The organism is Sphingomonas glaciei (genome assembly GCF_023380025.1).
GTDB lineage: Bacteria > Pseudomonadota > Alphaproteobacteria > Sphingomonadales > Sphingomonadaceae > Sphingomicrobium > Sphingomicrobium glaciei.
Genome location: NZ_CP097253.1, coordinates 675,903 through 732,044 on the forward strand (window position 1 = coordinate 675,903; position 56,142 = coordinate 732,044).

At 65.9% G+C, this 56,142-nt stretch carries 56 protein-coding genes, 2 tRNA genes and 1 pseudogene (2 of these 59 running past the window's edge); 27 read left to right on the top strand and 32 right to left on the bottom strand.

What is annotated here, in order from left to right; all coding sequences use genetic code 11:
* Positions 1 to 6 carry the final stretch of a phosphatase PAP2 family protein gene (locus M1K48_RS03160; protein ID WP_249504428.1) on the top strand. It extends 585 nt beyond the left edge of the window, so the window shows 6 of its 591 coding nt (coding positions 586-591); the start codon falls outside the window, past its left edge; its stop codon occupies positions 4 to 6.
* A gap of 43 nt (positions 7 to 49) precedes the next feature.
* Here the strand turns inward: M1K48_RS03160 and M1K48_RS03165 are convergent, their stop codons facing one another.
* The gene (locus tag M1K48_RS03165; RefSeq protein WP_249505297.1) at positions 50 to 265 is read right to left on the bottom strand and encodes a hypothetical protein; all 216 of its coding nucleotides are present in this window, start codon (positions 263 to 265) and stop codon (positions 50 to 52) included.
* 110 nt (positions 266 to 375) lie between these two features.
* Between M1K48_RS03165 and M1K48_RS03170 the strand changes: the two genes are divergently transcribed.
* From M1K48_RS03170 to M1K48_RS03195, 6 genes are all read left to right on the top strand, one after another.
* A tRNA-Leu gene (locus M1K48_RS03170) sits at positions 376 to 460 on the top strand.
* Positions 461 to 520: 60 nt separating this feature from the next.
* Complete coding sequence (gene tig, locus M1K48_RS03175) at positions 521 to 2,146, top strand: trigger factor (RefSeq protein ID WP_249504429.1); 1,626 nt, start codon at positions 521 to 523, stop codon at positions 2,144 to 2,146.
* Between the two features lie 111 nt (positions 2,147 to 2,257).
* The gene (locus M1K48_RS03180) at positions 2,258 to 3,199 is read left to right on the top strand and encodes a glycosyltransferase family 2 protein (RefSeq protein WP_249504430.1); all 942 of its coding nucleotides are present in this window, start codon (positions 2,258 to 2,260) and stop codon (positions 3,197 to 3,199) included.
* Complete coding sequence (gene proB, locus M1K48_RS03185; RefSeq protein ID WP_249504431.1) at positions 3,199 to 4,317, top strand: glutamate 5-kinase; 1,119 nt, start codon at positions 3,199 to 3,201, stop codon at positions 4,315 to 4,317. Before M1K48_RS03180 ends, proB begins: the two co-directional genes overlap by 1 nt.
* 14 nt (positions 4,318 to 4,331) lie before the next feature.
* On the top strand, positions 4,332 to 5,543 hold the full coding sequence (locus M1K48_RS03190; RefSeq protein ID WP_249504432.1) for a glutamate-5-semialdehyde dehydrogenase: 1,212 nt from the start codon (positions 4,332 to 4,334) through the stop codon (positions 5,541 to 5,543).
* Positions 5,544 to 5,589: 46 nt separating this feature from the next.
* On the top strand, positions 5,590 to 6,258 hold the full coding sequence (locus M1K48_RS03195; RefSeq protein ID WP_249505158.1) for an ATP-dependent Clp protease proteolytic subunit: 669 nt from the start codon (positions 5,590 to 5,592) through the stop codon (positions 6,256 to 6,258).
* 56 nt (positions 6,259 to 6,314) lie between these two features.
* Here M1K48_RS03195 and M1K48_RS03200 read toward each other — a convergent pair whose 3' ends face one another.
* From M1K48_RS03200 to M1K48_RS03220, 5 genes are all read right to left on the bottom strand, one after another.
* Positions 6,315 to 7,532 (bottom strand): acyl-CoA dehydrogenase, encoded by a 1,218-nt coding sequence (locus M1K48_RS03200; protein WP_249504433.1) that lies wholly within the window; start codon positions 7,530 to 7,532, stop codon positions 6,315 to 6,317.
* A 9-nt stretch (positions 7,533 to 7,541) separates the two neighbouring features.
* Complete coding sequence (locus M1K48_RS03205; protein WP_249504434.1) at positions 7,542 to 8,876, bottom strand: lipopolysaccharide biosynthesis protein; 1,335 nt, start codon at positions 8,874 to 8,876, stop codon at positions 7,542 to 7,544.
* Positions 8,873 to 9,988, bottom strand: coding sequence for a hypothetical protein (locus M1K48_RS03210; protein WP_249504435.1), 1,116 nt, complete (start codon positions 9,986 to 9,988; stop codon positions 8,873 to 8,875). The genes M1K48_RS03205 and M1K48_RS03210 overlap by 4 nt, the downstream gene beginning before the upstream one ends.
* Positions 9,985 to 11,040, bottom strand: coding sequence for a glycosyltransferase family 2 protein (locus tag M1K48_RS03215; protein WP_249504436.1), 1,056 nt, complete (start codon positions 11,038 to 11,040; stop codon positions 9,985 to 9,987). The genes M1K48_RS03210 and M1K48_RS03215 overlap by 4 nt, the downstream gene beginning before the upstream one ends.
* Before the next feature lie 55 nt (positions 11,041 to 11,095).
* Positions 11,096 to 11,185 (bottom strand) — tRNA-Ser (locus M1K48_RS03220).
* Positions 11,186 to 11,316: 131 nt separating this feature from the next.
* Here M1K48_RS03220 and M1K48_RS03225 point away from each other — a divergent pair.
* From M1K48_RS03225 to M1K48_RS03275, 11 genes are all read left to right on the top strand, one after another.
* The gene (locus M1K48_RS03225) at positions 11,317 to 12,459 is read left to right on the top strand and encodes a lytic murein transglycosylase (RefSeq protein WP_249504437.1); all 1,143 of its coding nucleotides are present in this window, start codon (positions 11,317 to 11,319) and stop codon (positions 12,457 to 12,459) included.
* A gap of 39 nt (positions 12,460 to 12,498) precedes the next feature.
* Positions 12,499 to 13,671: a D-alanyl-D-alanine carboxypeptidase family protein gene (locus tag M1K48_RS03230; RefSeq protein ID WP_249504438.1), complete on the top strand. Its 1,173-nt coding sequence runs from the start codon at positions 12,499 to 12,501 to the stop codon at positions 13,669 to 13,671.
* 5 nt (positions 13,672 to 13,676) lie between these two features.
* Positions 13,677 to 14,297 carry a dTMP kinase gene (tmk, locus tag M1K48_RS03235; RefSeq protein WP_249504439.1) on the top strand — a complete coding sequence of 207 codons (621 nt, stop codon included), beginning with the start codon at positions 13,677 to 13,679 and terminating at the stop codon, positions 14,295 to 14,297.
* The gene (locus M1K48_RS03240) at positions 14,294 to 15,271 is read left to right on the top strand and encodes a DNA polymerase III subunit delta' (RefSeq protein WP_249504440.1); all 978 of its coding nucleotides are present in this window, start codon (positions 14,294 to 14,296) and stop codon (positions 15,269 to 15,271) included. Before tmk ends, M1K48_RS03240 begins: the two co-directional genes overlap by 4 nt.
* Positions 15,272 to 15,317: 46 nt before the next feature.
* Positions 15,318 to 16,826 carry a methionine--tRNA ligase gene (metG, locus tag M1K48_RS03245; protein ID WP_249504441.1) on the top strand — a complete coding sequence of 503 codons (1,509 nt, stop codon included), beginning with the start codon at positions 15,318 to 15,320 and terminating at the stop codon, positions 16,824 to 16,826.
* On the top strand, positions 16,823 to 17,608 hold the full coding sequence (locus tag M1K48_RS03250; RefSeq protein ID WP_249504442.1) for a TatD family hydrolase: 786 nt from the start codon (positions 16,823 to 16,825) through the stop codon (positions 17,606 to 17,608). The genes metG and M1K48_RS03250 overlap by 4 nt, the downstream gene beginning before the upstream one ends.
* Entirely contained in the window at positions 17,605 to 18,369 is a 765-nt protein-coding gene (locus M1K48_RS03255) for an MBL fold metallo-hydrolase (RefSeq protein WP_249504443.1), read from the top strand. The genes M1K48_RS03250 and M1K48_RS03255 overlap by 4 nt, the downstream gene beginning before the upstream one ends.
* A 10-nt stretch (positions 18,370 to 18,379) precedes the next feature.
* Positions 18,380 to 18,970, top strand: a complete 591-nt coding sequence (locus M1K48_RS03260; protein ID WP_249504444.1) for a retropepsin-like aspartic protease family protein — start codon at positions 18,380 to 18,382, stop codon at positions 18,968 to 18,970.
* Positions 18,970 to 19,563: a retropepsin-like aspartic protease family protein gene (locus M1K48_RS03265; protein WP_249504445.1), complete on the top strand. Its 594-nt coding sequence runs from the start codon at positions 18,970 to 18,972 to the stop codon at positions 19,561 to 19,563. Before M1K48_RS03260 ends, M1K48_RS03265 begins: the two co-directional genes overlap by 1 nt.
* Before the next feature lie 185 nt (positions 19,564 to 19,748).
* Complete coding sequence (gene mazG / locus M1K48_RS03270) at positions 19,749 to 20,468, top strand: nucleoside triphosphate pyrophosphohydrolase (protein ID WP_249504446.1); 720 nt, start codon at positions 19,749 to 19,751, stop codon at positions 20,466 to 20,468.
* 1 nt (position 20,469) lies between these two features.
* Positions 20,470 to 20,925, top strand: coding sequence for a tRNA (cytidine(34)-2'-O)-methyltransferase (locus M1K48_RS03275; protein WP_249504447.1), 456 nt, complete (start codon positions 20,470 to 20,472; stop codon positions 20,923 to 20,925).
* A gap of 13 nt (positions 20,926 to 20,938) precedes the next feature.
* Here the strand turns inward: M1K48_RS03275 and hflX are convergent, their stop codons facing one another.
* The 5 genes from hflX to dusB all read right to left on the bottom strand — a co-directional run bounded on the left by hflX (position 20,939) and on the right by dusB (position 27,514).
* Complete coding sequence (gene hflX / locus M1K48_RS03280; RefSeq protein ID WP_249504448.1) at positions 20,939 to 22,243, bottom strand: GTPase HflX; 1,305 nt, start codon at positions 22,241 to 22,243, stop codon at positions 20,939 to 20,941.
* Entirely contained in the window at positions 22,240 to 22,746 is a 507-nt protein-coding gene (gene hfq / locus M1K48_RS03285) for an RNA chaperone Hfq (RefSeq protein WP_249504449.1), read from the bottom strand. Before hfq ends, hflX begins: the two co-directional genes overlap by 4 nt.
* Before the next feature lie 40 nt (positions 22,747 to 22,786).
* Complete coding sequence (ntrX, locus tag M1K48_RS03290; RefSeq protein ID WP_249504450.1) at positions 22,787 to 24,178, bottom strand: nitrogen assimilation response regulator NtrX; 1,392 nt, start codon at positions 24,176 to 24,178, stop codon at positions 22,787 to 22,789.
* A gap of 1 nt (position 24,179) precedes the next feature.
* Positions 24,180 to 26,426 carry a sensor histidine kinase gene (locus M1K48_RS03295; protein ID WP_249504451.1) on the bottom strand — a complete coding sequence of 749 codons (2,247 nt, stop codon included), beginning with the start codon at positions 26,424 to 26,426 and terminating at the stop codon, positions 24,180 to 24,182.
* A gap of 92 nt (positions 26,427 to 26,518) precedes the next feature.
* Positions 26,519 to 27,514 (bottom strand): tRNA dihydrouridine synthase DusB, encoded by a 996-nt coding sequence (gene dusB, locus M1K48_RS03300; protein ID WP_249504452.1) that lies wholly within the window; start codon positions 27,512 to 27,514, stop codon positions 26,519 to 26,521.
* A 50-nt stretch (positions 27,515 to 27,564) separates the two neighbouring features.
* Between dusB and M1K48_RS03305 the strand changes: the two genes are divergently transcribed.
* Together M1K48_RS03305 and M1K48_RS03310 are read left to right on the top strand one after the other, a co-directional pair.
* The gene (locus M1K48_RS03305; RefSeq protein ID WP_257794164.1) at positions 27,565 to 28,704 is read left to right on the top strand and encodes a bifunctional 2-C-methyl-D-erythritol 4-phosphate cytidylyltransferase/2-C-methyl-D-erythritol 2,4-cyclodiphosphate synthase; all 1,140 of its coding nucleotides are present in this window, start codon (positions 27,565 to 27,567) and stop codon (positions 28,702 to 28,704) included.
* A gap of 10 nt (positions 28,705 to 28,714) precedes the next feature.
* Positions 28,715 to 29,218: a CinA family protein gene (locus tag M1K48_RS03310; protein ID WP_249504453.1), complete on the top strand. Its 504-nt coding sequence runs from the start codon at positions 28,715 to 28,717 to the stop codon at positions 29,216 to 29,218.
* Here the strand turns inward: M1K48_RS03310 and M1K48_RS03315 are convergent.
* From M1K48_RS03315 to M1K48_RS03325, 3 genes are read right to left on the bottom strand one after another with little or no spacing between them, the layout of a single operon-like run.
* Complete coding sequence (locus M1K48_RS03315) at positions 29,179 to 29,637, bottom strand: type II toxin-antitoxin system RatA family toxin (protein ID WP_249504454.1); 459 nt, start codon at positions 29,635 to 29,637, stop codon at positions 29,179 to 29,181. The two genes, M1K48_RS03310 and M1K48_RS03315, sit on opposite strands and share 40 nt — an antisense overlap.
* A 5-nt stretch (positions 29,638 to 29,642) precedes the next feature.
* Complete coding sequence (lipA, locus tag M1K48_RS03320; protein ID WP_406697075.1) at positions 29,643 to 30,566, bottom strand: lipoyl synthase; 924 nt, start codon at positions 30,564 to 30,566, stop codon at positions 29,643 to 29,645.
* Between the two features lie 52 nt (positions 30,567 to 30,618).
* Positions 30,619 to 30,948 carry a hypothetical protein gene (locus tag M1K48_RS03325; protein ID WP_249504455.1) on the bottom strand — a complete coding sequence of 110 codons (330 nt, stop codon included), beginning with the start codon at positions 30,946 to 30,948 and terminating at the stop codon, positions 30,619 to 30,621.
* Between the two features lie 151 nt (positions 30,949 to 31,099).
* On the opposite strand from M1K48_RS03325, the gene M1K48_RS03330 reads away from it, so the two are divergent.
* From M1K48_RS03330 to mtgA, 5 genes and pseudogenes are all read left to right on the top strand, one after another.
* Positions 31,100 to 31,726: a carbonic anhydrase gene (locus M1K48_RS03330; protein WP_249504456.1), complete on the top strand. Its 627-nt coding sequence runs from the start codon at positions 31,100 to 31,102 to the stop codon at positions 31,724 to 31,726.
* A gap of 4 nt (positions 31,727 to 31,730) precedes the next feature.
* The gene (locus M1K48_RS03335; RefSeq protein WP_249504457.1) at positions 31,731 to 32,435 is read left to right on the top strand and encodes an NYN domain-containing protein; all 705 of its coding nucleotides are present in this window, start codon (positions 31,731 to 31,733) and stop codon (positions 32,433 to 32,435) included.
* A 68-nt stretch (positions 32,436 to 32,503) separates the two neighbouring features.
* Positions 32,504 to 33,025 carry a pyridoxamine 5'-phosphate oxidase family protein gene (locus M1K48_RS03340; RefSeq protein WP_249504458.1) on the top strand — a complete coding sequence of 174 codons (522 nt, stop codon included), beginning with the start codon at positions 32,504 to 32,506 and terminating at the stop codon, positions 33,023 to 33,025.
* Positions 33,026 to 33,168: 143 nt separating this feature from the next.
* Positions 33,169 to 33,381: a hypothetical protein gene (locus M1K48_RS03345; protein WP_249504459.1), complete on the top strand. Its 213-nt coding sequence runs from the start codon at positions 33,169 to 33,171 to the stop codon at positions 33,379 to 33,381.
* 46 nt (positions 33,382 to 33,427) lie between these two features.
* Positions 33,428 to 34,147: pseudogene (gene mtgA, locus M1K48_RS03350) on the top strand (monofunctional biosynthetic peptidoglycan transglycosylase); the annotation flags it as partial.
* A gap of 251 nt (positions 34,148 to 34,398) precedes the next feature.
* On the opposite strand, the gene M1K48_RS03355 reads toward mtgA, so the two are convergent.
* The 8 genes from M1K48_RS03355 to M1K48_RS03390 form a co-directional block, all read right to left on the bottom strand.
* The gene (locus tag M1K48_RS03355) at positions 34,399 to 34,839 is read right to left on the bottom strand and encodes a DUF488 domain-containing protein (RefSeq protein ID WP_249505161.1); all 441 of its coding nucleotides are present in this window, start codon (positions 34,837 to 34,839) and stop codon (positions 34,399 to 34,401) included.
* On the bottom strand, positions 34,836 to 35,225 hold the full coding sequence (gene apaG / locus M1K48_RS03360) for a Co2+/Mg2+ efflux protein ApaG (protein ID WP_406697326.1): 390 nt from the start codon (positions 35,223 to 35,225) through the stop codon (positions 34,836 to 34,838). The genes M1K48_RS03355 and apaG overlap by 4 nt, the downstream gene beginning before the upstream one ends.
* A 19-nt stretch (positions 35,226 to 35,244) precedes the next feature.
* Positions 35,245 to 35,856, bottom strand: a complete 612-nt coding sequence (recO, locus tag M1K48_RS03365; protein WP_249504461.1) for a DNA repair protein RecO — start codon at positions 35,854 to 35,856, stop codon at positions 35,245 to 35,247.
* Positions 35,857 to 35,874: 18 nt separating this feature from the next.
* Positions 35,875 to 37,821, bottom strand: a complete 1,947-nt coding sequence (gene uvrC, locus M1K48_RS03370) for an excinuclease ABC subunit UvrC (RefSeq protein WP_249504462.1) — start codon at positions 37,819 to 37,821, stop codon at positions 35,875 to 35,877.
* A complete protein-coding gene (locus M1K48_RS03375) occupies positions 37,802 to 39,613 on the bottom strand; it encodes an asparagine synthase-related protein (protein ID WP_249504463.1) in 1,812 nt (603 codons plus the stop codon). Before M1K48_RS03375 ends, uvrC begins: the two co-directional genes overlap by 20 nt.
* A 270-nt stretch (positions 39,614 to 39,883) precedes the next feature.
* Positions 39,884 to 40,609: an aspartate/glutamate racemase family protein gene (locus M1K48_RS03380; protein ID WP_249504464.1), complete on the bottom strand. Its 726-nt coding sequence runs from the start codon at positions 40,607 to 40,609 to the stop codon at positions 39,884 to 39,886.
* A gap of 178 nt (positions 40,610 to 40,787) precedes the next feature.
* Entirely contained in the window at positions 40,788 to 42,188 is a 1,401-nt protein-coding gene (locus tag M1K48_RS03385; protein ID WP_249505162.1) for an NAD(P)(+) transhydrogenase (Re/Si-specific) subunit beta, read from the bottom strand.
* A 53-nt stretch (positions 42,189 to 42,241) separates the two neighbouring features.
* Positions 42,242 to 42,529 carry an NAD(P) transhydrogenase subunit alpha gene (locus tag M1K48_RS03390; RefSeq protein ID WP_249504465.1) on the bottom strand — a complete coding sequence of 96 codons (288 nt, stop codon included), beginning with the start codon at positions 42,527 to 42,529 and terminating at the stop codon, positions 42,242 to 42,244.
* A gap of 134 nt (positions 42,530 to 42,663) precedes the next feature.
* Between M1K48_RS03390 and M1K48_RS03395 the strand changes: the two genes are divergently transcribed.
* Entirely contained in the window at positions 42,664 to 44,958 is a 2,295-nt protein-coding gene (locus M1K48_RS03395; protein WP_249504466.1) for an EAL domain-containing protein, read from the top strand.
* A gap of 410 nt (positions 44,959 to 45,368) precedes the next feature.
* Here M1K48_RS03395 and M1K48_RS03400 read toward each other — a convergent pair whose 3' ends face one another.
* Entirely contained in the window at positions 45,369 to 45,581 is a 213-nt protein-coding gene (locus M1K48_RS03400; RefSeq protein ID WP_319941195.1) for a hypervirulence associated TUDOR domain-containing protein, read from the bottom strand.
* Between the two features lie 80 nt (positions 45,582 to 45,661).
* On the opposite strand from M1K48_RS03400, the gene M1K48_RS03405 reads away from it, so the two are divergent.
* Positions 45,662 to 47,395: a cation:proton antiporter domain-containing protein gene (locus M1K48_RS03405; protein ID WP_249504467.1), complete on the top strand. Its 1,734-nt coding sequence runs from the start codon at positions 45,662 to 45,664 to the stop codon at positions 47,393 to 47,395.
* On the opposite strand, the gene alaS is transcribed toward M1K48_RS03405, so the two are convergent.
* From alaS to M1K48_RS03450, 9 genes are all read right to left on the bottom strand, one after another.
* Positions 47,392 to 50,046 carry an alanine--tRNA ligase gene (gene alaS / locus M1K48_RS03410; RefSeq protein ID WP_249504468.1) on the bottom strand — a complete coding sequence of 885 codons (2,655 nt, stop codon included), beginning with the start codon at positions 50,044 to 50,046 and terminating at the stop codon, positions 47,392 to 47,394. The two genes, M1K48_RS03405 and alaS, sit on opposite strands and share 4 nt — an antisense overlap.
* 203 nt (positions 50,047 to 50,249) lie before the next feature.
* Entirely contained in the window at positions 50,250 to 50,531 is a 282-nt protein-coding gene (locus tag M1K48_RS03415) for a BLUF domain-containing protein (RefSeq protein WP_249504469.1), read from the bottom strand.
* A 126-nt stretch (positions 50,532 to 50,657) separates the two neighbouring features.
* A complete protein-coding gene (gene ettA, locus M1K48_RS03420) occupies positions 50,658 to 52,337 on the bottom strand; it encodes an energy-dependent translational throttle protein EttA (RefSeq protein ID WP_249504470.1) in 1,680 nt (559 codons plus the stop codon).
* A 77-nt stretch (positions 52,338 to 52,414) separates the two neighbouring features.
* Entirely contained in the window at positions 52,415 to 53,047 is a 633-nt protein-coding gene (locus tag M1K48_RS03425) for an N-acetylmuramoyl-L-alanine amidase (protein WP_406697328.1), read from the bottom strand.
* 114 nt (positions 53,048 to 53,161) lie between these two features.
* Entirely contained in the window at positions 53,162 to 53,926 is a 765-nt protein-coding gene (locus M1K48_RS03430) for a CheR family methyltransferase (protein ID WP_249504471.1), read from the bottom strand.
* A 58-nt stretch (positions 53,927 to 53,984) separates the two neighbouring features.
* On the bottom strand, positions 53,985 to 55,082 hold the full coding sequence (locus M1K48_RS03435) for a chemotaxis protein CheB (protein WP_249504472.1): 1,098 nt from the start codon (positions 55,080 to 55,082) through the stop codon (positions 53,985 to 53,987).
* Positions 55,083 to 55,094: 12 nt separating this feature from the next.
* Positions 55,095 to 55,460, bottom strand: coding sequence for a response regulator (locus M1K48_RS03440; protein ID WP_249504473.1), 366 nt, complete (start codon positions 55,458 to 55,460; stop codon positions 55,095 to 55,097).
* A gap of 79 nt (positions 55,461 to 55,539) precedes the next feature.
* Positions 55,540 to 55,983 carry a chemotaxis protein CheW gene (locus M1K48_RS03445; RefSeq protein WP_249504474.1) on the bottom strand — a complete coding sequence of 148 codons (444 nt, stop codon included), beginning with the start codon at positions 55,981 to 55,983 and terminating at the stop codon, positions 55,540 to 55,542.
* Between the two features lies 1 nt (position 55,984).
* Positions 55,985 to 56,142, bottom strand: the 3' portion of a protein-coding gene (locus M1K48_RS03450) for a chemotaxis protein CheA (protein WP_249504475.1). It continues 2,194 nt past the right edge of the window; 158 of the gene's 2,352 nt are visible here — the last part of the coding sequence; its start codon lies off the right edge, out of view; the stop codon is at positions 55,985 to 55,987.

Below are 56,142 nucleotides of genomic sequence, written 5' to 3' on the forward strand. Positions count from 1 at the left end.
GTCTAGGGGGCGCCGTCGCCCCGGCACTGGCCAGGGCGACGGGGGCAATTCAGGCGATCGGCGAAATCGGCGTGGTCGGGGTCTCGGTTCCAGGTGTGCTCGGCGAGGGAACGTCGATCGGTGCTTGGGCCGGCGGCTCCTCCTGAGGGGCTGGGGTCGGCTGACCCGGCTCGCTCGGCTGGGCCGGCTGTCCGGGCTCGCTGGGTTCGGGGGCGCCCGGTTCGAAACCGGGGGCGTCGTCGGGGAAGGGGGGAAGCTGTTGCATGGGGGGAGAACGTTCGGAACCGGCGCTCGGGTCCCGACCCGGTCCTGCTTGCGCGCCAACGTCTTGCCCCAACCCCCAACGCTGCTATAGGGCCGCCCCTGAACGCTCGCGCGGGCGTGGCGGAATTGGTAGACGCGCTGGTTTTAGGTACCAGTATCGCAAGATGTGGGGGTTCGAGTCCCTTCGCCCGCACCAGTTTCCGCCCGGCCGAGGGCGAATGACCTTTCAACCGATAATCCGGGATTTCTTGTCACCATGCAGCATGTCGAGATCGAGAACGAGGGCCTGAAGCGGGCCTACCAGCTGACCTTCACGGCAGCCGAGATCGACGAGCGCATCGCTGGCGAGGTCAAGCGGATCGCCCCACAGATCAAGATGCCCGGCTTCCGCCCCGGCAAGGTCCCCGCCAACCTCATCCGCAAGATGCACGGCGATGCGCTCCACCAGGACGCGCTGCAGACCACCATCCAGCAAGGCGTCCAGCAGCTGATGAGCGAGCAGGGCATCCGTCCCGCGATGCAGCCATCGATCGAGCTCAAGGACGGCTATGAGGCCGGCAAGGACGCCGAAGTCACCGTCCGCCTTGAAACCCTGCCGCAGATCCCGACGCCGCAGATCGAGGGTCTCAAGCTCGAGCGCCTGAGCGCCGAGGCCGACGAGAGCGCCGTCGATGCGCAGGTTCAGCAGTTCGCTTCGAACGCCAAGCGCTTCGAGGATGCTCCCGAGGGCAAGGCGGCCGAGACCGGCGATCAGGTCGTGCTCGACTTCGTCGGCAAGACCTCGGACGGCGTTGCCTTTGAAGGCGGCACCGGCACTGACATGGCGGTCGAGATCGGCTCCGGTACCCTGATCCCCGGTTTCGAGGATCAGCTGATCGGCGCCAAGGTCGGTGAGGAGCGCACGCTCAACGTCACCTTCCCGGACGATTATCCGGCCGAGAATCTCAAGGGCCAACCCGCGACCTTCGACGTCAAGGTGACCGCGGTAAAGGTCGCCGGTGAAACCGCGATCGACGACGATTTCGCAAAGACCCTCGGCCTTGAGAGCCTTGACCAGCTCAAGGGCCTGCTGCGCGACCAGCAGACTCAGGAATTGAACGGCCTGACCCGCACCCACATGAAGCGCCGCCTGCTCGACCAGCTCGCCGCTTCGCATGACTTCGAAGTGCCGCCGTCGATGGTCGAGGCCGAATTCGCCAACATCATCGCCCAGCTCGAGCATGAGGCCGGCCACGAGTCCGATCCCGAAGCCGCCAAGGCCGAGATCGAGAACGACAAGGAAGAATATCGCAAGATCGCCGAGCGCCGCGTTCGCCTCGGTCTGCTGCTGTCCGAAATCGGCCAGGCCAATGGCGTCGAAGTCACCAACCAGGAAATGAATCGCCTGATCGCGCAGGCCGCGCAGCAGTATCAGCCGGCCGACCGTGAGCGCTTCATCCAGTACGTCCAGCAGGAGCCGATGGCGGCCGCCCAGCTGCGCGCGCCGTTGTACGAGGACAAGGTTGTCGACTTCCTCTTCACCAAGGCCGAGATCACCGATCGCGCCGCGACCCGCGCCGAGATCGAGGCCGATCTCGAGGCCGAGGAAGGCCATGTGCACGGTCCGGGCTGCGGCCACGACCATGCCCACGAAGCTGCTCCGGCCGCTCCTGCGCCCAAGGCCAAGAAGGGTAAGAAGGCTGCCGTGACCGAGGAAGCGCCTGCCGCCGAAGCCGTCGAAACCGCCGCCGAGGTCGCTCCGGCGCCCAAGAAGGCCAAGGCCGCCAAGCCGGCCAAGGGCGCGGTCGAGGCCGAACCTGAGGCTCCGGTCCCCGCCGAGCCTGTCAAGGACGGTGCGGGTGCCAAGGCTCCGGCCAAGAAGGGCAAGAAGGCGTCGGCCTAACAACAACGTCTCCCCGGGGCTTGACCCGGGGACGGCCTTCCTTCTCATTCAGCCGATCGTAGAAGAGGGCAGCTCCCGGCTCCATTGCCGGGATGACGCCGGGGGAGGGGCATGAACACGCACGACCAGCCTCGCATCGCCGTGCTGCTGCCCTGCTATAACGAGGAAGCCGCGATCGGGCCGACCGTGGCCGGCTTCCGCGCCGCGCTGCCGACCGCGACCATCTACGTCTACGACAATAACAGCCGCGACCGAACGGTCGAGGTGGCGCGGGCGGCCGGAGCGGTCGTTCGCACCGAGCGCCAGCAGGGCAAGGGTCATGTCGTCCGGCGGATGTTCGCCGACATCGAGGCCGACGTCTACGTCATGGCCGATGGCGACCTTACCTACGATCCAGCTGCTGCTCCGGCGATGGTGGACATGCTGTTCACCCAGCAACTCGATTTGGTGGTCGGCACCCGCCAGCATGACGCCAAGGACGCCTATCGCGGCGGCCACGTGCTGGGCAACCGCCTGTTCACCGGCCTCCTGAGCTTCCTCTTCGCGCGCAGCTTCACCGACGTCTTCTCGGGCTACCGGGTGTTTTCCCGCCGCTTCGTGAAGAGCTTCCCGGTGCTGTCCTCAGGCTTCGAGATCGAGACCGAGATGAGCATTCACGCGCTGGAGCTGCGGATGCCGGTCGGCGAAGTCGCGACCGCTTATGGCGCGCGCCCGGAAGGCTCGGCCTCCAAGCTAAGCACCTTCCGCGACGGATGGCGCATATTGAAGGTGATGCTCAACCTGTTCCGGACCGAGCGGCCGTGGCTGTTCTTCGGTGTCGCAGGAGCCGTCCTGCTGCTCGCGGCGCTTGCGCTGTCGATCCCGCTGGTCCTCACCTATCTCGACACCGGGCTGGTGCCGCGTTTCCCGACCGCGATCCTGATCACCGGCATGGTGATTATCGCCGTCCTCTCCTTCCTTGCCGGTCTGATCCTCGACACGGTGACGCACGGCCGGCGCGAGCTTCGCCGGCTCGCCTATCTCGCCCAGCCTGCGCCCGGTAAGCAGCGCTGATGACCGCGCCGCCCCCTCGGCGGCTGCCGCGACGCCTGGTCGTCAAGCTCGGCTCGGCATTGGTAACCGACGGGCAGGGGCCCCGCGCCGACTTCCTTGCCGACCTTGCCCGTGATGTCGCCCAGCTTCGCAACCAGGGTACCGAAGCGATCATCGTTAGCTCAGGCGCGGTGGCGCTGGGCCGCGGCCGTCTTGGCCTTCCGCGCTCCCCCCGGCTCGACCACAAGCAGGCCGCCGCCGCCACTGGGCAGCCGCTGCTGATGCAGGCTTGGGCCGACGCGTTCGCCCCGCTTGGGCTGGTCACCGCGCAATTGCTGCTGACTGCCTACGACACCGAGGATCGCCGCGCCTTTCTCAACGCCCGCGGCACCATCGCCGCCCTGCTCAAGGCCGGCGCAGTCCCGATCATCAACGAGAATGACAGCACCGCCACCGCCGAATTGCGCGTCGGCGACAATGACCGCTTGTCGGCCCGCGTTGCGCAGTTGGCGGCCGCCGAACTCCTCGTGCTGCTGAGCGACGTCGACGGCCTGTACACCGCCGATCCGCGCCTCGATCCCGCCGCTACGCACTTGTCGGAAGTGACGGCACTCACCCCTGTGATCATGGCCCTGGCGGGCGACAGTGATCGCTCCGGACCCGGCACCGGCGGGATGCGGACTAAGCTCGAAGCCGCGCGAATCGCCGCGGCGGCAGGCTGCGCAACGCTGATCGGCAGCGGCGCTGGCGAACGGCCGCTCGCCCGGCTCCTCGATGGCGAGGCCCGCGGCACCCACATCGCTGCCGAGGGCAATCCGGTCCGCGCTTACAAAAGCTGGATCGCCGGCACGTTGGCCCCGCTCGGTACGCTGCGCATCGATGCCGGGGCCGCCACCGCGCTGGGCAAGGGCGGCAGCCTGCTTCCCGCTGGGCTGCTGGCCGTGGAGGGCGCCTTCTCGCGCGGCGATTGCGTCGCGGTGCAGGATGGGGAAGGGCGGGAGCTTGCTCGCGGGCTCAGCCGCTACGATGCGGAGGAGGCCGCGCGCTTGGTCGGCGCGAAAGGAGCTGAGATCGCGGCCCTGCTCGGCTATTCTCGTGGTGATGCCCTGATCCATCGTGACGACCTAGTGCTGCAATGACGCTCGGAGAGACAATGCTTGCCCTCGGCCGTGACGCCCGGACCGGAGCCGAAGCCTTGCGCGCCGCCACCGCCGACCAGCGCACCTCCGCCATTCGCGGTATGGCAACGTCCCTGCGCGCTCGTGCTCACCTCGTCTTTGAAGCCAATGTGGCGGACCTGGCAGCTGCGACCCGCCACCAGGACCGGCTGATGCTCGATCCCGAGCGGATCGAGGCGGTTGCCGCAGGGCTCGATTCGGTCGCTGCCTTGCCCGATCCGGTCGGCGCGGAGATAGCGCGCTGGCAGCGTCCCAACGGCCTCGACATCGCCAGGGTGCGCACGCCGATCGGTGTGATCGGAATGATCTACGAGGCGCGTCCCAACGTCACCGCGGACGCCGCCGCGATCTGCGTGCGCTCGGGCAACGCCGTGATCCTGCGACCCGGCTCAGACTGCCTTGCGAGCAGCAGGGCGATCCATGCGGCGCTGGCCGAGGGGCTTGAGAAAGCAGGCCTGCCCGCTTCGGCGGTGCAGATCGTCCCGACCGGCGACCGTGCGGCGGTCGGCGCGTTGCTGTCCGGTCTGGGCGGCACGCTCGACCTGCTGATCCCGCGCGGAGGACGCAGCCTGGTCGAGCGGATCGAGTCAGAAGCGCGGGTCCCGGTGCTCGGCCATCTCGAAGGGGTCTGCCACACCTATGTCCACGCCGCGGCCGATCCGGCGATGGCCGCGGCGATTGTCCGCAACGCCAAGCTTCGGCGGGTGTCGGTATGTGGCTCGACCGAAACGCTGCTGATCGACCGCGGCGCCTTGTCGATGCTGCCGGCCATCGCGCAGGCGCTCGATGGCTGCGAGTTGCGCGGCGATGCGGAAGCGGCCGCAATCGTGCCGATGCTCCCTGCCCATGACGAGGATTGGAGCGCCGAATATCTCGCACCGATCCTCAGCATCCGCACCGTAAGCAACTGGCAGGAAGCCGCTTCCCACATCGCCCGCTACGGCACCGGCCATACCGAGGCGATCATCACCGATGACGCCGCGACCGCCGAAGCCTTCCTCGCCGCGGTCGACAGCGCGATCGTGCTGTGGAACGCCTCGACTCAGTTCGCCGACGGGGGCGAGTTCGGGTTCGGGGCGGAGATCGGCATCGCCACCGGCAAGCTCCATGCCCGCGGTCCGGTCGGGCCCGAGCAGCTGACCAGCTTCAAATATGTGGTTCGGGGCAACGGGCAGGTGCGGCCTTGAACTTGTCTCGCCACCCGCCGATGTAGTCACCACACCAAACGACAGGATAAGTCACTTGCCCGACCATCAGGACATCGTCTCCGGCCTCGTTCCCATCGTCATCGAGCAATCGAACCGGGGCGAGCGCAGCTTCGACATCTATTCGCGGCTGCTGCGCGAGCGAATCGTCTTCATCACCGGCCCGATCGAGGATCACATGTCCTCGCTAATCGTCGCCCAGCTGCTCTTCCTCGAGTCCGAGAACCCGAAGAAGGACATCTTCATGTACATCAACTCGCCGGGCGGCGTGGTCACCAGCGGCCTCGCGATCCACGACACGATGCAATATATCCGTCCCCGCGTCGGCACCGTCTGCATCGGGCAGGCGGCGTCGATGGGCAGCTTCCTGCTGGCCGCCGGTGAGCCGGGCATGCGCGTCGCGCTAACCAACAGCCGGATCATGGTCCACCAGCCGTCGGGCGGCGCACAGGGCATGGCATCGGACATCGAGATCCAGGCGCGCGAGATCCTGCGCATGCGCACCCGCCTTAACACGCTCTACGCCAAATATACCGGCAAGGAGCTGGAGGCGATCGAGAAGGCGATGGACCGCGACAGCTTCCTCGAAGCCGACGAGGCCAAGGCCTTCGGTCTGATCGACGCCGTGTTCGACAAGCGCCCTGACGCGGCTGACATGGAACAGCTCGGCATGGGCAGCGGCGGCGCTCCGGAATAATCCGGCGCCTCACGCAACATGAAAAGGGCGGCTCGCGGGCCGCCCTTTTTATTTGCCTAGAACGCGCTGAGGCCGGTGATCGCCCGGCCGAGGATCAGCGCGTGCACGTCATGCGTGCCCTCGTAGGTGTTGACCGTTTCCAGGTTGAGCGCGTGGCGGATGACCTGATAATCGGCGCTGATCCCGTTGCCGCCGTGCATGTCACGGGCGATCCGGGCGATATCGAGCGCCTTGCCGACATTGTTGCGCTTGATCAGACTGATCGTCTCGGGGATCAGCTCGCCGTCCTCCAGCCGCCGACCGACGCGCAGTGCGGCCTGCAGCCCGAGGGTGATCTCGGTCACCATGTTAGCGAGCTTCAGCTGCACCAGCTGGGTCGCCGCAAGCGGCCGACCGAATTGATGCCGGTCGAGCGTATACTGCCGGGCCGCGTGGAAGCAGGCCTCGGCCGCACCCATCGATCCCCAGCCAATCCCGTAGCGGGCTCGGTTAAGGCAGCCGAACGGACCCTTCAAACCCTCGACGTTGGGCAGCAGCGCATCCTCGCCGACTTCGACCGCGTCCATCACGATTTCGCCGGTAATCGACGCCCGCAGCGACAGCTTCTGCTTGACCTGCGGTGCGGAAAGGCCCGGCACGCCCTTTTCAAGCACGAAGCCGCGGATCTTGCCGTCATGTGCCTCGGACTTGGCCCACACCACGAACACGTCGGCGATGGGGCTGTTGGTGATCCACATCTTGGCGCCCGACAGCACGTAGCCGGTGTCGGTCTTCTTGGCGGTGGTGCGCATGCCCCCGGGGTCCGAGCCCGCGTCAGGCTCGGTCAGGCCGAAGCAGCCAACCAGCTCGCCCGAAGCCAGTCCCGGCAGATACTTGTGACGCTGTTCTTCAGACCCGTAGGCAAAGATCGGGTACATCACGAGCGAGCTTTGCACGCTCATCGCCGAGCGATATCCCGAATCGATCCGCTCCACTGCGCGGCTGATCAGTCCGTAACTGACGTAGCCAAGCCCGGCACCGCCATAGGCCTGCGGAATGGTCGCGCCGAGCAGGCCGAGCTGGCCCATCTCGCGCAGGATCTCGCGGTCGAAATTCTCGCTGAGATAGGCCTCGGTCACCCGGGGCTGCAATTTCTCCTGGGCATAGCCCTCGGCGGTGTCGCGGACGAGGCGTTCGTCCTCGGTCAGCTGCTCGTCGAGGCCGAACGGATCGGACCAGTCGAACGGCTTGAGCTTGGGCTCATGGGCGAGGGCGGGATCAGGGGTCTTGAGCATGGCCGCGCCTTAGCCGAGCTGGCCCTCGGCTTCCACCCCGACCTTGGCCTGCGGACGGCTGCGATAGAGGAGCGTCAGCAATATTCCCATAGCCAGCAAGGAGGATAGCCGCCCCAGCACCATCGCAACGCCGGCTCCAACCAGGCCATGGCCGGCGGCGAGGAAAGGCAGGGTGCCGACGAACACCACGGCGCCGATGATGTTCGCGACCAACGGTCCGCCGGGGCGCCCAAGGCTGTAGAACATCGCCGGCAGCGGAAAGGCAAGGGTAGCGATCACCGGCAGAAGCATCAGCACCGTCAGCAGCGGTGCGGCGGGGGTGAATTCGGGACCGAACAGCAGGGTCAGCAGCCGTTCGCCGAGCAGCCCGATCACTACCCACGCCACCAGTGCCACGATGGTACCGAGCGCCATGGTGCGAAGCATCAGCCGCCAGGGATGGTCGGAGGCCGGGTCGTGCCGCATCAATTCGGGGTGCACGGCCTTGGCCATCAGGTCGATCGGGCTCTGCACCGCGTCGATCAGGCTGCTTGCAACGCGGTACAGGCCGGTAGCGCCAGGGCTTAACAGGCCGCCGACCAGCAGCCGGGCGACCGGACCCCAGGCGCTGTTGACCGAGGCGGTCAGATTGACGGTGAAAGCGAAGCGCCAGCCGCCATCGAGGCCGTGCGCACCAAGACGCGGCCGAAGCCCTTTGAGCAGCCCGCGGCGGCGAAGCTCGCGAATGGCTGCGCTCCACAGGTAGAGATCGCCGAGCAAATCGGTCGCCGCCCAGATCATCAGGTAGACGATGAGGTCTGCTTTCAGCAGGTAGGCGCCGACCACCAATACCAGCCGGACATAGGCATCGATCGGCGACTGCCAGGCGATCAGGTCGAAGCGGTCGAGCGCGCGCAGCACGCCATTGGCGGCGCCCGACGCCATGGTCGGGATCAGCAGGCAATAAAGCAGGGCAGGGGTCCGCAGCTCGCTGGGGATCCCGAACCATCCCGCCAGGAACGGCAGCAACGCCATCGCCAGCAGCATTCCACCAATCCCGGTCAGCAGATCGAGCCCGAGGGCGAAGGACACCGCGCGGCGGAACGGCTCGGGATCGCCTTCTTCGAGCGGGCGGCTGCCATAGCGGACGATCACCTGCCACGATTGGAAATGCGTCAGGCTGCTCGCCGCCATCGCATAGCTGTGGACCAGCAGCAGGAAGCCGACGCCCGTCGGGCCCAGGTCGCGCGCCGCCAGCGCCAGCACGGCAAGACTGGCGACCGCCGCCGCGGCCTTGGACAGCCCGAGCAGCGAGGTATTGCGCAGGATCGACTGCATCGAACTATCGTCGAACCAGCGCCTCATCGCAGTTCACCAAGGCTGTCGAGGATCGCCGTTGCGGCGCGCTCCGCCGAACCCTCCAGCGTTCCGAAGGTCTCGGCCACTGCCGTTCGCTGGGCCTCCACAAAGCGGTCGGCCTGGTTCAGCGCAACCTCGATCGCCGGCACCACCCCATCCGGGGCGATCACCTCGCCAAGCTTCCAGAAGGCATAGTCGGGATCGCCCTGCCACTGTACGCCGTGCGCGTTGACGAACAGGCAGGGGCGGGGGTTCAGCAGCAGAAGTTCGTACACCTGGCTCGATACGTCGCCAAGGTAGAGATCGGCGGCCGCGACATGGCTCATGTCGATCATCCGCGGCGAGCCCGTATCGACCAGCACCTGCCCCGGCACGGCCAGCGACTGCCAGCGCTGCAGATTCTCGGCCGAGGCATTCTCGAAAGCGCGGATGTGCGGCGCGACGATCAGATTGACGTCACTCTTTCGGGCTATCGCTCTGACGATCTCGGGAGCCTGCGTTAGCGAAGACAGTTCGGCCCGGAAATGCGGGTTGTAGAGGACGATCGGACGATCATTTTCGAAGGGGCGAGGGCGGCTGCGCGCCTTGTCGGCAAGATATTCAGCCTTCGGATAGCCGACCTGCCGCACCCGATCGGCGCTGACACCATTCTCGACCATCCGCCGCGCGGACTTGGACCCGGCAACCAGCACCCGGTCGAAGCGACGAAAGCGCGGCTCGTATGAGATCGCCCGGTCGCCTGCCCCGTGTGGCTGGCAGATGTACAGGGGCCGGGTCACCCCCATATGCTTGAGCGCGATCGAGGTGCATTCGGCACTGACCAGCGCGTCGAAGTCGCGCAGGTCGCGGCGGCTGCGCCATAGCATCGGCAGCTTGGCGAGGCTCGGCCGGCCGATGCAATCGAGTAGGCCAGGCCGCCGCAGCCGCCGTACGTCGACCTTGGCCATCGGGAAATCGCCAAGCAGACTGCGCACTTCCGCCTCCACCGTCGCATCGGCGCAAAAGGCGCTGACCTTCATATTCTCGCGGTGGGAAAGGGCGGCCGCGACCGGCAGGGTGTGCGCGACATGATGAACCCCGCCGACGTACAGGAAGGCGATGCGGCAGGGTTCGTTCATGCCCTGAGCAACGGGCGCAGGCCCGCCGCGGAAGGCTGTCCACCGATCGGAAGCAGCGGCAGTGCCGCATCCTTGGCCAGCGCCAGCAGGCCGCGCGGATGGCGGGCGGCAAGCCGGGCCAGACGGCCGATCCTAGATGGATCCTTCATCACCCGGCGCAGCGCCGCCTTCATCACGATGAGGTCGAACACCGGCTTCAGCGCCGCTTCCTCGTAGCAGTGCCGTGCCCGGTTGGCAGCGCGGATTCGATCGAACCAGCCTTCCGACCAGTCGATCAGTTCGTCGCTGATCTGATTATCGAACGATCCGCCAAGGATGACGTGCTTGCGCAGTTCTGCCTCGTCATGGCTCATCCCCAGCCGCGCCAGCTTGCGCGCACTGATCGCCATCTGCCGATCGATGATCCGCTCGACATTGCTTCGGATGGTCTGGCCGGCGTGGATCCGGCGCGCGATCAGAAACCGCGGCAAATTCTCCGCTCGGTACTGGTCGGTGAAGCGCGCGAACATGTCGACGTCCTCGCACACCGGAAAGGCCGGGTCGTAGGGCACCGCCTTGATTGACTCGGACCGGCCGAAGATGCTGCTCTGCTGGAAGGCAGAGCGGAACAGCAGCAGGGCGCGGATCTCCTCGTGGCATCGGAATGGCACGCGTCCGGCCTTCATCAGGGTGCCGTCGGCGCGGATCTTGCGCGCCGCGCTGCCGATCATGTCGATTCTCGGGTGCCGCTCCAGAAAGTCATGCTGCACCCGCAGGCGCTCGGGATGGCACAGGTCGTCGCTGTCGAGCCAGGCGATATACTTGCCGGTCGCCTCGCCAAGTGCCCGGTTGCGGGCGAGGGGGATGCCCTGGTTGAGCGTGGTCGTGACCAGCCGCAGGCGCGGATCGTCGAAACCCGCGACTACCTCGGCGGTGCCGTCGGTTGATCCGTCGTCGACGACCACGAGTTCGAAATCGCGCAAGGTCTGCTGCAGCACGCTCCGCACCGCCGCACCGATCGTGTGGGCACGATTGTGGACGATGATCAGCACGGAAACGGCAGGCCCAGCCATGGCTGCCGTCTGGCCGAACCCCCGCCGAAGGGCAAGCGTGCCGGCGGCCAGGGGCTGGCGGATGGGGTGGGATTCGAACCCACGGTGAGCTTCCACCCACGGCGGTTTTCAAGACCGCTGCCTTAAACCACTCGGCCACCCATCCACGTACCAACCCGGGTTTGGTCGCGTTCAGCTTGCGCCGCCTAGACCGTTGGGACGGCTTGGCGCAAGGCGGTCTGAACGGCATCGGGCGATGCGCGTTGGTGGTTCATGCACGGGGAGGACAAGGGTAAAGTGGCGTTTCGGTGGAGCACTTCGCTTGTCTGTCTGGCCGCCCTGGCGCTGACCCCGGCGAGCGCAATGCAGGAACGCGATCCGCTCGCGCCGCTGCCGACGACCCCGCCGCAAGCCGCCCCGGTGCCGGTCGCTCCTCGGCCGGGGCCGACGCTACGGCCGGTCTCGACCACCCCCGTGATCCGGTCATCCGGGTTCGAAGCCTATAAGTCGCGGCTTACCACTGCCGCCCGTGCCGCCGGCGTGCGCGAGGCCACCATCGCCGCGGTCATCCCCTATCTGGTCCAGAATTCGCGGGTGATCGCGCTCGACCGCCAGCAGCCGGGCGGACCGCCCAACAGCAGCGTGATCCCGCCGTTCGCGCCCTATCGCGCGCAGCACGTCACGACCGACCTTATCACGCGCGGGTCGGCGCGCTTCCGTTCCTACGGCCCGCAGCTCGCCTGGCTCGAACAGCGCTTCGGGGTCGAGCCGCAGGTGGTGATGGCGATCTTCGGCCACGAGACCAGCTATGGCCGGATCACCGGCAATTTTGATCTGCTCGAAGTGCTTGCGACCCTAGCCTACGAAGGCCGCCGCCGCACCTTCTTCGAGGAGGAGTTCATCGCGGCGCTTCGCCTAGTCGATCGCGGGACGCCGCGCTCGCGCCTCAAGGGCAGCTGGGCCGGCGCCACCGGCTTTCCGCAGTTCATGCCCTCCAACGTCCTTCGCCTCGCCACCGACGGCGACGGCGACGGCAGCGCCAATATCTGGAACAGCGAGATGGACGGCCTCGCCTCGATCGCCGCCTATCTTCAGGACGCCGGCTGGAAGCCCGGGATTCACTGGGGCGTTCCAGTCAGAGTCCCCGCCGCCCTCAACCGAGCCGCTCTCCAAACCACGCTGGTTCCGCCGCGCTGCCCGCAGGTGTTCCGGCGCCACAGCCGCTGGCTGACGATGCGCGAATGGCGTCAGCTAGGCGTCCAGCCGACCGGACGCAGCCTGCCCGACGGGGAGATGGCGACCCTGATCGAGCCCGACGGGCAAGGCGCCACCGCCTACCTGCTAAGCGGCAATTACCGCGCGATCCTCGATTATAATTGCTCCAACTTTTACGCCCTGTCGGTCGGCCTTCTCGCCGATCGGATCGCGGCGGGGCGATAAGGCCTTCAAGCCTCCACCAGGGGCGGCTACGACGGGGCCATGAATCGCCCCCACATCCTTGCCGCCCTGTTCCTCGCCACCGCTGCCAGCGCCACCGTCGCCGCGGCGCCGCCGTTCGACACCCCGGCGCGGGTCGCCTATCTCGTCGACCTGTCGTCGGGCGCCGAACTGCTCGCCAAGGACGCGGACAAGCCGATGCCGCCCGCCTCCATGGCCAAGATGATGACCAGCGAGGTGGCCTTCGAGCTGATCAAGTCGGGCCAGCTGCCCCTGTCCAAGATGTGCACCGTGCGCCCCGAAACCTGGAAGCAGTGGCACAGCGCCGGCTCGACCATGTTCCTGTCGGTCAACGAGCAGGTCAGCGTCGAAAACCTTCTCCACGGCATCGTCACGTTGTCGGGCAATGACGCCAGCGTGGTGCTCGCCGAATGCATCGCCGGGACCGAGCAGGCCTTCGCCACCCAGATGAACGCGCTCGCCAAGCGTCTCGGCATGAAGAACAGCCGCTTCTGCAACGCCACGGGCTGGCCCGACGAAGGCTGCACCGTCACCACCGCGCGCGACCTTGCGATACTCGCCCGCGCCTCAATTGAGCGTCACCCCAAGCTCTACAAGCAATTCTACGGGCAGCCCAAGTTCACCTGGGGCAAGACCCTGGGCGCGGGCGCGGACATCACGCAGGCCAATCGTAATCCAATCCTTGGCGTCATCCCCGGCGCCGACGGGCTCAAGACCGGCCACACCGACGAAGCGGGTTACGGCTTCACCGGTTCGGCCGAGCAGAACGGACGGCGCCTCGTCATGGTGCTGGCCGGGCTCGACAGCTTCACTGGGCGCATTTCCGAATCCAACCGGCTGATGAGTTGGGGCTTCGGCGCCTGGCAGTCGCGCCCGCTATTCGCCGCCAATGCCGCGGTCGGCTCCGCCCGCGTCCAGCTTGGCGACGCCGCCGAGGTCTTGCTGGTCGCCCCGCGTGCGATCGCGGTCACCTATCCCGCCGGCACCGTCGGCGGCGAGCCCAGGTTGCGGATCGCCTACAACGGACCGCTCAAGGCCCCGATCGCCAAGGGCGCCGAAGTCGCGCAATTGATCGTCACTACTCCCGACGGCACCGTCCAGCGCATGCCGCTGGTCGCCGCGGAAGCGGTCGGCGAGGCCGGCTTCTTCGGCCGCCTGTGGCTCGGCTTGAAGCAACTCGTGGGCGCCGCCTGAACCCGGTGACCAGGGGCCGGTTCATCACGCTCGAAGGCGGGGAGGGGGTCGGTAAGACCACCCAGCTGCATGCGCTCGCCGAGGCGCTTCGGGCCCGCGGACTCGACGTGGTCACGACCCGCGAACCCGGCGGCAGTGAGGGCGCCGAGGCGATCCGACGCCTGCTGCTCGAAGGGGGCGAGGATCGCTGGAGCGCACCCGCCGAAGCCCTGCTGTTCGCGGCAGCCCGGACCGACCATCTCGACAAATTGATCCGGCCCGCTCTGCTGGCCGGACAGTGGGTCATCTCCGACCGCTTCCTCGACAGCTCGCTCGCCTACCAGGGCGGCGCCGGGGGGCTCGGCATCACCGAGGTTCGCTCGATCAACGCGTTCGGGATCGGCGACACCTTTCCCGACCGCACCCTACTCCTGCTCCACCCGGACGGGGCGGAGCGCGCGCTGGCCCGCGATGGCGACAAGGCCGACCGTATCGGCGGCCGTCCCGGCAGCTATCACCAGGCGGTCGAGGCATCGTTCCGCGCCATCGCCGCCGCCGAGCCCGAGCGGGTCCGCCTGATCGACGCCGCCGGAAACCCGCAAGAAGTTACCGCCCGCCTGCTCGCCGCTCTTGAGGACCTGCTGTGACCATCCTCGGCCAGGATCGCGCAGTCGCCGCCTTCCGTTCGGCGATGGACAGCGGCAGCCTGCATCATGCCTGGCTGCTGGCCGGCCCCCGCGGAGTGGGGAAGGGGAGCTTCGCCCGCGCTGCCGCCCGCCGGGTGATCGCCCAGGCCGGCGGTCCGCCGGTCGACCTGCCCGGCCTCGATACGCCGCCCGACCATCGCATGGTGCGGCTGCTCGACGCCGGTAGCCACCCCGACTTCCGCCTGATCAAGCGCGAGGCGCATGAGACCGGCACGAGGAAAGGCGAGCTCCGCCGCGGCATCGTCATCGACCAGGTCCGCAAGCTGCAGGAGCTGTTCGCGGTCGCCCCGAGCCTCGGTGATTGGCGGGTGGCGATCATCGATTGCATGGACGAGCTCGAGCCGCAGGCCGCGCAGGCGCTTCTGAAGACGCTCGAAGAACCCCCGGCCAAGAGCCTGTTTCTGCTGGTTTCCCATTCGCCCGGACGGCTGCTTCCCACCATCCGTTCGCGCTGCCGCCGTCTCGATTTCACCGCGCTCGACACCGCGTCGATGGACACCATCCTCGCGGCGCAACGGCCGCAACTATCAGCCGAGGAGCGCGCTCGCCTGATCCCACTTGCGGGTGGTTCGGCGGGGCGCGCGATCGACTATGCCGAACTCGACCTCGGCCCGCTGGCGCAGGAAGCGCTTGCCATCCTCCGCCAGGGCGACCCCGACAACGTCCGCCGCGCGCGCCTCGCCTCCAGCCTCGCACTCAAGGCGGCGGCCCCGCGCTACGCCGCCTTCCTCGACATGGTCCCGCCCTTGCTTGCCGCCGAAGCCCGCTCGGCCGACGGCTCCCGCCGTCTGCGCGCCGCTGAGGCCTATGAAAAGGCACGCGAGACGGCCACTCTGGCGCCGCGCCTGTCGCTCGACCCGGCCTCGACCGTGTTCGCGCTCGGCACCATCATGGCCGGCGTCGCGCACGGCTAGGCCCGCTCTTCCGCTCCGGGCCTCGCGCCCCTAAAGCGCTTTCGACATGTCCGAACCCTTCTACATCACCACCGCCATCGCCTATCCCAATGGCCGTCCCCACATCGGCCACGCCTATGAGGCAATCGCCGCCGACGTTATCGCCCGCTTCATGCGGGCCCAAGGCCGCGACGTGCGCCTGGTCACCGGCACCGACGAACATGGCCTGAAGATGGTCCAGACCGCCCGCGGGAAGAACCGCGATACGCTCGTGTTCGCCGACGAAATGTCGGGTCATTTCCGTGCGATGTGCGAAGCTCTTGCGATCAGCTATGACGCTTTCGTCCGCACCACCGAACAACGTCACCACTCCGCCAGCATCGCGTTGTGGAAGGCGATGGAGGCCAATGGCGACCTCTACCTCGACCGCTACGAAGGTTGGTATTCGGTCCGTGACGAAGCCTATTATGACGAAAAGGAACTGATCCCGGGCGAGGGTGGCGAGAAGCTGTCCCCGCAGGGCACGCCGGTCGAATGGACGGTGGAAGAAAGCTGGTTCTTCAAGCTGTCCGCCTACGCCGACCACCTGCTCGCCCACTACGAGGCCAACCCCGACTTCATCCGTCCTGAAAGCCGCCGCAACGAGATCGTCCGCTTCGTCGAAGGCGGTCTCAAGGACCTGAGCGTCAGCCGCACCAGCTTCGACTGGGGTGTCCCGGTCCCGGGCTCGCCCGGGCACGTCATGTATGTCTGGGTCGATGCGCTCACCACTTACATGACCGGCGTCGGTTTCCCCGACGACCGCGCAGAGTATGACCGCTTCTGGCCCGCTGACCTCCATCTCATCGGCAAGGACATCGTCCGCTTTCACGCGGTCTACTGGCCCGCCTTCCTGATGAGCGCCAAGTTGCCGCTGCCCAAGGCGCTGTTCGGCCACGGCTTCCTGCTCGCCCGCGGCGAGAAGATGTCGAAAAGTCTCGGCAACGTGGTCGACCCGATGGCGCTGGCCGACACTTACGGCGTCGACTCCCTGCGCTATTTCCTGATGCGCGAAGTCAGCTTCGGGCAGGACGGCAGCTATTCGGACGAAGCGATCGTCACCCGCTGCAATGCCGAACTCGCCAACAGCTTTGGCAACCTCGCGCAGCGCACCTTCTCGATGATCGTGAAGAACCTCGACGGCGCCGTGCCGCCCGCCGGTTCCGCTGCCGACGATGCCGCGCTCCTCGCCAAGGTCGCCGAAGCCGAGGACGGCGCCAAGGCCCGCTTCGCCGATTACGACTTCTCCGCCGGGCTCGAAGCCTGGATGACTGCGGTGTTCGCTGCCAACGCCTATGTCGACGCGCAGGCACCGTGGGCGCTGCGCAAGACCGACCCGGCGCGGATGGCCGAGGTCCTCGGCACCCTCGCGGTCGCTGTCGAGCGTCTCGGTGCGGTCGTCGCTCCGGTCGTCCCCGGCTCCATCGCCAAACTTGACGCCTATCTCGCTGAAGGCCGCGCCGCTGGCCGCCTGTCGTCGCCGAGCCCGATCTTCCCCCGCCTCGAACTGGTTCCTGCGGAGGAGGCCGAGTCGTGACCCTGATCGACAGCCACTGCCACCTCAACTACCCGGGCCTAGTCGAGCGCGAAGACGAAGTGCTGAACAGCGCCCGCGCCCGCGGCGTCTCAGGCTTCCTTAATATCTCGACCCGCCAGCGCGAATGGGCCGAGGTCGTCGCGGCGACCGAGCGTCACCCCGACGTCTGGGCCTCGATCGGCGTCCACCCTCACGAAGCCGACGCCCACCCCGACCTGGGCACCGCCGCGCTGGTCGAGGCTGCTGCGCATTCTCGGGTCGTCGCCATCGGCGAATGCGGGCTCGATTATTATTACGACAAGTCCGACCGTGACAGCCAAAAGGCCCGCTTCCGCGCCCAGATTGAGGCCGCTCGCCAGGCCGACCTCCCGCTCATCATCCACACCCGCGACGCCGAGGAGGACACCGCCGCGATCCTCACCGAGGAGGCCGCGAGGGGAGGGGTGAGGGGTGTCCTGCACTGCTTCACCGGTACCCAGTGGCTGGCCGACCGGGGGCTCGACATCGGCTTGTATGTCTCGCTGTCCGGCATCGTCACCTTCAAGAATGCCAAGGACTTGCAGGCCATCGCCAAGACCATCCCTGTAGACCGCCTGCTGGTCGAGACTGACTCGCCTTTCCTTGCCCCAGTGCCCAACCGCGGCAAACAGTGCGAGCCGGCGTTCGTCGCTGATACCGCCGCCTTTGTCGCCGGCCTGCGCGACGTTTCGCCCGATCAGCTGGCGGCGACCACCACCGCCAATTTCTTCCGCTTGTTCAACAAGGCGGCGCCAGCCCGGTGAAGCTGCGCATTCTCGGTTCGGGCACCAGCTCGGGCGTACCCCGGATCGGTAACGACTGGGGCAGCGTCGATCCTGCCGAACCGAAAAATCGCCGGCTGCGGGCCTCAGCGCTGGTTACTCTTGGCGCAGAGCGGATCCTGATCGACGCCGGTCCCGACCTGCGCGAACAGCTCAACGCCGCCGGGGTGGGGGAGGTCGACCGGGTCGTCATCACCCACGACCATGCTGACCACATCCACGGCCTCGACGACCTGCGCCAGGTCGCCCACAATCGCGGCGATCAGGTTCCGGTCCACGGCCGCGCCGACCTTTTCGATCGGCTGCACTCGCGCTTTCATTACCTATTCAATGGCAATGCGCTCTATCCGGCGGTCTGCCGCACCCACCACATCGACGGCGACTGGAACATCGATGGCACGCGCGTGCGTTTCGTAGATCAGCCGCACGGCCGCATTACCAGCCTCGGCCTGCGCTTTGACGAGGGGGAGAGGAGCCTCGTCTACGCCATCGACTATGTCGAGCTGACCGACGCCATGGCGTCACTTTACGAGAGCGCTGACATCTGGGTGTCGGACTGTCTGCGCCGCCGCCCGCATCCCACTCATGCCCATCTCGACGCCGTGCTCGGCTGGGCGCGCGACCTCAAGGTGGGTCACCTGGTCTTGTCGCACCTCGACAACAGCATGGACCATGCCCAACTAGTGTCCGAACTGCCTGACTGGGTCGAACCGGCCTTCGACGGGCTCGAGCTGGAGCTTTGATTTCAACGCGATGGACGACGGCCAGCTTCCCAACGCCCTGATCTTGCTGGTCATGCTGGTATTCATCGCCACCAGCCTGGTCGGACGCGGCCTCAGCGCCGGCAAGGCGGCCAGGATGGGCTTCGCGTGGATCGGCATCTTTGCGGTCGTCTTTGCCCTGTTCGCCTTTCGCGTCGAGTTCGGAGCGATCGGTGCGCGGCTGGAAAGCGAGGCGCTGGGCGATGCTCCGGCGGAGGTCAGCGGCGGCGCGGTGCGTATTGCCAAGCGCGACGATGGCCACTTCTGGGTCGACGGCAAGGTCAACGACCGTGAAGCCCGCTTCCTGGTCGACAGCGGCGCCACAACCACGACTATCTCGGCTGATCTCGCGACCGCCGCCGGTCTCGAGCCCGGGATGCGCGGCAATGTCGTCAGCACCGCCAACGGCTCCGTGTTCATGCCGCGCGTGACCGCCGGACTGGTCGAGATCGGCCCGATCCGTCGCGTCGACAAGTCGGTCAACATCAACCCCAATGACGGCGTCAACGTGCTCGGAATGGACTTTCTGTCCAGCCTCAGCAGCTGGGGCGTGCAGGGCAACACCCTGGTCCTGCAGCCTTGATGGTGACCAACGATCTCCAGCTTGGCGGGCTTTACCTGCTGATGGCCGTCATGCTGGTCGCGGGTGCGCTGATCGGCCGGCGCGCTCCGCTCGCCAAGGGCATTACGTCGGTGCTGGCGTTCCTGGTCATCTTCGGCGCAGGCTTCATTGTCTTCAGCTTCCGTGACGATCTCAATTATGTCGCGCAGCGGCTGGAGGCCGAGGCGACCGGCAAGCCGGTCCAGCTCGCCGGCGACGTCATTCGCGTGCCACTGGCGGTCGATGGCCATTTCTGGATCCAGGCCGAAGTGAACGGCGTGCCGGTGGACTTCCTGATCGACAGCGGCGCGACCATGACCACCGTCGGGCGCAAGACCGCGGCGCTGGCCGGACTGCCGATCAGCGACCAGCGCAATCAATTGGTCCGAACCGGCAACGGCCTGATCCGCGTCGCCAGCGGCCGCGCAGACACCGTCAGCGTGGGCGATATCGAACGCCGCAACGTCCGCATGTTCATTGCCGACGGAGACGAGCTCAATGTGTTGGGCATGAATTATCTCACCAGTCTGACCCGCTGGAGCGTGGAAGGGCGCTGGCTGGTGTTGGAAGGCTGACCCCTAGTTTCCAACCAGCGCTTTACATAATATATATTATCAGACTGACGGAGTGTTCTGATTGGTTTGTCCTCGGCCCTTGGCGACGAGTGCCGATTGCTTCCGCGGCGTGTTCCCCGCAAGAACTGCCCATGACGCACTCCACCGCGATCCAGCCCGATGCTTTAGATGCCCTAGCACGGCTTATGGCCGTCATGGTCCGGCTGCGTGATCCCGAGCACGGCTGCGAGTGGGACAGGGTCCAGACCTTCGCGACCATCGCGCCCTATACGATCGAGGAAGCTTACGAGGTCGCCGATGCGATCGCGCGCGACGATCTCCACGACCTCAAGGACGAACTCGGTGATCTCGCGCTGCAGATCGTCTTCCACGCCCAGATGGCTGCCGAGGACGGGCAGTTCACCTTGTCCGAAGTTCTCGACGGCATCAGCGACAAGATGGAGCGTCGCCATCCGCATATCTTCGGTGACGATCCGACCGGCGGTCATCATCGCTGGGAAGAGATCAAGGCGGCCGAGCGCGCCGCCAAGGCGGACGATCCGAGCGTGCTTGCCGGCGTCGCACTTGCGCTTCCGGCGCTCGAACGCGCCGCCAAGCTGCAGAAACGTGCCGCTCGAACCGGTTTCGATTGGCCCGACGTTGAAGGTCCGCGGGCCAAGATACTGGAAGAACTCGAAGAAGTCGCCGGAGCGACGAACGACGAGGAGCGCGAGGAGGAAATCGGCGACCTTCTGTTTGCCGTGGTCAACCTCGCTCGCTTCCACGGGATCAATCCCGAGGAAGCCCTACGCAAGGGCAATGCCAAATTCGAGCGCCGCTTTCGCGCAATCGAAGCCGCTCCCGGCTTCACCGGCATGACCCTCGACGAGCAGGAGCAACTCTGGATCGCGCAGAAGGCGCGCTGAGATGCGGGTCGCGCTGTTCGAGCCCGAGATCGCGGGCAATGTCGGTGCGGTGCTTCGGCTAGGCGCTTGCCTGGGCGTGCCGGTCGACCTGATCGAGCCGATGGGCTTCGCCTGGGACGATCGCCGGGTGCGGCGGACGGCGATGGACTATATCGACCAAGTCGAGATCACTCGACACCGCGACTTCGCCGCTTTCCGGGAGGCCAACCCCGCCGGGCGCCTCGTCCTCTTTTCGAGCAAGGCCACGCTGTCGCCCTATCACCAAGCCTTCAAAGCCGACGATATCCTGCTGTTCGGTAAGGAAAGTGCAGGCGTTCCGGCGAATATCGCCGAGCAGTGCGAGGTCCACCTCCGAATTCCGATGCGCCCGCAGGTTCGTTCGCTCAACCTCGCCACATCGGCTGCGCTGGCGGTAGGAGAAGCACTCCGCCAGACGGGAGGATTCCCTCCGTCCTGACGGACTTGGCACGCTACAGGCCCTGCCAGCGTTGCCAATTCTCGGGACTGAGCCGCACCACGACGAACATTTCGTCGCCCTCGTTGCGGCTGTCGAGCACCTCGCCGCGGCTGTGCAGCCAGGCGAGCTTGCCGCCCTCTCCCGCCGACAGCCGGAGGTGATGAACCGTGGCGCCTTCGCGCAGCAGATCGGCGACGCGTCCCGCCAGCCGGTCCTCCCCCTCACCGGTTAGTGCCGACAGGGTGATGACGTCATCGCGCCGGTCGGCCTCATTCTCGACCGCGGCGCGCTCGTCGCCCGTGATCAGGTCGACCTTGTTCCACACCTCCAGCCGCGGCGGGCTGTCCTCCCCTTCCCCCAGTCCGAGGTCGGCGAGCACCTGCTCGACGTCCGCCTTTTGCGCATCGCTGTCGGGATGGTGGATGTCGCGCACATGGAGGATGAGGTCGGCCGAGGCCACCTCTTCCAGCGTCGCTCGGAAAGCCGCGACCAGCTCGGTCGGCAGGTTAGACACGAAGCCCACCGTGTCCGACAGGATCGCCTTGTCGAACCCGGGCAGCTGGATCTCGCGCATGGTCGGATCGAGCGTCGCGAACAGCAGATCCTCGGCCAGCACGGTGGCGCGGGTCAGGCGATTGAACAGGGTCGACTTGCCGGCATTGGTGTAACCGACCAGCGCGATCACCGGCCACGGCGCCCTCTTGCGGCGATCGCGGTGCAGCGCGCGGGTACGCTTGACCTGTTCGAGCTCCTTGCGGATCCGGGCCATGCGGTCGCGGATCAGGCGGCGATCGGCCTCGATCTGGGTTTCGCCCGGTCCGCCGAGAAAGCCGAAGCCGCCGCGCTGGCGCTCGAGGTGGGTCCAGCTGCGCACCAGCCGCCCGGCCTGATAGTCGAGATGGGCAAGTTCGACCTGCAGCCGCCCTTCCGCCGTGGCGGCACGCTCGCCGAAGATCTCGAGGATCAGGCCGGTCCGGTCGATCACCTTCGCCTTGGTGCCGTCCTCGAGATTTTTCTGCTGCACCGGTGTCAGCGCCGCATCGACCACCAGCACCTTGGCCTCGGCCGCTTCGGCGAGCGACGCGATCTCCTCGACCTGGCCCTTGCCGAATAAGGTAGCGGGTCTCGGCTGGCGAATACGGAAGGACACGCGGTCGACGACGTCGAGGCTGATCGCCTCCGCCAATCCTGCTGCCTCGTCCAGACGTGCATCGGTGGTCCGGGCGTTGGTTTCACCCGAGCGATCGGGAAGCACCACCAGCGCCCGCTCGCCGCGGCGCAGGCCGTCCCCGCCGGCACGATCGAAGCCAGTGCTCATCGCCTCGGCTCCTCACCGTCGCCATCGGGATCGGCCGCGCCGAGCTGGAGCGAGGTCGCCGGCTGCATGGTCGACACCGCATGCTTGTACACCAGTTGCACCTGCTGGCCGCGCCCGAGCAGCATCGAGAAGCGATTGAACGCCACCACTTCGCCCTGCAGCATGACACCATTGACCAGGAACACCGTCATCGCCGATCGCTCACGGATGGCGGCGGCGAGGAACAGATCCTGCAAGGTCGCCCTCCCCTCCTCCAGCCCGTCGCCGCGGAAGCTGGCGAGGTCGATGTCGTCGGGCATTTCGGCCGGGAGAATGGTCGACATGGCATGCTTGTAGATGAGCTGCGCCACGCCTTCGCGACGGAGCAGCAGCGAGAAGGCGTCGAACCAGGTGATCACGCCACTAAGCTTGACGCCCTTGACCAGGAAGATGGTCACCGGGGTCTTGGAGCGGCGCAGACTGTTGAGAAAATGATCCTGCAGGCTGAGGGACTTGGACGGCATTGTTTGCTGTTCTTTTGATTATCGTTGCGAGTCTGAAGGTCTAACGCTCCTCCTCGCCATTCTGTCCCTTGTCACCGAGACCCAGCGCCTTAAGCTTCCGGTGCAGCGCCGAGCGCTCCATTCCGATGAAGCTCGCGGTGCGGCTGATGTTGCCCGAGAAGCGCCGGATCTGGACCCGCAGATATTCACGCTCGAAGCTCTCCCGAGCTTCGCGCAGCGGCGAACCCATGATCGACAGCGTGGCCGAGGACAGACCGCCCGACCCGCCACTGTCGAGCACCTCGGTCGGAAGCATGTCGACGTCGATCCGCGCCAGCCGGTCGGTCGGCGCCATGATCACGGTCCGCTCGATAATGTTCCGCAACTGGCGGACGTTGCCGGGCCAGTCATGCGCCTGGAGCGCCGCCAGCGCCTCGTCGGACAGGTTGGGCGGGGGCATCCGCCGTTCGGCCGCGAACCGAGCAAGATAATGGGCGCTCAGCTCCGGAATGTCCTCGCGCCGTTCGCGCAGCGGCGGGATGCGTACCGGTACGACGTTGAGGCGGTAATAGAGGTCTTCGCGGAAGCGTCCGGCGGCAATCTCTTCCGACAGGTTGCGCGAGGTGGCCGACAGCACCCGCACATCGACCTTGACCGGACGCTGCCCGCCGACCCGGGTGAAGCTCTGGTCGGTGAGCACCCGCAGAATCTTGCCCTGCGTGGTCGGCGGCATGTCGGCAATCTCGTCAAGGAACAGCGTCCCGCCGTGCGCCTGCTCGAGGAAGCCGGGCCGTGCGACACCGTCACTGTCGGAGCCGAACAGCTCCTCCTCGACCCGGTCCGGGTCCATTCGCGCCGCCGCCACCGTGACGAACGGGCCACCCGCGCGGGTGCTCCAGTTATGGATGGTGCGCGCGGCAATCTCCTTGCCGACGCCCGCCGGCCCGGTGATCAGCACCCGGCTGCCGGTCGGCGCGACCCGCTTGAGGGTCGCGCGGACGGTGTTGATGGCTATGGAGGAGCCATTGAGTTGATCATCGGTCCCAACCCGCAGCTTGAGGTCGGCGTTCTCGCGCCGCAGCCGGTCGGTCTCGGTCGCGCGCCCCACCAGGTGAAGCAGACGGCTGGCCTCGAACGGCTTTTCGATGAAGTCGATCGCGCCTTCGCGGATCGCGGCAACGGCGGTGTCGAGATTGCCGTGCCCGCTGATCATCAGCACCGGCAGCGAGGGATCGCGCCGCTTGACCTCTTCGAGCAACTGCAGCCCGTCCATCCGCGAGCCCTGAAGCCACACGTCGAGCAGGACCAGGCTCGGTCGGCGGCTCTCGATCGCGTCGAGCGCTTCGGTCGAATTGCCCGCCGAGCGGACAGCATAGCCCTCGTCCTCCAGAACTCCTGCTACCAGGTCACGGATGTCGGCCTCGTCGTCGACCACCAGCACTTCAAGTGCCATATCAGGCTGACTCCTCGTCTTGGGGTTGTTCGGCCGCCTCGGCGAGCAGCGCCAGGCGGGCTAGGTCGAAGGCGATGCGAACGTGCGTCCCGCCTCCGGCGCGATCGAGGAAGGCGATTTCACCGCCATGTTCCTCGACGATCTTCTTGACGATGGCGAGGCCGAGGCCAGTGCCCCGCACCCGCGTCGTCATATAGGGTTCGGTCAGCCGTTCACGATCCTGCGGCAGCCCGATGCCCGTATCATTCAGGTCCATGACAAGCTGCCGGCTGTCCTTGCTGAGACGCAAGGTCACACGGTCGCCTTCCAGGCTTTGCTCACCGCGATTCCGCCTGCTTTCAATGGCTTCCACGGCGTTCTTTACCACGTTCGTCAAGGCCTGGCCAAGCTGGCCGCGGTCGCAGATCATCCGGATGTCGCCCTGCGGAGGGACCAGGGCAAAGGTGATACCCGGGTGCGCCACCTCATGCAGGAACAGGCTGGTGCGGGCGATGTCGTGGACATTCTCCTCGCGGAACTTGGGCTTGGGCATCCGCGCGAAGTTGCTGAACTCGTCGACCATCCGGCGCAGGTTGTCGACCTGACGGACGATGGTCTCGGTCAGACGGCCGAAGGTCTCGGGGTCGCTCTGCACTTCCTTTCCAAAGCGCCGCTGGATGCGTTCGGCGGCAAGCTGGATCGGGGTCAGCGGGTTCTTGATCTCATGCGCAATGCGCCGCGCGATGTCGGACCAGGCGGCGCGGCGCTGGTCTGCCAATTGCTCGGTGATATCGTCGAAGGTCAGCACCCAGCCATCGGCATAGCGCACCCGCTTCACTGCCAGCGTCCGCTGCCCACCCTCGGCCCGCACCAGCACGTCTGCTTCACGCTGGTCGCCGCAGAGGAATTCTTCCAGTTCGTGGCTGACCTCGTGGAGCGTTCGCTGCTCGATCCCCTCCGCTCCATGCTGGAGTAATGCCTCGGCCGAGCGATTGGTGAGCAGGATGCGGCGATCGTCGTCGAGCGCGATGACGCCAGCGGTTACCGACCCCAGCACCGCCTCGATGAAGGCACGGCGGGTTTCGAGCTGGGTGTTCACCGCCTTCAGCGCCCCGGTCTGCTCCTCGAGCCGCCCGGTCATCCGATTAAAGGCCTCGGACAGGACGCCGATCTCGTCATCCTTGCGATTGACGGCGACGCGCGTCGAAAAGTCGCCCTCCTCGACCCGTCCAGCGGCGGTGACCAATCCGCCAAGCGGCCGCACCAATCGATCTGCAAGCCTGAGGGCAACAACGATCGCAAGCCCGACGATGATCAGCGAGCCGAGCAGCAGCGCCGCATTGAAGCGCAATTGATAAAGGCGAGCCCGTTCCTGTAGCGTGCGATAATCGATCAGGACGCTGTCGGCTCGGTCCAGTTGTTGCTTGAGGGCAGGCTCGAACACGCGCGCCGAATATAGGAAAAGTCCGCTCTCCTCTGGGATCCGGGTCAGGGTACCGACCCGATCCGATGAGTTGACCTCGACCCAATCGCGCCCCTCAAGCTCCTTTAGCTTTGCCGGAGTGATGAGGCTTTCGAGCGGACGGTCATACGGATTTACCAGCACCTGCGTACGGATCACCGCATCATCACCGGCAGTGAAGATGATCGCTTCGCTCAAGTTCCGCGGCAGCACCTGCGACCGCGCGAAAGCGTCAGCAAACCGGATATCGTCAAGCGAATAGCGCGGCAGGAGAATGCGAACGACGTCCGTCGCCATGGTGGTCGTCTCGGCCGCGACGCGATCAACCTCCTGCTGGTAGGCGCCTCGGGCAATCTGCACGCTGTTCTCCAGCATGCCGCGAGCCTTGTTCGAGAACCAGAATTCGAGCCCCGATTGCAGCAGGAACGAAGCGAAGATGGCGACCAGGACCGTCGGCACCGCCGCAATGATCGAGAACAGCGCGACCAGTCTGGTGTGAAGTAATCCCGTACCAAGTTCGCCTTGTGCCGCCCGCCTGACCGCCAGGCGCCGGGTCAACAGGACCATCAGCAAGATCGCCGGAACAAGATTGCCGACGAGGAGCAAGGCGATCAGCGGCGGAGACGCCATCTCGGTGGGATCGCCTCGGGCGAGCGTGGCGTAACTGGTGGCCAGCATCGCAAGCAAAACGCCCGCGGCGATCAATTCGAGAACCCGGTAGAAGCGACCGTTCGCGCGTTCCGACGCCAGCCAGCGCTTCAGGCTGGGTGGCTGATCAAGCGTGGAAGCGGCCGAGCGGGCATCCATGCGCGAGCCCTAGCATGGACTTGTGGCGCAAAGAACACACTTTGTGGCGATGGCCGTTAACTTATTTTCTCGTTCCCCTGCGCGGGGATAGCTCAGGCTGCCGCGCGGCTGAGCCAGGGCGCATAGAATTCCCGCAGCATCTGCACCACCTGCCGGGGATCGTCCTGCGTGTTGACCTTCTGACGGAATTCCGCCGATCCATGCAGTCCCTTGGTGTACCAGCCGATATGCTTGCGGGCGAGGTTGACCCCGGTCACCGTGCCATAGAGTGACTGCATGGCGTCATATTGCTCGAGAATGATCGCCAGTTGCTCGTCTAGGCTGGGATCGGGCCGCTCTCCGCCGGCGAGGTCCGCCAGCACCTGGCCGAGCAGCCACGGGCGGCCATAGGCGCCGCGGCCGATCATCACCCCGTCGGCGCCCGACTGGGCGAGCGCCTCGCGCGCATCGGCGCGGCTGTTGATGTCGCCGTTGACGATTACCGGCAGGGTCACCGCGTCCTTGACCTTGCGGACGAACGACCAGTCGGCCGACCCCTTGTACATCTGGTTGCGGGTGCGGCCGTGGACGGTAATCATCTGCGCGCCGAGGTCCTGCGCAATGCGAGCCAGTTCGGGGGCGTTGAGGCTTTCGTGACACCAGCCCATCCGCATCTTCACGGTCACCGGCACCGACACCGCCTTGACGGTGGCTTCGATGATCGCGGCGGCCAGCGGCAGGTCGCGCATCAGGGCGCTTCCGGCGTCCCCGTTCACCACCTTCTTGACCGGGCAGCCCATGTTGATGTCGATGATCGCCGCGCCGCGCTGCTCGTTCAGCCGCGCTGCGTCGGCCATTTCCTTTGGGCTGCAGCCGGCGAGCTGAAGGCTGACCGGCTCCTCGCTCGGGTCCCACAACGCCTTCTGCAGGCTCTGCCGGGTTTCGCGGATCGCGGCCTGGCTGGCGATCATCTCGCTGACCGTCAGCCCGGCGCCGAAGCGCTTCACGATCTTGCGGAACGGCAGGTCGCTGACGCCGGTCATCGGCGCCAGGATGACCGGCGCGTCGATGCGGACCGGACCGATCGAGATGGGCTTGAAACTGTCCATGGGAGCGGGCGCCTTTACAGGAGCGGCCACAAACGGGCAAGGCGCCGCTCGTGGACCAGGTCACCGCCCTCATCGTCGCCGCCGGCTTCGGCACCCGCATGGGCGGCGAACTTCCCAAGCAATATCGCCCCCTCGCCGGCAAGCCGCTGCTGCGGCATGCAGTGGAGGCGCTGATCGGCCACCCGCGGATCAGCGCGGTCCGCGTCGTCATCGGCAACGGTCAGGAGGATCAGGCACGCGCAGCTCTCGCTGGCCTCGATGTTGGCACACCGATCATCGGAGGCGCCGAACGCGCCGACAGCGTCCGCGCCGGGCTTGAGGCGATCGGCGACGGCATTGTCCTGGTCCACGACGCCGCCCGCCCCTTCTGCCCGCCCGTGGTGATCGATCGCCTGCTCGATGCGCTCGGCAAGGCTGACGGCGCGGTCCCGGTGCTGCCCGTCGCCGACACCCTCGCCAAGGGCGACAGCGAGCTGCGCGGAACCGTCAACCGCATCCAGTTGCTCCGCGTCCAGACTCCGCAGGCCTTCCACCTCGAGGACCTGCGCTACGCCTATGACGAAGCCGCCAGCAGCGCGCCGACCGACGAGTCCACCGTCATGCAGCATGCCGGGCTCAAGGTTGCGACCGTCGCCGGCGATGAAAGCCTTCATAAACTTACCTCGCCAAGAGATTGGGAACGCGCCGAAATGATGCTCGCCGCTCGCATGATCAGCCGTTCCGGCACCGGCTTCGACGTTCACGCCTTCGAGGGCCCCGGCCCGCTGATCATGGGGGGGATCACGATCGATCATCCGCAGGGACTGGCAGGACACAGCGATGCTGACGTCGTGCTCCACGCCATCACCGACGCCCTGCTCGGCGCCGCGGCGCTGGGGGACATCGGGCAGCATTTCCCGCCCTCCGACCCGCAGTGGAAAGGCGCGGCGAGCGACCGTTTCCTGCGCCACGCCGCCGACCTGATCGGCGCGAAAGGTGGGATCATCGATCATGTCGACTGCACGGTAATCTGCGAGGCGCCCAAGGTCGGGCCGCACCGCGCCGCCATCCAGGCCCGCGTCGCCGAGATCCTCGATCTCCAGTCCGAGGCAGTCAGCATCAAAGCAACTACCACCGAACAGCTCGGTTTCATTGGCAGGCGCGAAGGCATAGCTGCATCGGCGATCGCCACCGTCCGCCTGCCCGCCTGAGGTTCGTGCCATGGACTCGCTGCTGCCGCCAGAACTCGTCGCCCTCGCCGCCGCAGTGATCGAGAAGAACAAGGCGATCGGCCGGCGGATCGCGGTGGCCGAAAGCTGCACTGGCGGCCTGGTCAGCGCCGCCCTGACCGAGGTCCCTGGCAGCAGTGCCGTGTTCGAGGCCGGCTACGTTACTTACGCCAACGAGGCCAAGATCAAGGCGCTCGGCGTGTCCGAGGACGTGCTCGACACATTTGGCGCGGTCAGCATCGCTACCGCCTGGGCGATGGCGAGAGGCGCCCTGCTCCGCTCGGGCGCCGACGTCGCGGTGGCGATCACCGGTATCGCCGGCCCCGACGGAGGAACCGCCGCCAAGCCGGTCGGCACCGTGGTTTTCGCGAGAGCCGAACGCGGTCAGGAGGATGAGGCGATCATCGCCGACACCAAATGCTTCGACCCTGCTTCGGGCCGCAGCAATATCCGCCTTCAGGCGGCGCTATGTGCGTTGGAGTTGCTCGAGCCGTAAAGCGCGTTGGCCCGCTCCTCGAAGGCGTTGGTCATCTTGCGCAGCGCGCGGTCGAACACTTGGCCCGCCACCGCTTCGAAGATCCGATTGCGGAACGCGAAATCGACGGTGAAGCCAAGATTGGTCCCACCCTCCGCCGGCTCGAACCGCCATTCGTTGTGGAGGAACTTGAGCGGCCCCTCGACATAATCGACCTCGATCCGGCTCGGCCGCTGCTTGGTGACGCGGCTGGTGAACCGCTCACGGAAGGCGCCGAAGCCGACGATGAGGTCGGCCACCAGCTCGGTCTCGCTCGACGAACGCACGCGGACCGCGGTTACCCACGGTAGGAATTCGTCATAGCGCTTCACGTCGGCGACCAAATCGAACAGCTGGTCGGGCGTATAGGGCAGGAACCGTTGCTCGCTGTGGCGGGGCATCGGGCCTAGCGGGCGAGCCGCTCCGCGCGGGCGGCCTGCATCGTCTTGAAGTCGTCGCCGGCGTGATAGCTCGAGCGGGTGAGCGGCGAGGCGGCGACCAGCAGGAAGCCCTTGGCGCGGGCGATTGCTGCGTAGGAATTGAATGCCTGGGGAGTGACGAACTCTTCCACTGTCGCGTGGCGCGGGGTCGGCTGGAGATACTGGCCCATGGTCAGGAAATCGATGTCGGCCGAACGCATGTCGTCCATCACCTGATGGACCTCGAGCCGCTGCTCTCCCAAGCCGACCATCACGCCGGACTTGGTGAACATCGCCGGATTGCGGCGCTTTACGCTCTCCAGCAACCGCAGCGAGGCGTAGTAACGCGCGCCCGGACGGATCGTCGGATACAGCCGCGGTACCGTCTCGAGGTTGTGGTTGTAAACGTCGGGCCCGGCATCGACGATCCGCGCTACCGCATCCTCGCTCTTGTTGCGGAAGTCGGGCGTCAGGATTTCGATAGTGGTCTTCGGCGTCTCGCGGCGAAGCGCCTCGATCACCTTGACGAACTGGCTGGCTCCGCCGTCGGGAAGGTCGTCGCGGTCCACGCTGGTGACCACGATATGCTCAAGCCCGAGTTGGGCGGCGGCGATCGCGGTGTTCTGCGGCTCGAACGGATCAACCGCGCGCGGCATGCCGGTCTTGACGTTGCAGAAGGCGCAGGCCCGGGTGCAGGTATCGCCCAGGATCATCACCGTGGCGTGCTTCTTGGTCCAGCACTCACCGATATTGGGGCAGGCCGCCTCTTCGCACACGGTGGCAAGCTTGAGGCTGCGCATCAGGCGCCGGGTTTCGGCATAGCCTTCGCTGGTCGGGGCCTTGACCCTGATCCAGTCCGGCTTGCGGACGCGCGGGGGGTTGGGAAGCGGCAGATCGGCGGGCGCGTTCATGGCCGCCATGTAGCGAGGAGGGGCGGCATCTGCCACCCCTCCCCTGCTCCGCTTAGCAGCGGGTCGTGTTGTCGTAGATCGGCTGGCCGTTGCGATCGACGTAATAGCAATAGCCGCGGGTATCGCGGTAATATTGGCGGCCGTTGACCACCGCGCCGATAACCGCGCCGGCAACGCCGCCGGCAACCGCGCCGCCGACCGTCGATACGCCCGGTACGACCGCACCGAGCACACCGCCGGCCACCGCGCCAACTGCTGCGCCCGTCGCGGCACGGCTAGCCGTGCTGCTGCGGCCGTCGTTGTAATATCCGTCGCCGGTCGTGGCGCAAGCGCCGAGCGAAAGGCTGCTGGCGAGAACCGCCGTCATCATTGCCTTGTTCATGGGTCCGTCTCCTGAGGTAACAGCGTAGATAGCGCCCTTGACCGCCTCGAAGTTCCATCGCCCCCCGATTGCCATCCCCCCGCGCCTGTTCTAGCCGCGGGAACGAACGTAGTTCAGTCGCTTTCTGCCGAGGTTTCTCGAACGAGCTTTCATGTCAGAATTCAAAGCCCTCCTTCGCGGTTATGGCCGCTTTCGCTCCTCCGGATATCGTGACCAGCATCGCCGCTGGGAAACCCTGGCGGAAGGCCAGGAGCCGCCGGTGATGATCATCGGCTGCTGCGACAGCCGGGTCGATCCGGCGACCATTTTCGACACCGTTCCGGGGCAGGCCTTCATCCTGCGCAACGTCGCCAATCTCGTCCCCCCGTTCGAACTGGGCGGCGGTCTCCACGGAGTGTCGGCAGCGCTTGAATTCGCGGTCACCAAGCTGGGGGTGAAGCATATCGTCATCATGGGTCACGGCGCCTGCGGCGGGATCAGCGCGGCGCTCGCCGGCCATGGCGAGCCCGACCGGATCTTCATCGACAAGTGGATTGGCCTGCTCGACGGTGCCCGCGACCGGGTGCTCGCCGCCGCGCCGCAGAATCCGCAGCACGCGCTCGAGCTCGAGGGGGTCAAGGTCAGCCTCGCGAATCTGCGAACCTTCCCCTTCGTTGCCGAGCGCGAAGCCACCGGGCAATTGCAGCTGCACGGCTGCTGGTTCGCCATCGCCGAGGGCACCCTGTACGAATTCGACGAGCAGGCCGGGCGGTTCGAACCCGTCCCCGAAGACGCCTGAGCGGATGGACCGCGACCGCAACATCGCCCTGCTCATCGATGCCGACAACGCGTCGCCCGATCACCTGGACGAAGTCCTGCTGGTTCTGGGCGAGCTCGGCGCGATCAACGTCCGCCGGGCCTACGGCAACTGGTCTAAGCCGGCGCTCAAGGGCTGGGGCCAGCTGACCACGCAGCATTCGATCCAGCCGATCCAGCAGTTCGACGTGGTCAAGGGCAAGTCCGCGACGGACATGCGGATGGTGATCGACGCGATGGACATGCTCTATCGCGGCGGGCTCGAGGGTCTCGGCATCATGTCGAGCGACAGCGACTTCCTCCCCCTCGCCCAGCGCATCCGCGAGGCCGGGATCCCGGTCTACGGCTTTGGAACTGCCAAAACCCCGATCAGCTTCCAGAACAGCTGCACCCGCTTCTTCGACGTCGCCGCACTCGCTCAGAACGGCGAGCAGACCGACGCCGCCGACAACAAGGCGCGGGCCGCCGATGATTCGCTGCTCGAGCTGCTCGGCGCCGCCTGGAAACAGAGCAAGCGCGACGGCGAGGGCTTCGCCTCCCTGTCCGAGGTTGGCCAGCGGGCCAAGGCAGTGCAGAGCTTCTCGGTCCGCAATTACGGTGCCCGCTCGCTCAAGGAGCTGGTTCGCGGCATGCCCGAGTTTCAGGTCAAGGAGACCGATGGCGGCGCGCTGCTCGTACGTCGGGTCCGCTAAGGCGCCCAAGGAACCCTCGCTCCGCTCCTCCGTTCCGCCAGTCGAACCATTATCTGGGAGACTGACACGTGGCCGATGCCGAGCGCGCCGAGGAGCTGAAGCAGCTGTTCTGGGAAGAGCTGAAAGACAGTCCGTTCGTGATGATCGGCCTGCAGGGGGTCGAGGACAGCCGCACCCGGCCGTGGACCGCGCAGGTCAACTGGCAGGACGACAAGGAACTCAATCAAGGCGGCGACATCTACTTCTTCGGCGCCAAGTCCGAAGCGATCGTCAAAGGCCTGAGCGAGAACAATCGGGTGGTCTGCACCTTCGTGTCGAAGGGGCATAAGGTCTTCGCGCACATCCACGGCACGCTGGAACTGGTCAACGACCGTGCGCTGGTCGACAAGTTCTGGAACCCGTTCATCGCCAGCTGGTACAAGGACGGCAAGGACGATCCCGAGCTGCAGCTGCTCCGCTTCGACACGTCGAAGGCCGAGATCTGGAAGGCCGAAGCCGGCGCCACATTGGTCGCGGCAGCGCTGAAGATGATAGGGCGCGATCCGGGCAAGGACCATCAGCAGGAAAATCAGGCGGAAGTGGCCCTGTAGATAGTTGCAAATCAGATACAGTTCTCCGCAGTTTCGCGCTGCGGAGAGCTTTTGTCTGGAACCGGACATACAACGCGCCGTTCATCCGCCACGCGCCGGGCAACCGGGCGTGCATCGTTCTGAATCGTCAACGGATCCTTGCCTTGGCTACCGACCCACATCGCGAAGCGAACCGCACCATCGGCGACTTTGAAGATCCCTGCCAAGATTCCGGCGTGCTGCAGGCGAAGGCTGCTCGCTGCCGCCGACTTGCTGCGGGGATCTCCGACCGGCAAGCGGCCGACGTCCTCAAAGGGATGGCGCAAAGCTACCAGGACGCGGCAGATCGCCTGACTTCCCTCGACCCGCGGGGCTGACCGGCAGGACTGGCGCCGGCACCTGTTCCTGGTCTAGCGCCGTTTCATGGCGCGTTCCTCCTCCCGCTCCCTTGGCAAGCGCAGGTCCCGGTCGTGGCCGGCGCGACTGGCGCTGGGCTTGCTCAAGCTGATCCTCGCCCTGCTGCTCCTGTCCGTCGGCTGGGTGCTGCTCTATCGCTTCGTCAATCCGCCGATCACCGCGACCATGATCGGTGACGTCGTCGCCGGACGCGGGGCCGAGCGCGAGTGGATGAGCCTCGACGAGATCGATCGCGACATGGTCCGTGCGGTGGTGGGCGGCGAGGACAGCAAGTTCTGCGCCCATTCGGGGTTCGATTGGGATGCGATCACCGACGCGGCCCGGCGTAATGCCAGCGGCGGCCGGATCCGCGGCGGTTCCACCATCAGCCAGCAGACCGCCAAGAACGCCTTCCTGTGGCAGGGTGGCGGCTACGTCCGCAAGGGGATGGAGGCCTGGTTCACTTTCCTGATCGAGCAGCTGTGGGGCAAGCGTCGGATCATGGAAGTCTATCTTAACGTCGCCGAGACCGGCATCGGCACCTACGGCGTCAACGCCGGCGCGCGGCGCTATTTCGGCCATGACGCCAGCGCGATGACCCGCACCGAGGCGGCACGGATGGCCGCCGTCCTGCCCTTGCCCAAGGGCCGCGACGCGATCGCGCCGCGCGGCTTCACCCGGCGCTACGGCAACAGCATCGCCGGACGGATCGGCACGGTCGCCCGAGATGGTCTCGACAATTGCGTCTACGCCGGCACCACCGCCCCGCGCGACCGCACGCCGCCGCCGAGCCGCGGCCCGGTCACCCTGCCGGGCTCGGACGTCGAGACGTCGACCCCGCCCCCTCCCCCGCCGCGCGAGGTCCTCGACCAATTGCCGCCGGCCGTCGAGCAGCCCGAAGCTGCGCCCGAGCCGCCTGTAAGCGACGAGCTTGCGCCGGTTGAACCTCCTACGGAACCAGAGCCCGAACCGGCGCCCGCGGGGACCGACAACGGTCTTTAGGGGAACAGGTGCTCGACCGTGACGTCGGGCAAGGTCTCGCGGATCAGCATGCTTCGGTGGCAGCCCTCGGGGTGCCGTTCAAAACACAGCAGTGCCGAGGGCTTTTCGCGCACCAATTCGCCAAGCTGCGCGGCGGCGGCCATCGCCTCGGGCAGTTCGAGCTGCCCGGCGTAGATGCGTTCCATCTCGGCGGTCCGGCCCTTGCGCGCGGCCTCGCGGCCGTCGGCCGGGGTGCCGAGCGCGCGCAGGTGGACATAGCCGATGCCCTCTTCCTCCAGCGCCAGCCGAAGCGGTGTCTTGGAGAAACCCGGACGCCGCGACAGCGGCAGTGCCCGGACGTCGATCACCTGGGCAACTCCGGCGGCCTTGAGCGCGGCGATGAATTCGCCCGTTGTGGTCGCCTCATAGCCGATGGTGAAGACCCGCGGGGTCGTCAGACCGGCCCCACCAGCGGAAAGCTCGGGATCGCCACGTCAAACCCGCGGCCGTCATCATCGACCATCGAGTAACTACCACTCATGCGCCCGGTCGGTGTCGGTAGCGGGCAGCCGGAAACATAGTCATACGATTGTCCCGCCGCGATCCGCGGCATTTCCCCGACGACGCCTTCGCCGCGCACTTCGTGAACCGCTCCGCGGCCGTCGGTAATGGTCCAGCTACGGGCGAGCAGCTGGACGCTCGCCTCGCCATGATTCTCGATGCGGATATGGTAGGACCAGAACCAGCGCCCGCTCGACGGGGCCGATTGCTCGGCCAGATAGCTCACCGCCACCCGCACCGTGACGTCACCGGTGACCGCTTGGTGCGGGAAGAGGATCGCCATTCCGAGTGACTTCATCGGGTCACGCTACCACCCCGGCAGCCCTGCGCAACCGAATGGTGAGGCGTTCACGCGCGTCCCACGTCCAATCGCCCGGCCGGTCCAGCAGATCGCGGCGGATCCGGCGGCCGGTCATCGCCAGCCCGGTCAGCCAGTCGGCCGTGGCACGGGTCACCACTTCCTGCTCCAACCCGAAGCCAAGCTCGGCCAGCAGCAGGATTTCATAGGACAACAACGCGGGCCCCCACCCGCTGGCCGAGGGTGCCGCCGCAATCGCCTCCAGCAGCCCGTCCAGCGCATCGTAGAGCGAAGGGTAGGATTGATGCTCGGGAAGCACCTGCGCTGTCAGTGCCGTCGCCCACAGGATGGCGGCGGCGGGAAGCGGCTCGGTCATCAGCGTCGCCCGGCTGCGGGTCAGCTCGACCTCTCCTTGCGGCAATTGCGCTTCGGTGCGGGCGGAGAGCCTCGCTTCCACCGCATTGCCGGCCAGCAGAACGGGCCGCATCCGCCGCCCGCGCGCGCCGCGAACATAGGTCGCGACCAGCCCCTGCCCCGGGGTCAACAGGCGAACCACCGCGCCCTGTTCGCCGTGGACCCGCAGCGACAGGATGATCGCCGGCGTGGTCAGGCGCACGGGGTGACCCTGTGCGGATCAGCCGCCGGCATGAAAGAAGTCGTAGATCTGGCGCGCGGTGGCCTTGCTGATTCCCGGGGCTTTCTCGAGATCCTCCAGCGCGGCGCCCTTGACCGAGCGCGCGGTTCCGAAATGCATCAGCAGCGCGCGTTTCCGGGTCGGGCCGATGCCGGGCACTTCGTCGAGCGAGGAGGTCGTCAGGCTCTTGGCGCGCTTGGCCCGGTGGGTCCCGATGGCGAAACGGTGCGCCTCGTCGCGCATCCGCTGGAGGTAGAACAGCAAGGGAGCGTTGACCGGAAAGGTCAGTTCGCGCCCGTTGGGCAGGTGGAACACCTCGCGCCCTTCACGGCCATGGTGCGGTCCCTTGGCGACTCCGACCACCGGAACGTCATGGACCCCGGCATCCTCCATGATCTCCAGCACGGCGTTGAGCTGTCCCCGGCCCCCGTCGATCAGGATAAGGTCGGGCCATTCGCCGCTGGAGCGGTCGGGATCGTCCTTTTCGAGCCGCTGGAAGCGCCGCTCGAGTACCTCCTTCATCATCGCGAAATCGTCGTCGGTCGACGCCTTCTTGATGTTGAACTTGCGATAATGGTTTTTGAGGAAGCCCTGCGGCCCGGCGACGATCATCGCCCCGGTTGCGGCCGTACCCATGATGTGGCTGTTGTCGTAGACCTCGATCCGCTTGGGAACGTCGGGCAATTCGAACGCGTCGGCAAGCTCGCGCAACAGCCGGGTCTGCGTCGTGCTTTCGGCGTGGCGGCGGTCGAGTGCTTCGATCGCGTTGCGGCTGGCCTGCTCGACCAGCTTCTTGCGGTCCCCGCGTTGGGGCCGCTCGATCAGTACCTTGCGGCCCGCCTTTTCTCCCAGCGCGTCGGCCACCAGTTCCGCTTCCGCGACCTCGCGATCGACCAGGATCCGCTTGGGCGGCGGCATATCCTCATAGAACTGGATCAGGAAGCTGGCGAACACCTCGGCTTCCGGCACTTCCGCGGTATGCGCCGGGAAGAAGGCGCGGTGTCCCCAATTCTGCCCGCCGCGGATGAAGAACGCCTGGATGCACATGGAGCCGCCCTTGGCCGCCAGCGCAAAAATGTCGGCGTCGCCCAGCCCCTCGGCATGAACCGTCTGGGTCCCCTGGATATAGGTCAGCGCCCGCAGGCGGTCGCGGAACACCGCGGCGAGTTCGAAATCCTGCTTCTCGGCCGCTTCCGCCATCTGCTTGGACAGCCGCGCCTGCACCCCGGTCGACTTGCCGGTAAGGAAGTTTTTTGCATCGCCGACCAGCTCGGCATAGGCGTCGGGCTCGATCCGACCCACGCACGGACCCGAACAGCGGCGAATCTGATAGAGCAGGCAGGGCCGTGAGCGATTTTTGAAAAAGCCATCGCTGCAGGACCTTAGCAGGAACAGCTTCTGAAGGGCGTTAAGTGTGCGGGTGACCGATCCAGCACTTGCGAACGGTCCGAAATACTGCCCTTTGACTCGTCTGGCGCCGCGGTGCTTCTGCACCCTCGGATAGGCATGGTCTTCGCGCAGCAGAATGAACGGGAAGCTTTTGTCGTCACGCAACAGGACGTTGTAGGGCGGGCGGAAACGCTTGATCAGCTGCGCTTCGAGCAGCAGGGCTTCGGCTTCGGTATTGGTGGTGACAATGGTCAGCGAACGGGTCTGTGAGACCATCCGCTGCAGCCGCTTCGACAGCCGCGAGACCTGGGTATAATTGGTGACGCGGTTCTTCAGGGCCCGCGCCTTGCCAACGTACAGCACCTCGCCCCGCGCGTCCTGCATGCGATAGACGCCCGGTCGCACCGGCAAGGTCTTCACGACATTGCGGATGGCGGCGACCCCGGTCTCGAGGTCAGGCGCCTCCCCCGCCCCGGAGACGGTGTAGGTGGCGGCATCCTCGTTGAAGCGCTCGTTCGCGCGGGGGTGGTCCGGTCGGTCAGCCGGTGTGCGGTTCATGCCCCGCATGTAAGCGCTCGGGACTTTCTGCGGAAGCACCAGCATCGGGGAAATCCGAGCTGTTGAGAAAACTGGCGAGCGACAAGGCAGGAAGGAACTGCCCGATCCAATAAGACACGTGGCGTCTGTCGGTATGACGCTCGGTGGGCCAGCGCGCAGCCGCCTCGGCCAGGCGGTCGAGATCAATCATCTCGCGGCATTGGGCTGACGCACGATACCGCTCCACGGCCGTTTGAAGGTCCAAACAATCGAATGCAGCATGGAAATCGACATTCTGCTGACCCCGCCTTTGCGGCCTCAAGATTTCTTCGGGCACCAGATCGCCGAACGCCTCTTCGAACAGGAGCCGCCGATCGGGGGCGCTGGCCAGCATCGAGCTTGGGGCCGACAGCACCAGTTCGAACAATTTTCGGTCGTTCCAGGGCGCAAGCAACTCGACGCCAAAGTCAAACCGTCCCAGCGGCATCGGATTACAGCGATTGGCAGCTATCTCCTGGATTATGGCGCGGGCGGAAGCGGGCGGCCGGGGATCCTGATTCTGAGGGGAGATCGCCAGGACTTTGCCGCGCAAGACTCCCTTGAAGAACGGGAAGTCGTTGGCGAGGATTACAGGCTGCCCGCGCTTGCGGCCCGCACTGTACAACGGCAGCGGAAGCGAACCGCCGAAACTCTCGCGCACGAGATCCCGCAACGTGACCCCGCCCGAGCGGACTACTTTGGCGCTGGTGCGGAACCAAGGAGCCAGACCCTCCTCGCGCCAGACATCGGACAGATTGAGGAGACCGCCGGTGCTGACCGTGAAGTTTCCGCTATCCCCTGTCAGCAGCGTTGAAAGACCCAGGCCCGAGCAACGCGAAAGCTGAGGCCAGATCCACCCAAGCGACACCGGCTGATGGATTGGCTCACCAATCCGGCGATGAAGGTCGTCGAGGATTCTCGTAAGCGGCATCGGCGCTGGGCGGCAAAGGTGATGCTCGACGTTGCGATAGCGAGCGGCGGTAGCAGCGGCGGCTGACCCTTCATCGAACTGATAGCGTTTGTCACCATCGGGAAGGTTTGCGCACGGCAAGGCGGTGAACGCGTGAACAGTCCGGCCTTCATCCGCTAGCTGGCTGGCGGCAAGGGCGCACAGGACGCTGCTGTCGCGCCCTCCGCTGAGATGCACGGCGACTGGGCCGTGGACCGGAAGATTACGTTGAACGACCTCGTGTGCGATCCGGCGAAGCTCCGCCCCTGCCCGCTTCAAGGTCAGATCCCTGTGTACTGTCAGCTTGCGCGGTTCCCACCAACGGCTGATCGAGAGCCGTTCAGCGATGACTCGAACCTCATGCCCGCCGATGATACGCCTAATGCCCCGAGCCACGGTATCGGCGCTGTCTACGGTGAGGGCTCCGACGAACCGGTCGGCGAGAGCGTCGACATCTAAGTTTGCGTGTGGAAGGCCTTGTTGCAGGAGACCTGCGACCGTGCCTGAGAGCAGGAGACTTCCGTCCTCATCCAACGCCGCAAACAGGTCGAGAGACGATGTCGGCGCGAGCGAGACTTGCCACTCGTCTCCTTTGCCAAAGACGACAAAACCGTCTCCAATGCTATCGGGCCAGCGCCGTAGCGCCCTTGCCAGATCTCCATCAGTGATTGAGCTTAGATCGGTCCCGACCTCGCGTCGCCTGACGAACAGGGCTTGCGTCCGATCTGGCAGGCGCAGAACGCGCCAATCCAACATCGCGGGTCCCGCGACATCGATGGTGAAGGATGATCCTGCCGGCACATCCATAGCGCCGGCGCGGATCAAGAAATCTAAAGAGAAATCAGGTCGCGGGCCCGCCCCGAGCGTCAACCTAAATAGGTCATCAGCTGAAGTTTAGGCCGCCATTCCCGTTCGGCGTGGAATCAGTCACTCCACTCTTGAGTCGCGCTTCCGCTGCGCCGGCGACGAGGCGTCGCAGTTCGGGCTTGTTCCAGACCTTCTTCATAAACCACCTCTTACGCGCATCATCAAAGACATGCTTGGACCGAGGCCTAACCCAGCAATTCCCGATGCGCAATCGCCCTGTATGCGATCTCAGGCCGCTGCGGCGATCTTGCCATCCTGGTGGTCGGCGAGGATCCACTCCACCGCCTTGCGGGCGTGAAGCGCGGTGGTGTCGTAGACCGGAAGGACGTTGGCTCGCGGATCGACCGCAAGCACCAGCTCGGTGCAGCCGAGCACGACCGCTCCCACGCGCTTCTTGCCGAGTTCGGTGATCAGGGTCTTAAGCTTGCGCTGGCTTTCCCGGACCACGCGCCCGGCGGCGAGTTCTTCATAGATGATCCGGTCGACTTCAGTCATCCAACCTTCCTCGATCGCGGCGAGCTCGATCCCGCGCGCTTCGAAGCGGCTGCGGACGTGCGGCTCGGTCATGGTGACCCGGGTGCCGAGCAGCGCGACCGAGCGACGACCATCCGCGGCGATCTTCTCCGCCGCGGCTTCCCCGATGTGGAGGACGGGCAGCGCCACCGCAGCAACCACCGCATCATAATGCTTGTGCATTGTGTTGGAGGTGAGGATCAGCGCCTCGGCCCCTGCCGCAGCCAGGCGGCCACAGGCGGCAACCACGACCTGCTCGCCCCCGGCCCAGTCGCCACGGCGGTGGAAGGCGGCGTAATCATCCTCGCAGTCGAGGCTTTCGATGACCATCCGCGCGCTGTGCAAGCCGCCGAGGCGGGCTGCGACGCCCTTGTTGATATGCTCGTAATAAAGCGCCGTGCTGTTCCAGCTCGCCCCACCGACGACCCCGAGCTTCCTCACGTCCGATCCCCCTCGCCCGCTGCCAAGACCTTGCAGCGCAAATAGTTAACAAGGTTCTTGTCTCGCATGCGGGCCCGCCCGGCAAGCGGGTTAGCCCAGATTCTGGAGGAGTTTAACGCAGCAAAGACGGACTGTTGCGGGGCGGCGACAGATGGTTGCGCGGGGTTGCCTCACGGCGTCAGGCCAGCGCCTTGACGATCTCCTCGACCATCTTCTTGGCATCGGCCAGCAGCATCATCGTGTTGTCGCGGTAGAACAGCTCATTGTCGACGCCGGCATATCCCGCGCCCCCCATCGAGCGCTTGATGAACAGCACGGTCCGGGCCTTTTCGACGTCGAGCACCGGCATGCCGAAGATCGGCGAGCTCTTGTCGGTCTTGGCCGCGGGGTTGGTGACGTCGTTGGCGCCGATCACGAACGCGACATCGGTCTGCGCGAACTCGCTGTTGATGTCCTCCAGCTCGAACACCTCGTCGTAAGGCACGTTGGCCTCGGCCAGCAGGACGTTCATGTGCCCGGGCATGCGGCCGGCGACAGGGTGGATCGCATATTTGACCTTCACCCCTTCCTTCTTCAGTTGGTCGGCCATTTCGCGCAGCACGTGCTGGGCCTGCGCCACCGCCATGCCGTAACCGGGCACGATGATGACCTGATCGGCCTGCTTCATCAGGAAGGCGGCGTCCTCGGCCGAGCCGCGCTTGTAGGGGCGGTCGATGACCTCACCTGCCGGACCTGACGCCACCGCCCCGAACCCGCCGGCGATCACCGAGATGAAGCTGCGGTTCATCGCGCGGCACATGATGTAGCTGAGGATCGCGCCCGAGCTGCCGACAAGGGCTCCGGTGATGATCATCGCGCTGTTGTGCAGCGTGAAGCCCATCGCCGCCGCGGCCCAGCCCGAATAGCTGTTGAGCATCGACACCACGACCGGCATGTCCGCCCCGCCGATCGGGATGATCAGCAGGAATCCGATCGCGAAGCTCAGCCCCAGGATGGTCCAGAAGATCCACGGCGCCTGCTCCTGGGTGAAGTAGGCGACCAGTCCGAGGATCGCGACGAGCGTGCCGAGATTGAGCACATGCCGCCCCGGCAGCAGGATCGGCGAGCCACCCATGTTGCCGTTCAGTTTGAGGAAGGCGATCACCGACCCGGAAAAGGTGATGGCACCGATTGCGACGCCGAGGCCGAGTTCGATCCGGCTGACCGGATTGATCATCAGGAACGACGGTTCGGCGATCGGCGTGATGCGGGTTGCGATGCCAAACGCTTCGGGGTTGAGGAAGGCGGCGGCACCGACCAGCACCGCGGCAAGGCCGACCAGGCTGTGGAAGGCGGCCACCAGCTGCGGCATGGCCGTCATCTGGATCCTGCGTGCACCGACAATACCGATGACCGCGCCGATAGCGATGGCGGCAGCGATCTCGGGGAGGCCCGCAATGTCATGCGTCGCCAGCGTCGTCACTACCGCGATGGCCATACCGATCATGCCGAGGCGATTGCCGCGCTGGCTGGTGGCCGGGCTCGACAGGCCGCGCAGGGCCAGGATGAAGCAGGCGCCGGCAATCAGATAGGCAAGCATCACCCAGGCAGGCGTGTCGTGCAGGGCGGCGGCGTCGGGAACGGCGGGGAAGTTCACTCGGGCCGATCCTTCTTCTTGTACATGGCAAGCATCCGGCTGGTCACCGCAAAACCGCCGAAGATGTTGATCGAGGCCAGGACCACGCCGAGCAGGCCAAGCCACTTGGCGACCGGATTGCCCGAGGCTGCGGCGGCGATCAGCGCGCCGACGATGATGACCGAGGAAATCGCATTGGTGACCGCCATCAGCGGCGTGTGGAGTGCCGGGGTCACCGACCAGACGACGAAATAGCCGACAAAGCAGCTCAGAACGAAGATCGACAGGATGGAAATGAAGTCCATGGCCCTCCCCTCAGGTGCGCCGCGACTGTGTGGCACAGCGGACGCCCGCTGCTAAGAGTAAAAACGCGGGGCTTTTCTGTCGTTCACCGGACACGAGTTTCCGAATTAATAACCTTTCTGCGCGACAGGGAAGCATGGGCTCGGATCCCGCCACCACGAAGAAACCACAGGCTCGTCCTTGGCGGCTGTTGCTGTGGGCATTCGGCGCAGCCCTGCTTTGCTGGGCGGCGGAGCTTGGTGCACCACTCGAAGTCTATCTCAGGGTCCTGCGCATCACGACCCATCAAAGCAATGCCAGCGGCGACATCGTTTTCGTCGGGATCGACGACAAGAGCCTGTCGGCGGTCGGGGTCTGGCCTTGGCCACGGCGTGTCCAGGCGCGTTTGATCGATCAAGCGACCAAGGCCGGTGCCAGCAGCATCCACCTCGATATCATCTACGACAGCCCTTCGACCCCCGCTGACGACAAGATCTTCACCGACACATTGAAGCGCTCTGGACGAGTGGTTCTGGCCGATCGCCATATGCTCGGCACTTGGGGCAATTTTAAGGAGCCCGAAACGCGCCCCCTGATGAGGTTCCGCGAGCACGCGCGGACCGCCAGCATTTCGTCGGTGTATGACTTCGGTGGCATTATGTGGAACAACAGCCTGACCGGCGTTATCGACGGGCGCGCGACCCCGACCTTCGCCGCCAGCCTCGCGCAGCGGTTCGGCGAGCCCAACCGGCAGTTCTGGATTGACTATTCGATCAGTCCCGAAACAATTCCTTACCTGTCGGCTGCCGATCTCATCGCAGGCAAATTCAAGCCGGGCTCGCTCGCCGGAAAGCAGTTGATCATCGGGCTCAATGCCGATCAGCTAGGTGATCAGTTCTGGATTCCAGGATCGGGCCGGATGGCCGGCGCCAATGTCCAAATTCTCGGGGCCGAGACCCTCAAGCGTGGAACGCCGATCTCGCTCGGTACTGCTCCCGGCATGATCCTCGCTCTTCTCGCATCGCTCGCAGCGCTGTTCGCCAAGCGTCCCCGCGGTGTCGCTCCCTTGGCACTTACCTCGGCGTGGCTTGTCCTCATTTTTGGGCCGCTCGCACTGGAGCGTTTCTACGTTTCGACTGACATCGTGCCTGGCCTTTTGATGCTGGCCATCGTCAGCGGCCGCCTGGCCTTCCTGCGTTGGAGACGGCGCGGCCGGGTTCACGAACAGACCGGCCTGCCCAACTTCGCGGCGCTGCGCCTGTCGGGCAAGATCGATCGCGCGCTGGTTCTCGCCAAGATCCACAATCATGCGGAGATCACCAGCGCGCTAACCGAAGCCGAGCAGCAGGATGCCTATCGCCAGGTGGTGGCTCGGCTGTCGGCGGGCGCTCGCAACGACCTCCACCAGGGCGACGACGGCACCTTCGCCTGGACGCTCCCCAATGGCGCCCCGATCGGCAACCACCTCGAAGCGCTCCACTCGATCTTCCGCTCGCCCGTGCAGGTCGCCGGGCGGCAGATTGATATCGCCGTCACCTTCGGGGTCGAGCTCGGCGTGTCGCGTACCCTTCCTAATCGGATCGGCAGCGCCGTGCTGGCGGCCGACGAGGCGTGGACCGAGGGACTGCGGTGGAAGCTCCACGATCCTGCCCGGCAGGAAGAAGTCAATTGGCGCGTGTCGCTGCTTGGCGAACTCGACCAGGCGATCGACCAAGGCGAGGTTTGGCTGGCCTACCAGCCGCAGTTCGACATCAAGCAAGGCAAGATCGTCGGCGCGGAAGCCCTCGCCCGCTGGACCCACCCAACCAAGGGACCGATCAGCCCGACCGAATTCGTCGCCGCCGCCGAGGCCAATGGCCGGATCGGCAAGCTCACCGACTTCGTGCTCGACCGGGCGATCAGTTCGGGCGCTGCGATCAACCGGCGCGGTATCGACTTCCAAATCGCGGTAAATCTGTCTGCCCGTCTGCTAACTGATCGGGACCTGCTGACCCGGGTCGAAGCCATGCTCGCGACCCACGGTCTGCCGGCAGCGCGCCTCACTCTCGAACTCACCGAGACCGCTACCCTGCAGGATGCCGAAAGCGGGCTCGCCACGCTGTGCGCCATGCGCGATCTCGGCATCCGGATCGCCATCGACGATTACGGGACGGGCCTTTCGACGCTGGAGTATCTCAAGAAGATTCCGGCAGGCGAGATCAAGATCGATCAGAGCTTCGTCAAGTCGATGCGGGTCAACCGCTCCGACCTGATCATGGTCCAGTCGACCATCGCCCTCGCCCATTCGCTCGATCGTTCAGTCGTTGCCGAAGGTGTCGAGGACCAGCAGTGCCTCGACGATCTTCGCAAAATGGGCTGCGACGTCGCCCAAGGCTTCGCCATCGGTCGCCCGATGGGAGTCCGCGAACTTGTCCAGCGGCTGCAGATCCGCTCGACCCGCCAGGCCGCTTAACCTTTAACCTTTGACTATTTTCAGTGTTATTATGGGCGATGCTTTTCGCCCGCCCCAAAAACGTGCCTAACCGACGTACTTAATTGTTTGCTAACCGTATCGATTAAGGTTAATACTGCTTCCAGAGCGGCGCTTATCGCCGTACAACAGGGAGCAGAAAGATGTGGAGTTTCTGGAACTGGGTGTGGGGTGCTGGCGCTGCGAGCACCGGCGGCCGCGGCTAATCAAGCCTCGGTTTTAGCTAGCTAAAACTTGCAACTTGAAGCGCGTCGCGACCCCGGTCGCGGCGCGCTTCTGCGTTTCGGCAGCTACTCGTTGCCGACGAGGCCGTGACATGGGACCCGATTCGTTTGAACCGGTAGTCGGCGGTGGCGGCGCACGATTCGGCACCGCCGTCACCACGGGAGCAATCACCCCTTCTTCAGCGCAACGGCCTTGTGCGCCGCCTGCTTGCCACCGTTCGTTTCAACCAGATATTCCGGATTGTCCTTACTCGCGGCCACGTGGTGACCCTTGATGTCCGTCGGGCTGGTGATTTTCTTGACCACCTTACCATGAGCGCTGCCGCCATGGCTCGACCAGCTTACCTTGTCGCCGACTTTGAAGCTCTTCTCGGTCATCATCTCTCTCCTTCCATTGCTTTTATCGCCAACGACGGCGGCGGTGGCTTGGCTCCCCTCCCCAGCTACGGCACAAGGCCCGCATGGCGGGGGAATTGGGTGGACAGGGACTACATGACGCGCTGGTGATCCTTGGCGCGGCGGGGGTCGTCATTCCCGCCTTTGCGCGGTTCCGCATCTCGCCCGTGATCGGCTTCATCCTGGTCGGCGCCGCGGTCGGCCCGGCGGGGCTCGGGTCGCTGGCCGGCGACTATCCGTGGCTCGGGGCGATCACCATCGCCAATCGCGAAAGCATCGAGCCGTTCGCCGAGATCGGCATCCTCATGTTGTTGTTCGGTATCGGCCTCGAACTGAGCTTCCGCCGGCTCTGGGCCTTGCGGGGCCGGGTGTTCGGGCTCGGCGGGCTGCAGATGCTGCTGACCGGGCTGCTGTTCAGCACGGTGCTGATGTCGATCGGCTCGCTTGAACCGCTGTCCGCCGCGGTGCTGGGGCTTGCCCTGGCGATGAGCTCAACGGCACTGGTCATGCCGCTCGCCGGGACCGCGACCACAACTGGCCAGACCGCGCTCGCCATCCTCCTCCTGCAGGACCTCAGCCTGGTCCCCCTGCTGCTTCTGCTCGATGCCAAGAGCAGCCCCGATGCGCTGGTCGGAGTGCTGGTCGGCGGCGTGGCGGTGATCGCCGTCCTGCTACTGATCGGTCGCTACCTCCTCTCACGCCTGTTCGCCCAGGCCGCTCGCACCAAGAGCCCCGAACTGTTCCTGGCGATCAGCCTGCTGACGGTGATGCTGGCCAGCCTCGCCACCGGCTCCGTCGGGCTCGGCGCGGTGGCTGGAGCGCTGATCGCCGGGCTGCTGATCGCTGAAACCGATTACCATGCCGAGGTCGAGGTGATCACCGCGCCTTTGCGTGGACTGGCGCTCGGCATCTTTTTGATCACGGTCGGGATGCGGCTGGACCTGGCTGAGCTTGCCGCCGCCTGGCCGCAACTGCTCGGCGCCACGGTCGCGGTATTGCTGGTCAAGGCCATGGTGATCTTCGCCCTGCTGCGCTGGCGGCGCAGCCGCGCAGGAACGGCGGTCGAAACCGGCCTGCTGATGGCCAGCCCGTCCGAGCTGACCCTGATCGTCCTCGCCAGCGCGCTTGCCGCCGGTGTGCTGGGGCCTGGTACCGCCGCGTTCTGGACCCTGGTGACGGCCATCGGCCTGACCCTCACCCCGCTGCTCGCCGCGGCGGGGCGGAGGATGGCACGGCGGATTGATCCGCAGGCGCTCGCCAGCGCGTCATCGGACACCGCGGGGGTCACCCTGATCTTCGGCTTCGGCCGGGTCGGGCGGATCGTCGCCGAAATGCTGATCGAGCATGGCCGCCCTTATTTCGCGGTCGACGGGGACATCGACTGCGTCGCGGCGGCGCGCGAGGGGGGCTACAAGGTCATCTTCGGCGACGTTGCGCGCGGTGACGTCGTGCAGCGCTTCCACCTGCCCGACGCCGCCGCTCTGGTTCTGACGATGGATGATCCCGTCCTGACCGTGCGCCTGTCACGCGAGATCAGGGCGAGCTGCCCTGAACTTTCGATCGTCGCCCGCGCCCGCGACGGCGCGCACGCCGCACAGCTCTACCGGGCCGGCGCCACCGACGCAGTGCCCGAGACACTGGAGGGCTCGCTGCAGATGAGCGAAGCGGTGCTGGTCGACATCGGCGTCGCGATGGGTCCGGTCATCGCCTCGATCCACGAAAAGCGCAGCCAGCTCCGCGCCCAGATTCGTGAAGCCGGGGAGCTCACCGAAGAACCGGCACTAGGTCGCAGGCGCTAGGCCGAGACCTTCGCCAGCGCCTCGCGGATGGCGACCAAGGCCTCGTTCGCCTTGCTCCCATCGGGCCCACCACCCTGCGCCATGTCGGGACGGCCACCCCCGCCCTGCCCGCCAAGCGCGGCAACCGCGGCCTTGACCAGGTCCACGGCGCTGACCTGTCCAGCGAGGTCGGCACTGACGCCAGCCGCGACCGAGGCACGACCATCGTTGACCGCGATCAGCGCCGCCGCTCCGCTGCCGAGCTGCTGCTTCATCGCGTCGATCTCGCCGCGCAAATTCTTGGGGTCGAGGCCTTCAACCACCCGGCCAAGGAATTGCACGCCGGCGATCTCCTCGGGGCCGCTCGCCGGACCAGCCGATCCGCCGCCAAGCGCAATTTGGCGCTTCGCATCGGCAAGCTCCCGCTCGAGGCGGCGGACCTGCTCGGCCATGGCGGCCACGCGCTGCGGCGCTTCCTCGGGCGAGGCCTTCAGGCTGGAAGCGATGGCGCGGAGCCGAGCATCACGGTCGATCAGCCATTGGCGCGCGCCCTCGCCGGTCAACGCCTCAATCCGCCTAACGCCGCTGGAGACAGCGCTTTCCGAAACGATCTTAAACAGGCCAATATCGCCCAGGGCGGTGACATGAGTGCCGCCGCACAACTCGGTCGAATAGGTCGCCTCGTCGCTGATGCCCATCGACAGGACACGGACCTCGTCGCCATACTTTTCACCGAACAGCGCCATTGCCCCCTCGGCGATGGCTTCGTCCGGACTCATCAAGCGCGTGGTGACGGGCTGGTTGTGACGGATATGCGCGTTCACCTCGGCTTCGATCGCGGCGATGTCGTCGGCGCTGAGAGCGCTGTTGTGCGCGAAATCGAAGCGCAGGCGGTCGGGTGCGACCAGGCTTCCCTTCTGGGTGACGTGTGCGCCCAGCCGGTGGCGCAGCGCGGCATGAAGAAGATGGGTCGCGCTGTGATTGGCGCGGATCGCCCGGCGGCGTCCCTCGTCGACCCTCTGGGTCACCGTGTCGCCGACCTTGAGCGTCCCGCCGACGATGCGGGTGCGAAGCAGATGGAGCTTGCCCAACTGCTTGGAGGTATCCTGAACGATCCCCTCGAAGCCGTTCAGACTGCTGAGCTTTCCGGCATCGCCGACCTGCCCGCCGCTTTCCGCGTAGAAAGGGGTCTGGTTGAGCAGGATCTGCACTTCCTCACCCTCCCTCGCCTCCTCGACCGGTGAGCCGTCCCGGACGATGGCCAGCACCACGCCTTCGCCGTCATGCCCGGAGTAACCGGTGAATTCCGTCGCGCCATGCTCCTCGACAAGATCGAACCAGACCTCTTCCGACGCGGCCTGGCCTGAGCCTTTCCAGGCGGCCCGAGCGCGGGCCTTCTGCTCGGCCATGGCAGCATCGAAGCCGGCACGGTCGACCGCCAGCCCCTGCGCGCGCAACGCATCCTCGGTGAGATCGTAAGGGAAGCCGAAGGTGTCGTAGAGCTTGAATGCGGTTTCGCCCGGCAGCGTCCCGCCCTCGCCCATGCCTGCGGTCGCCTCGTCGAGCAGTCGAAGGCCGTTCGAAAGCGTCTGGCGGAACCGGGTCTCCTCTTGGCGAAGGGTCGCCTCGATCAGTGGCTGGGCACGAATCAGCTCGGGGTACGCTGCACCCATCTCGGCCGCCAGCGCTGGCACGAGGCGGTGCATCAGCGGCTCGGAAGCGCCGAGCAAGTGGGCATGGCGCATCGCGCGGCGCATGATCCGGCGCAGGACGTACCCACGGCCTTCATTGGCCGGCAGCACGCCGTCGGCGATCAGGAACGAGCTGGCGCGGAGATGATCGGCGATGACCCGGTGGCTCGCCTTGCTGTCGCCCTCGGCGCGGGTCCGAGTCAGCTCTTCCGACGCGTGAATCAGCGCCTTGAACGTGTCCGTGTCGTAATTGTCGTGGACGCCCTGCATGACCGCGGCGATCCGCTCCAGCCCCATGCCTGTGTCGATCGACGGCCGCGGAAGGTTTGAAACGATCACGTCGTTTTCCTGCAGATGCTGCATGAAGACGAGGTTCCAGATCTCGACGAACCGGTCGCCGTCCTCGTCCGGGCTGCCGGGAGGGCCGCCGGGGATGTGGTCGCCATGATCGAAGAAGATCTCGCTGCACGGGCCCGACGGACCATCGGGGCCCATCGCCCAGAAATTGTCCTTGGTCGCAATGCGGATGATCCGCCCTTCGGGCAGGCCGGCGATGCGCTTCCACAGGGAGGCGGCTTCGTCATCGGTATGGTAGACGGTGACGGTCAGCCGATCTTTGGCGAGGCCCCACTCCTTCGTCAGCAGGTCCCAGGCAAGCGTGATCGCCTGCTCCTTGAAGTAGTCGCCGAACGAGAAGTTGCCGAGCATTTCGAAGAAGGTGTGATGGCGCGCGGTATAGCCGACATTATCGAGGTCGTTGTGCTTGCCCCCGGCGCGCACGCACTTCTGCGACGAGACGGCGGTGCTGTACGGCCGCGTCTCAAGCCCGGTGAAGACATTCTTGAACGGCACCATCCCGGCGTTGACGAACATCAGCGTCGGATCGTTCTGCGGCACCAGCGGCGCGGACTGCTGGCGGCTGTGTCCGGCGCTCTCGAAATAGTCGAGGAAGGAACGGCGAATATCGTTGGTCGAGGTCATGCGCGCGCCTCTACCACGGCCCTGCTGCACTGCAAAAGGGGCCCAGGGGCCAGTCGCTGTCCTGCCGCTCAGGCCGGGACGGGAATGGTCTCGGGACTGCTGTGAACCTCGGCGAAGCCGCGGAATTGCGCCCGCAGGTAAGGATCAGAAACGCGCTCGGTCATTTCGCCGACCACGCAGGCGAGCGAGGAACCATAACCCTGCTAGAACCCCATGTCCCAGCCGGCGAAGCTGCGCTCGACGATGGTGCGGCGGCCGAGCTGCACCAGGGCGAAATGGCGGTCGTCGGCGCGGATGCGGGCATAAGCCGCCTCGCATTCGGCCGCCGGTCCTTCGAGGACCTGCAGGAAGCGGCGACCGCCGACCACCAGCAGGCCGGTCAGGCCGTCGCGCGCATTGTTGCGGCGCGAGCTTCCAAGAATGGAGTCGAGCATGGTCTCACTCGGCATCACCCGAGCCGTACTGATGTAGACTATCTGTTCCAAGGCATCCTCGCTACGCGATACGCCCCCGCCCGCACGGAATGTTACCGCGCGGGCGTAAACAAGATGTGAAGGCTCCTCTGCGCTGACGGGCGATCCGCTCTCCCGAAGCGATCGCCCCGCCCGGTCTTAGCGCGCCAGCTTCTTATAGCTGGTCCGCGTCGGCCGATCGGCTTCGGGACCAAGGCGGCGCTTCTTGTCTTCCTCGTAGGCTTCGAAATTGCCTTCGAACCATTCGACGTGGCTGTCGCCCTCGAAGGCGAGGATGTGCGTCGCCAGGCGATCGAGGAAGAAGCGATCGTGGCTGATGACCACGGCGCAGCCCGCGAAATTCTCGATCGCATCCTCGAGCGCGCCGAGGGTCTCGACGTCGAGATCGTTGGTCGGTTCGTCGAGCAACAGCACGTTGCCGCCCTGTTTCAGCATCTTGGCCATGTGGACGCGGTTGCGCTCACCGCCTGACAGCTTGCCGACGTTCTTCTGCTGGTCCGGGCCCTTGAAGTTGAAGGCACCGACATACGCGCGGGTCGAGGCGTCCTGGCCGTTGACCTTCATGTAGTCGAGGCCGTCAGAAATCTCCTCCCAGACGTTCTTCTTGGGATCGAGATGATCGCGGCTCTGGTCGACGAAGCCGAGACGGACGGTCTCGCCGACCTCGACTGTGCCGGAGTCGGGCTGTTCCTTCCCGGTCAGCATCTTGAACAGGGTCGACTTACCCGCGCCGTTGGGACCGATGACCCCGACGATCCCGCCCGGCGGGAGGGTGAAGCTCAAATTCTCGAACAGCAGTTTGTCGCCATAGGCCTTGGTCAGGTTCTCGACCTCGATGACCTTGCCGCCAAGGCGTTCGGGCACCTGGATGACGATCTGCGCCTTGCCGATCCGGCGGTCGTCCTGCGCGTCCTGGAGCTGCTCGAACTTGCGGATGCGCGCCTTGGACTTGCTCTGGCGGGCCGCCGGGGTCTGGCGAATCCATTCGAGTTCGCGCTGCAGCGCCTTCTGCTTGCCGCTTTCCTCGCGCGATTCCTGCTCGAGGCGTTTCGCCTTCTTTTCCAGGTAGGTGGAGTAGTTTCCTTCGTACGGATAATAGGATCCGCGATCGAGTTCGAGGATCCATTCCACCACATTGTCGAGGAAGTAGCGGTCGTGGGTGATCATCAGCACCGCGCCGGCATATTCCTTGAGGTGGGTTTCCAGCCACTGGACGCTTTCGGCGTCGAGGTGGTTGGTCGGCTCGTCGAGCAGCAGGATCGACGGCTTCTGGATCAACAGGCGGGTCAGCGCCACGCGGCGCTTTTCACCGCCCGACAGGTCGTTCACCGGGCTGTCAGAAGGCGGGCAGCGAAGGGCCTCCATCGCGATCTCGAGCTGATTGTCGAGCGTCCAGCCGTCGACCGCGTCGATCTTCTCCTGAAGCTCGCCCATCTCGGTCATCAGCGCGTCGAAATCGGTGTCGTCCTTGGGATCGCCCATCTCGGCCGAGATGGCATTGAAGCGATCGACCATGTCGGCGACTTCGCGCGCACCGTCCTTGACATTCTCAAGCACGGTCTTGGACGTGTCGAGTTCGGGCTCCTGCTCAAGGTAACCGATGGTGATGTTCTCGCCGGGCCAGGCCTCGCCCGTATAATCGGTATCGAGACCCGCCATGATTTTGATCAGTGTCGACTTACCCGCGCCGTTCGGACCCACGATGCCGATCTTGGCGCCCTGGTAGAACTGCAGGTTGATGTTGCTGAGGGTCGGCTTGTTCGCGCCGGGGAAGGTCTTCGTGAGACTCTTCATCACGAAGGCATATTGAGCGGCCATGGGGTCGCGTGTCCTTATTCTTCAAGCTGGTTTGGGATTGCGAGCCAGATAGTCCCTTCGCGCGGCTTTGCCTAGCGTCAGGGCTCGCCCTGCGGTCGCGGGAGCAGAAGCGCGAGCAGCTTGGCCCGGCACTCGCCATCAATGACGCCGTCGATGCAATCGGGCCGGAACCGGCGCTGGAAGGCGATCACGGCTTTCCAGCTATCGCTGACGTCATAGCCGAACCGCTCCAGCGCTAGGAGGAACGCGGCGTCGGACCAGTGCGGATCGATGAGGTTGCGGGTCGGGCTGGGCAGCGCCAGGCGGCGCTTGGCCAGCGCCTCCCAGGGGAATAGCTCACCCGGATCCTCCTTGCGGGTCGGAGCGATATCGGAGTGGCCGACGACATTGCCGCGGCCGATGCCGTGCCGCTCCTTGATCCGGGCAACCAGCGGAATGAGGGCGGCGACCTGTTCGTCGGGAAAAGGGCGATAACCGAATTCATGCCCGGGATTGACGATCTCGATCCCGACGCTGGCACTGTTGATGTCGCGGGCTCCGCGCCAATAGCTCTTGCCGGCATGCCAAGCGCGGCGCTCTTCAGGCACCAGGTTGTAGAGAGTGCCGTCTTCGTCCAGGCAATAATGGGCGGAGACCTTGGCGTCCGGCGAGCAAAGCCGATCGAGCGCTCCCTCGCAGGTCGGCATGCCGGTATAATGAAGCACGATCATGGACACGGGCGCGGCGCGCTCGTCATGGTTCGGCGATGGGCGATAGATGGCGTCCACGATCGCCAAGGGACAGGTCGAAGCGCCTTAGGTCAAGCGCCTAGTTGAGCAGTGGGGTCAGGCGGCCTTCACCGCCTGCTCGCGGTGGCGGTACAGGCCACGCATCTCGCGGTCGGCTTCCAACGATGGCGCCTGCCCGATCACCGTCTCCCCGGCGCCGAGCATCAGCCAGCCATCGGTCGCGAGCGCCGACGACAGGCGGTCGAACGCCTTCTTCCGTGTATTGTCATTGAGATAGAGCAGAACATTGCGGCAAAGGATGAGGTCGAACTTGCCCGGATGCGGCGCGGGTTCGAGGATGTTGTGGACCTGGAAACGGAGCGATCTGCGCAACGTTTCCACCGCGCGCCAGCCGCCCGGCCCTTCTTCGAACCAGCGGATCATCTGCTGAATGCCGAGCCCACGCTGCACCTCGAACTGGGTGTAGCTGCCCTCCCGGGCGCGGCCGACCATGCTTTCGCTGACATCGGTGCCGAGGATGTCGATCTTCCACCCCTCCCAGCGGGCCCGGTCCTCCGCGAACAGCATGGCGAGGCTGTAGACCTCCTGCCCCGCCGAACAGCCGGCCGACCAGATGCGAAGCGTACGCGTGGCCTCACGGCGACGGATGAGCTCGGTCAAGGCTGCCGTGCGGACAAGATCGAATGGCGTGCGGTCGCGGAAGAAGTAGGTCTCGTTGTTCAACAGGGCCTCCACCACGCGGGTCGAGAGACTGGGTTCGCGGCCCATGACGAGGATGGTGATCAGCTCATCGATGCTGGTGATGCCCCGCTCGCGGAGCAACTGGGACAAGGCCGTCTCGAGCCGCCAGCGCCGGCTCATGGTGAGTTGCTGGCCCGTCCTCGCTTCCAGCAAGCCGGCAAGAATGCGCGAGCTTGAATCACTTATCTGCATGGAAGGGGCCAATCCGGGACGCAACACGGCGAGCAAGCTTTTCGGGAGGCAAGATGGCCGATGCAAAGCCGGCCTCGGCCACGGCGCGCGGCATGCCCCAGACCGCGCTGGTTGCCTCGTCTTGGACCAACACCGATCCGCCCGCCCGGACCATGCTCGCCGCGCCTTCGACCCCGTCCCGGCCCATGCCAGACAGAATCACTGCCACGGTGCCAGTGAGGCCGGTACCAGCGATCGACGACAGCATGGGATCGACGCTCGGCAGGCACCCGCTCGCCGCACGGCCGCGGACCAGGTGCACCCGAAGCGCTCCCGACGAGCTGCTCTCGACCGTCAGATGCGCGTCGCCGGGCGCAATAACAATCTCGTCAGGAACGAGCATCGCACCCTCCACCGCGATATGCGCAGGGCGGCGAGCGGCGGTGCTGAGCTGGCGTGCGAACACATCCATGAACGGAACCGGCAGATGCTGGGTCACGAGGATGGGAACGCCGAGCTTGGCCGGAAGCTCTCCGAAAAAGCGGCCAAGCGCATGGATCCCGCCGGTCGAAGCGCCGACCGCAAGAAGCGACAAGGGCTCGACGCCCATTGCCTGCAGCTGGGTAATCCGAGCTGGCCGGACGGAAGCGGGCGCTTCCGCCGCGACCGGCCCGAGCGCCCGAATCTTCTCGATCAGGATGTCGGCAAAGCGGCCCTGAATCCGTCCCGTGCCGGGCTTCAACAGCGTATCGGCCGCACCCTGCGCCAGGGCCCTCACAGTCGCCGCGGCACCGTCCTCGGCCAGGCTGGAAACGACCAGCACGCGCGCGCCCCGGGCGGCGGCGATGATGTCGGGAAGTTTGCTCAGGCCCCCTGCCCCGGGCATCTCCAGGTCGAGCAGGATGACGTCAACGGACACGTGGGCCAATGCCTCGACCGCATCTTCGGCGGTTCCGGCGACGGCCGAAATCTCGATCCCGCCGCCAAACTCGACCATCCGGCTAAGCACGGCGCGGGCGACGATCGAATCGTCGACGATCATCAGCCGCAGGTTACGCCGGTCCGACGGCGACGCCGCAATTGTTCGGGCCAGCGCCGGAGCCACGGGTCAGGGTCCTCAGGCGACGCCGACGAGCTGTAGCTTGATGTGCAGCGTTTCGCGGTCGAACGGCTTCATCACATATTCGTCGGCCCCCGCCTCAAGCGCGGCACGGATATGCGCCATGTCGTTCTCGGTGGTGCAGAACACCACCTTAGGCTGGTCGGCGTGGCCGCGCTGGCGAAGCAGCTTGAGGAACTCCATTCCGCTCATCACCGGCATGTTCCAGTCGAGCAGGACCACGTCGGGCATCGACGCCTCGCAGCGCTCCAGCGCCTCGCGTCCGTCCCCGGCCTCTTCGACGCTGAACTCCAGCGTCTCGAGGATATGGCGGGCAACCTTCCGGATGACCTTGGAATCGTCAACGATGAGGCAGGTCTTCATGGGGCTTGGCACCGTGCTTTAGGTCCTGACTTGAACTGGTTGAGCTTGGGATACGCCGCCAAGCGTTAAGAAAGGGCTGTCACGCCGCCTGCCGAACGGCGTCGGGGCCTGCCACCAGGCTTTCGACGTCAATAACCAGCAGCGCGCCCTCCTCGGTCTCGACCATGCCCGAGGATACCCGCTCCCATCCTGGGCCCATGGCCGCACGGACGGGCGCCGGATCGCTGGTCGCGATCAGCACGTCTTCCACGCCGTCCACGATCAAAGCGTAATGATGGCCGTCGACCTCGGTGACCGCAGCTTCGAGGATGCCGCCGGAAAGATCCGCCATCGGCAATCCGAGCGAGCGGCGGCAGCAGATGACGGTGAGGACGCGGCTGCGCAGCGCTGAGAGACCGGCGATATGCTCGGCCGCGCGCGGCACCGGGATCAGCGTGTCGAGCTCGACCACGCTTTCGACCTTCGCCGCCGGAAAGGCGATGCGCTGCCCGGCGATGCGGACGACGAGAAGAAGTTCGTTCATTTCAGCGAGCCCTTCCGGAAGCCGCATCGCGCAGTGCCAGGAGCAGGCCGGCGCGATCGTAGCGATAGACGTGGTTCTCGTTTGCGGCGCCCTCTGCATCGGGGCTGAGGAACAGGGTCCGCCGTGCCGGCTGGGCACTCGCCGATCCGGCCCAGGCGA

Bases quoted from the DNA above. Each gene is read 5' to 3' on its own strand.
- lipA (WP_406697075.1), bottom strand. From the start codon at position 30,566: ATGAACGCGCCCGCCGATCTGCCGCTTCCCAACCCCCCGCGCGTCCGC.
- M1K48_RS03310 (WP_249504453.1), top strand. From the start codon at position 28,715: ATGGACTCGCTGCTGCCGCCAGAACTCGTCGCCCTCGCCGCCGCAGTG.
- M1K48_RS03205 (WP_249504434.1), bottom strand. From the start codon at position 8,876: ATGAGGCGCTGGTTCGACGATAGTTCGATGCAGTCGATCCTGCGCAAT.
- hflX (WP_249504448.1), bottom strand. From the start codon at position 22,243: ATGAGCACTGGCTTCGATCGTGCCGGCGGGGACGGCCTGCGCCGCGGC.
- M1K48_RS03215 (WP_249504436.1), bottom strand. From the start codon at position 11,040: ATGGCTGGGCCTGCCGTTTCCGTGCTGATCATCGTCCACAATCGTGCC.
- M1K48_RS03265 (WP_249504445.1), top strand. From the start codon at position 18,970: ATGGTGACCAACGATCTCCAGCTTGGCGGGCTTTACCTGCTGATGGCC.
- uvrC (WP_249504462.1), bottom strand. From the start codon at position 37,821: ATGAACCGCACACCGGCTGACCGACCGGACCACCCCCGCGCGAACGAG.
- proB (WP_249504431.1), top strand. From the start codon at position 3,199: ATGACCGCGCCGCCCCCTCGGCGGCTGCCGCGACGCCTGGTCGTCAAG.
- tig (WP_249504429.1), top strand. From the start codon at position 521: ATGCAGCATGTCGAGATCGAGAACGAGGGCCTGAAGCGGGCCTACCAG.
- M1K48_RS03405 (WP_249504467.1), top strand. From the start codon at position 45,662: ATGGCGGGGGAATTGGGTGGACAGGGACTACATGACGCGCTGGTGATC.
- alaS (WP_249504468.1), bottom strand. From the start codon at position 50,046: ATGACCTCGACCAACGATATTCGCCGTTCCTTCCTCGACTATTTCGAG.
- M1K48_RS03445 (WP_249504474.1), bottom strand. From the start codon at position 55,983: ATGAACGAACTTCTTCTCGTCGTCCGCATCGCCGGGCAGCGCATCGCC.
- M1K48_RS03325 (WP_249504455.1), bottom strand. From the start codon at position 30,948: ATGAACAAGGCAATGATGACGGCGGTTCTCGCCAGCAGCCTTTCGCTC.
- M1K48_RS03315 (WP_249504454.1), bottom strand. From the start codon at position 29,637: ATGCCCCGCCACAGCGAGCAACGGTTCCTGCCCTATACGCCCGACCAG.
- M1K48_RS03390 (WP_249504465.1), bottom strand. From the start codon at position 42,529: ATGGACTTCATTTCCATCCTGTCGATCTTCGTTCTGAGCTGCTTTGTC.
- M1K48_RS03295 (WP_249504451.1), bottom strand. From the start codon at position 26,426: ATGGATGCCCGCTCGGCCGCTTCCACGCTTGATCAGCCACCCAGCCTG.
- M1K48_RS03165 (WP_249505297.1), bottom strand. From the start codon at position 265: ATGCAACAGCTTCCCCCCTTCCCCGACGACGCCCCCGGTTTCGAACCG.
- mazG (WP_249504446.1), top strand. From the start codon at position 19,749: ATGGCCGTCATGGTCCGGCTGCGTGATCCCGAGCACGGCTGCGAGTGG.
- M1K48_RS03395 (WP_249504466.1), top strand. From the start codon at position 42,664: ATGGGCTCGGATCCCGCCACCACGAAGAAACCACAGGCTCGTCCTTGG.
- dusB (WP_249504452.1), bottom strand. From the start codon at position 27,514: ATGGACAGTTTCAAGCCCATCTCGATCGGTCCGGTCCGCATCGACGCG.
- metG (WP_249504441.1), top strand. From the start codon at position 15,318: ATGTCCGAACCCTTCTACATCACCACCGCCATCGCCTATCCCAATGGC.
- ettA (WP_249504470.1), bottom strand. From the start codon at position 52,337: ATGGCCGCTCAATATGCCTTCGTGATGAAGAGTCTCACGAAGACCTTC.
- M1K48_RS03260 (WP_249504444.1), top strand. From the start codon at position 18,380: ATGGACGACGGCCAGCTTCCCAACGCCCTGATCTTGCTGGTCATGCTG.
- ntrX (WP_249504450.1), bottom strand. From the start codon at position 24,178: ATGGCACTTGAAGTGCTGGTGGTCGACGACGAGGCCGACATCCGTGAC.
- M1K48_RS03230 (WP_249504438.1), top strand. From the start codon at position 12,499: ATGAATCGCCCCCACATCCTTGCCGCCCTGTTCCTCGCCACCGCTGCC.
- M1K48_RS03335 (WP_249504457.1), top strand. From the start codon at position 31,731: ATGGACCGCGACCGCAACATCGCCCTGCTCATCGATGCCGACAACGCG.
- M1K48_RS03180 (WP_249504430.1), top strand. From the start codon at position 2,258: ATGAACACGCACGACCAGCCTCGCATCGCCGTGCTGCTGCCCTGCTAT.
- M1K48_RS03425 (WP_406697328.1), bottom strand. From the start codon at position 53,047: ATGATCGTGCTTCATTATACCGGCATGCCGACCTGCGAGGGAGCGCTC.
- M1K48_RS03190 (WP_249504432.1), top strand. From the start codon at position 4,332: ATGCTTGCCCTCGGCCGTGACGCCCGGACCGGAGCCGAAGCCTTGCGC.
- M1K48_RS03430 (WP_249504471.1), bottom strand. From the start codon at position 53,926: ATGAGCCGGCGCTGGCGGCTCGAGACGGCCTTGTCCCAGTTGCTCCGC.
- M1K48_RS03440 (WP_249504473.1), bottom strand. From the start codon at position 55,460: ATGAAGACCTGCCTCATCGTTGACGATTCCAAGGTCATCCGGAAGGTT.
- M1K48_RS03200 (WP_249504433.1), bottom strand. From the start codon at position 7,532: ATGCTCAAGACCCCTGATCCCGCCCTCGCCCATGAGCCCAAGCTCAAG.
- M1K48_RS03385 (WP_249505162.1), bottom strand. From the start codon at position 42,188: ATGCTTGCCTATCTGATTGCCGGCGCCTGCTTCATCCTGGCCCTGCGC.
- hfq (WP_249504449.1), bottom strand. From the start codon at position 22,746: ATGCCGTCCAAGTCCCTCAGCCTGCAGGATCATTTTCTCAACAGTCTG.
- M1K48_RS03400 (WP_319941195.1), bottom strand. From the start codon at position 45,581: ATGATGACCGAGAAGAGCTTCAAAGTCGGCGACAAGGTAAGCTGGTCG.
- M1K48_RS03275 (WP_249504447.1), top strand. From the start codon at position 20,470: ATGCGGGTCGCGCTGTTCGAGCCCGAGATCGCGGGCAATGTCGGTGCG.
- M1K48_RS03330 (WP_249504456.1), top strand. From the start codon at position 31,100: ATGTCAGAATTCAAAGCCCTCCTTCGCGGTTATGGCCGCTTTCGCTCC.
- M1K48_RS03210 (WP_249504435.1), bottom strand. From the start codon at position 9,988: ATGAACGAACCCTGCCGCATCGCCTTCCTGTACGTCGGCGGGGTTCAT.
- apaG (WP_406697326.1), bottom strand. From the start codon at position 35,225: ATGGCGATCCTCTTCCCGCACCAAGCGGTCACCGGTGACGTCACGGTG.